At 38.1% G+C, this 45,151-nt stretch carries 56 protein-coding genes and 1 riboswitch (1 of these 57 running past the window's edge); of the genes, 35 read left to right on the top strand and 21 right to left on the bottom strand.

The window, feature by feature from the left end; translation table 11 throughout:
• The first annotated feature begins 327 nt into the window (after nt 1–327).
• The 3 genes from CWS20_RS15950 to CWS20_RS15940 all read left to right on the top strand — a co-directional run bounded on the left by CWS20_RS15950 (nt 328) and on the right by CWS20_RS15940 (nt 2,871).
• Complete coding sequence (locus CWS20_RS15950) at nt 328–729, top strand: MarR family winged helix-turn-helix transcriptional regulator (protein ID WP_066194783.1); 402 nt, start codon at nt 328–330, stop codon at nt 727–729.
• 54 nt (nt 730–783) lie between these two features.
• Nucleotides 784–2,040 carry an MFS transporter gene (locus tag CWS20_RS15945; protein ID WP_066194784.1) on the top strand — a complete coding sequence of 419 codons (1,257 nt, stop codon included), beginning with the start codon at nt 784–786 and terminating at the stop codon, nt 2,038–2,040.
• A 186-nt stretch (nt 2,041–2,226) separates the two neighbouring features.
• Nucleotides 2,227–2,871, top strand: coding sequence for a hypothetical protein (locus tag CWS20_RS15940; RefSeq protein WP_066194785.1), 645 nt, complete (start codon nt 2,227–2,229; stop codon nt 2,869–2,871).
• 43 nt (nt 2,872–2,914) lie between these two features.
• On the opposite strand, the gene CWS20_RS15935 is transcribed toward CWS20_RS15940, so the two are convergent.
• Genes CWS20_RS15935 through CWS20_RS15925 form a run of 3 tightly spaced genes read right to left on the bottom strand, consistent with a single transcriptional unit; the run spans nt 2,915 to nt 5,679 of the window.
• Nucleotides 2,915–4,330: a 4-hydroxyphenylacetate 3-hydroxylase family protein gene (locus CWS20_RS15935; RefSeq protein ID WP_066194786.1), complete on the bottom strand. Its 1,416-nt coding sequence runs from the start codon at nt 4,328–4,330 to the stop codon at nt 2,915–2,917.
• A gap of 12 nt (nt 4,331–4,342) precedes the next feature.
• Nucleotides 4,343–4,807 (bottom strand): cysteine dioxygenase, encoded by a 465-nt coding sequence (locus CWS20_RS15930; RefSeq protein ID WP_066194787.1) that lies wholly within the window; start codon nt 4,805–4,807, stop codon nt 4,343–4,345.
• 2 nt (nt 4,808–4,809) lie between these two features.
• The gene (locus CWS20_RS15925; RefSeq protein ID WP_066194788.1) at nt 4,810–5,679 is read right to left on the bottom strand and encodes a sulfite exporter TauE/SafE family protein; all 870 of its coding nucleotides are present in this window, start codon (nt 5,677–5,679) and stop codon (nt 4,810–4,812) included.
• A 170-nt stretch (nt 5,680–5,849) separates the two neighbouring features.
• Here CWS20_RS15925 and CWS20_RS15920 point away from each other — a divergent pair, with 170 nt between their 5' ends.
• Nucleotides 5,850–6,299 carry an RrF2 family transcriptional regulator gene (locus tag CWS20_RS15920; RefSeq protein ID WP_066194789.1) on the top strand — a complete coding sequence of 150 codons (450 nt, stop codon included), beginning with the start codon at nt 5,850–5,852 and terminating at the stop codon, nt 6,297–6,299.
• A gap of 151 nt (nt 6,300–6,450) precedes the next feature.
• On the opposite strand, the gene sat is transcribed toward CWS20_RS15920, so the two are convergent.
• Nucleotides 6,451–7,590 carry a sulfate adenylyltransferase gene (gene sat / locus CWS20_RS15915; protein WP_180321524.1) on the bottom strand — a complete coding sequence of 380 codons (1,140 nt, stop codon included), beginning with the start codon at nt 7,588–7,590 and terminating at the stop codon, nt 6,451–6,453.
• Nucleotides 7,586–8,209, bottom strand: coding sequence for an adenylyl-sulfate kinase (cysC, locus tag CWS20_RS15910; protein ID WP_066194791.1), 624 nt, complete (start codon nt 8,207–8,209; stop codon nt 7,586–7,588). The genes sat and cysC overlap by 5 nt, the downstream gene beginning before the upstream one ends.
• 446 nt (nt 8,210–8,655) lie before the next feature.
• On the opposite strand from cysC, the gene CWS20_RS29020 reads away from it, so the two are divergent.
• Nucleotides 8,656–8,781: a hypothetical protein gene (locus CWS20_RS29020; RefSeq protein WP_276328314.1), complete on the top strand. Its 126-nt coding sequence runs from the start codon at nt 8,656–8,658 to the stop codon at nt 8,779–8,781.
• A 265-nt stretch (nt 8,782–9,046) separates the two neighbouring features.
• Here CWS20_RS29020 and CWS20_RS15905 read toward each other — a convergent pair whose 3' ends face one another.
• Nucleotides 9,047–9,463: a MarR family winged helix-turn-helix transcriptional regulator gene (locus CWS20_RS15905; RefSeq protein WP_066194792.1), complete on the bottom strand. Its 417-nt coding sequence runs from the start codon at nt 9,461–9,463 to the stop codon at nt 9,047–9,049.
• 165 nt (nt 9,464–9,628) lie between these two features.
• Here CWS20_RS15905 and CWS20_RS28070 point away from each other — a divergent pair, with 165 nt between their 5' ends.
• Both CWS20_RS28070 and CWS20_RS29325 read left to right on the top strand, forming a co-directional pair.
• Nucleotides 9,629–9,802 carry a hypothetical protein gene (locus tag CWS20_RS28070; RefSeq protein ID WP_158237011.1) on the top strand — a complete coding sequence of 58 codons (174 nt, stop codon included), beginning with the start codon at nt 9,629–9,631 and terminating at the stop codon, nt 9,800–9,802.
• A 16-nt stretch (nt 9,803–9,818) separates the two neighbouring features.
• Nucleotides 9,819–10,088: a GNAT family N-acetyltransferase gene (locus tag CWS20_RS29325; RefSeq protein ID WP_142385389.1), complete on the top strand. Its 270-nt coding sequence runs from the start codon at nt 9,819–9,821 to the stop codon at nt 10,086–10,088.
• A gap of 463 nt (nt 10,089–10,551) precedes the next feature.
• On the opposite strand, the gene CWS20_RS15890 is transcribed toward CWS20_RS29325, so the two are convergent.
• The 3 genes from CWS20_RS15890 to CWS20_RS15880 all read right to left on the bottom strand — a co-directional run bounded on the left by CWS20_RS15890 (nt 10,552) and on the right by CWS20_RS15880 (nt 12,071).
• A complete protein-coding gene (locus CWS20_RS15890; RefSeq protein ID WP_066194794.1) occupies nt 10,552–11,160 on the bottom strand; it encodes a DUF3298 and DUF4163 domain-containing protein in 609 nt (202 codons plus the stop codon).
• 79 nt (nt 11,161–11,239) lie between these two features.
• Nucleotides 11,240–11,725 carry an SRPBCC family protein gene (locus CWS20_RS15885; protein WP_066194795.1) on the bottom strand — a complete coding sequence of 162 codons (486 nt, stop codon included), beginning with the start codon at nt 11,723–11,725 and terminating at the stop codon, nt 11,240–11,242.
• 76 nt (nt 11,726–11,801) lie between these two features.
• A complete protein-coding gene (locus CWS20_RS15880) occupies nt 11,802–12,071 on the bottom strand; it encodes an ArsR/SmtB family transcription factor (protein WP_066194796.1) in 270 nt (89 codons plus the stop codon).
• Between the two features lie 94 nt (nt 12,072–12,165).
• Between CWS20_RS15880 and CWS20_RS15875 the strand changes: the two genes are divergently transcribed.
• The 3 genes from CWS20_RS15875 (at nt 12,166) to CWS20_RS15865 (ending at nt 15,305) form a co-directional block, all read left to right on the top strand.
• Nucleotides 12,166–12,903 (top strand): class I SAM-dependent methyltransferase, encoded by a 738-nt coding sequence (locus tag CWS20_RS15875; RefSeq protein ID WP_066194797.1) that lies wholly within the window; start codon nt 12,166–12,168, stop codon nt 12,901–12,903.
• A 30-nt stretch (nt 12,904–12,933) separates the two neighbouring features.
• Complete coding sequence (locus tag CWS20_RS15870; protein WP_066194798.1) at nt 12,934–14,673, top strand: helix-turn-helix domain-containing protein; 1,740 nt, start codon at nt 12,934–12,936, stop codon at nt 14,671–14,673.
• 185 nt (nt 14,674–14,858) lie between these two features.
• Nucleotides 14,859–15,305: a GNAT family N-acetyltransferase gene (locus tag CWS20_RS15865; protein ID WP_066201370.1), complete on the top strand. Its 447-nt coding sequence runs from the start codon at nt 14,859–14,861 to the stop codon at nt 15,303–15,305.
• Nucleotides 15,306–15,332: 27 nt separating this feature from the next.
• Here the strand turns inward: CWS20_RS15865 and CWS20_RS15860 are convergent, their stop codons facing one another.
• Nucleotides 15,333–15,776, bottom strand: a complete 444-nt coding sequence (locus tag CWS20_RS15860; RefSeq protein WP_066194799.1) for an Lrp/AsnC family transcriptional regulator — start codon at nt 15,774–15,776, stop codon at nt 15,333–15,335.
• 121 nt (nt 15,777–15,897) lie between these two features.
• Between CWS20_RS15860 and CWS20_RS15855 the strand changes: the two genes are divergently transcribed.
• Entirely contained in the window at nt 15,898–16,302 is a 405-nt protein-coding gene (locus CWS20_RS15855) for a carboxymuconolactone decarboxylase family protein (RefSeq protein WP_066194800.1), read from the top strand.
• A 218-nt stretch (nt 16,303–16,520) separates the two neighbouring features.
• Nucleotides 16,521–17,081 carry a GNAT family N-acetyltransferase gene (locus CWS20_RS15850; protein WP_066194801.1) on the top strand — a complete coding sequence of 187 codons (561 nt, stop codon included), beginning with the start codon at nt 16,521–16,523 and terminating at the stop codon, nt 17,079–17,081.
• A gap of 62 nt (nt 17,082–17,143) precedes the next feature.
• Here CWS20_RS15850 and queE read toward each other — a convergent pair whose 3' ends face one another.
• Genes queE through queC form a run of 3 tightly spaced genes read right to left on the bottom strand, consistent with a single transcriptional unit; the run spans nt 17,144 to nt 18,991 of the window.
• The gene (gene queE / locus CWS20_RS15845) at nt 17,144–17,860 is read right to left on the bottom strand and encodes a 7-carboxy-7-deazaguanine synthase QueE (protein ID WP_066194802.1); all 717 of its coding nucleotides are present in this window, start codon (nt 17,858–17,860) and stop codon (nt 17,144–17,146) included.
• Nucleotides 17,853–18,335, bottom strand: coding sequence for a 6-carboxytetrahydropterin synthase QueD (queD, locus tag CWS20_RS15840; RefSeq protein ID WP_066194803.1), 483 nt, complete (start codon nt 18,333–18,335; stop codon nt 17,853–17,855). Before queD ends, queE begins: the two co-directional genes overlap by 8 nt.
• A complete protein-coding gene (gene queC / locus CWS20_RS15835; RefSeq protein WP_066194804.1) occupies nt 18,332–18,991 on the bottom strand; it encodes a 7-cyano-7-deazaguanine synthase QueC in 660 nt (219 codons plus the stop codon). Before queC ends, queD begins: the two co-directional genes overlap by 4 nt.
• Nucleotides 18,992–19,042: 51 nt before the next feature.
• Nucleotides 19,043–19,087: riboswitch (PreQ1 riboswitch) on the bottom strand.
• A 921-nt stretch (nt 19,088–20,008) separates the two neighbouring features.
• On the opposite strand from queC, the gene CWS20_RS15830 reads away from it, so the two are divergent.
• Both CWS20_RS15830 and CWS20_RS15825 read left to right on the top strand, forming a co-directional pair.
• A complete protein-coding gene (locus tag CWS20_RS15830; RefSeq protein WP_066194805.1) occupies nt 20,009–20,530 on the top strand; it encodes a cysteine hydrolase family protein in 522 nt (173 codons plus the stop codon).
• Nucleotides 20,531–20,675: 145 nt separating this feature from the next.
• Entirely contained in the window at nt 20,676–21,353 is a 678-nt protein-coding gene (locus tag CWS20_RS15825) for a cupin domain-containing protein (protein WP_083957303.1), read from the top strand.
• A gap of 46 nt (nt 21,354–21,399) precedes the next feature.
• Here the strand turns inward: CWS20_RS15825 and CWS20_RS28735 are convergent, their stop codons facing one another.
• The 3 genes from CWS20_RS28735 to CWS20_RS15810 form a co-directional block, all read right to left on the bottom strand.
• Nucleotides 21,400–21,645 carry an MEDS domain-containing protein gene (locus CWS20_RS28735; protein ID WP_241198911.1) on the bottom strand — a complete coding sequence of 82 codons (246 nt, stop codon included), beginning with the start codon at nt 21,643–21,645 and terminating at the stop codon, nt 21,400–21,402.
• 446 nt (nt 21,646–22,091) lie between these two features.
• Nucleotides 22,092–23,297 carry a M20 family metallopeptidase gene (locus CWS20_RS15815; RefSeq protein WP_066194806.1) on the bottom strand — a complete coding sequence of 402 codons (1,206 nt, stop codon included), beginning with the start codon at nt 23,295–23,297 and terminating at the stop codon, nt 22,092–22,094.
• A 60-nt stretch (nt 23,298–23,357) separates the two neighbouring features.
• A complete protein-coding gene (locus CWS20_RS15810) occupies nt 23,358–24,896 on the bottom strand; it encodes an AbgT family transporter (RefSeq protein ID WP_066194807.1) in 1,539 nt (512 codons plus the stop codon).
• A 253-nt stretch (nt 24,897–25,149) separates the two neighbouring features.
• On the opposite strand from CWS20_RS15810, the gene CWS20_RS15805 reads away from it, so the two are divergent.
• The 4 genes from CWS20_RS15805 to CWS20_RS15795 all read left to right on the top strand — a co-directional run bounded on the left by CWS20_RS15805 (nt 25,150) and on the right by CWS20_RS15795 (nt 28,426).
• Nucleotides 25,150–26,040 (top strand): phosphotransferase family protein, encoded by an 891-nt coding sequence (locus tag CWS20_RS15805; RefSeq protein WP_066194808.1) that lies wholly within the window; start codon nt 25,150–25,152, stop codon nt 26,038–26,040.
• A gap of 47 nt (nt 26,041–26,087) precedes the next feature.
• A complete protein-coding gene (locus tag CWS20_RS15800; RefSeq protein ID WP_083957304.1) occupies nt 26,088–27,305 on the top strand; it encodes a serpin family protein in 1,218 nt (405 codons plus the stop codon).
• 202 nt (nt 27,306–27,507) lie between these two features.
• Nucleotides 27,508–27,669 (top strand): hypothetical protein, encoded by a 162-nt coding sequence (locus CWS20_RS28060; protein ID WP_157090518.1) that lies wholly within the window; start codon nt 27,508–27,510, stop codon nt 27,667–27,669.
• Between the two features lie 127 nt (nt 27,670–27,796).
• A complete protein-coding gene (locus CWS20_RS15795) occupies nt 27,797–28,426 on the top strand; it encodes a DedA family protein (RefSeq protein ID WP_066194809.1) in 630 nt (209 codons plus the stop codon).
• 244 nt (nt 28,427–28,670) lie between these two features.
• Here the strand turns inward: CWS20_RS15795 and CWS20_RS15790 are convergent, their stop codons facing one another.
• The gene (locus tag CWS20_RS15790) at nt 28,671–29,108 is read right to left on the bottom strand and encodes a GNAT family N-acetyltransferase (protein WP_326135105.1); all 438 of its coding nucleotides are present in this window, start codon (nt 29,106–29,108) and stop codon (nt 28,671–28,673) included.
• 166 nt (nt 29,109–29,274) lie between these two features.
• Here CWS20_RS15790 and CWS20_RS15785 point away from each other — a divergent pair, with 166 nt between their 5' ends.
• The 4 genes from CWS20_RS15785 (at nt 29,275) to CWS20_RS15770 (ending at nt 31,849) form a co-directional block, all read left to right on the top strand.
• Nucleotides 29,275–30,144 carry a R2-like ligand-binding oxidase gene (locus CWS20_RS15785; protein ID WP_066194810.1) on the top strand — a complete coding sequence of 290 codons (870 nt, stop codon included), beginning with the start codon at nt 29,275–29,277 and terminating at the stop codon, nt 30,142–30,144.
• A 93-nt stretch (nt 30,145–30,237) separates the two neighbouring features.
• Entirely contained in the window at nt 30,238–30,801 is a 564-nt protein-coding gene (locus tag CWS20_RS15780; protein ID WP_241504205.1) for a DJ-1/PfpI family protein, read from the top strand.
• A gap of 86 nt (nt 30,802–30,887) precedes the next feature.
• Nucleotides 30,888–31,220 carry a DnaJ family domain-containing protein gene (locus tag CWS20_RS15775; RefSeq protein ID WP_066194811.1) on the top strand — a complete coding sequence of 111 codons (333 nt, stop codon included), beginning with the start codon at nt 30,888–30,890 and terminating at the stop codon, nt 31,218–31,220.
• Between the two features lie 236 nt (nt 31,221–31,456).
• Entirely contained in the window at nt 31,457–31,849 is a 393-nt protein-coding gene (locus CWS20_RS15770) for a thiol-disulfide oxidoreductase DCC family protein (protein ID WP_066194812.1), read from the top strand.
• On the opposite strand, the gene CWS20_RS15765 is transcribed toward CWS20_RS15770, so the two are convergent.
• Complete coding sequence (locus CWS20_RS15765; protein WP_066194813.1) at nt 31,846–32,322, bottom strand: hypothetical protein; 477 nt, start codon at nt 32,320–32,322, stop codon at nt 31,846–31,848. The genes CWS20_RS15770 and CWS20_RS15765 overlap by 4 nt on opposite strands.
• A gap of 120 nt (nt 32,323–32,442) precedes the next feature.
• Here CWS20_RS15765 and CWS20_RS15760 point away from each other — a divergent pair, with 120 nt between their 5' ends.
• Nucleotides 32,443–32,874 (top strand): DUF1801 domain-containing protein, encoded by a 432-nt coding sequence (locus CWS20_RS15760; protein WP_066194814.1) that lies wholly within the window; start codon nt 32,443–32,445, stop codon nt 32,872–32,874.
• A gap of 13 nt (nt 32,875–32,887) precedes the next feature.
• Here the strand turns inward: CWS20_RS15760 and CWS20_RS15755 are convergent, their stop codons facing one another.
• The 3 genes from CWS20_RS15755 to CWS20_RS15745 form a co-directional block, all read right to left on the bottom strand.
• A complete protein-coding gene (locus tag CWS20_RS15755) occupies nt 32,888–33,118 on the bottom strand; it encodes a DUF2651 family protein (RefSeq protein ID WP_066194815.1) in 231 nt (76 codons plus the stop codon).
• Nucleotides 33,119–33,171: 53 nt separating this feature from the next.
• Nucleotides 33,172–33,720: a lipoprotein gene (locus CWS20_RS15750; protein WP_066194816.1), complete on the bottom strand. Its 549-nt coding sequence runs from the start codon at nt 33,718–33,720 to the stop codon at nt 33,172–33,174.
• Between the two features lie 142 nt (nt 33,721–33,862).
• A complete protein-coding gene (locus tag CWS20_RS15745; protein WP_066194817.1) occupies nt 33,863–34,489 on the bottom strand; it encodes a metal-dependent hydrolase in 627 nt (208 codons plus the stop codon).
• A 292-nt stretch (nt 34,490–34,781) separates the two neighbouring features.
• Between CWS20_RS15745 and CWS20_RS15740 the strand changes: the two genes are divergently transcribed.
• The 12 genes from CWS20_RS15740 to uppS form a co-directional block, all read left to right on the top strand.
• The gene (locus CWS20_RS15740; protein WP_066194818.1) at nt 34,782–35,201 is read left to right on the top strand and encodes a VOC family protein; all 420 of its coding nucleotides are present in this window, start codon (nt 34,782–34,784) and stop codon (nt 35,199–35,201) included.
• Nucleotides 35,198–35,572: a DUF4440 domain-containing protein gene (locus CWS20_RS15735; RefSeq protein WP_066194819.1), complete on the top strand. Its 375-nt coding sequence runs from the start codon at nt 35,198–35,200 to the stop codon at nt 35,570–35,572. Before CWS20_RS15740 ends, CWS20_RS15735 begins: the two co-directional genes overlap by 4 nt.
• Nucleotides 35,573–35,790: 218 nt before the next feature.
• Nucleotides 35,791–36,561 (top strand): DeoR/GlpR family DNA-binding transcription regulator, encoded by a 771-nt coding sequence (locus CWS20_RS15730; RefSeq protein WP_066194820.1) that lies wholly within the window; start codon nt 35,791–35,793, stop codon nt 36,559–36,561.
• 36 nt (nt 36,562–36,597) lie between these two features.
• Nucleotides 36,598–37,083, top strand: a complete 486-nt coding sequence (locus CWS20_RS15725) for an MgtC/SapB family protein (protein WP_066201380.1) — start codon at nt 36,598–36,600, stop codon at nt 37,081–37,083.
• A 52-nt stretch (nt 37,084–37,135) separates the two neighbouring features.
• A complete protein-coding gene (locus CWS20_RS15720; protein WP_066201384.1) occupies nt 37,136–37,888 on the top strand; it encodes an ABC transporter ATP-binding protein in 753 nt (250 codons plus the stop codon).
• Nucleotides 37,881–39,503, top strand: coding sequence for an ABC transporter permease subunit (locus CWS20_RS28730; protein ID WP_066194821.1), 1,623 nt, complete (start codon nt 37,881–37,883; stop codon nt 39,501–39,503). The genes CWS20_RS15720 and CWS20_RS28730 overlap by 8 nt, the downstream gene beginning before the upstream one ends.
• A gap of 30 nt (nt 39,504–39,533) precedes the next feature.
• On the top strand, nt 39,534–40,511 hold the full coding sequence (locus CWS20_RS28725) for an ABC transporter substrate-binding protein (protein ID WP_066201387.1): 978 nt from the start codon (nt 39,534–39,536) through the stop codon (nt 40,509–40,511).
• Between the two features lie 14 nt (nt 40,512–40,525).
• Complete coding sequence (gene phnW / locus CWS20_RS15710; RefSeq protein WP_066194822.1) at nt 40,526–41,617, top strand: 2-aminoethylphosphonate--pyruvate transaminase; 1,092 nt, start codon at nt 40,526–40,528, stop codon at nt 41,615–41,617.
• Nucleotides 41,617–42,435: a phosphonoacetaldehyde hydrolase gene (gene phnX / locus CWS20_RS15705; RefSeq protein WP_066194823.1), complete on the top strand. Its 819-nt coding sequence runs from the start codon at nt 41,617–41,619 to the stop codon at nt 42,433–42,435. Before phnW ends, phnX begins: the two co-directional genes overlap by 1 nt.
• Nucleotides 42,425–43,780: a (R)-1-hydroxy-2-aminoethylphosphonate ammonia-lyase gene (gene pbfA / locus CWS20_RS15700; protein WP_066194824.1), complete on the top strand. Its 1,356-nt coding sequence runs from the start codon at nt 42,425–42,427 to the stop codon at nt 43,778–43,780. The genes phnX and pbfA overlap by 11 nt, the downstream gene beginning before the upstream one ends.
• 668 nt (nt 43,781–44,448) lie before the next feature.
• Nucleotides 44,449–44,631: a hypothetical protein gene (locus CWS20_RS15695; RefSeq protein WP_066194825.1), complete on the top strand. Its 183-nt coding sequence runs from the start codon at nt 44,449–44,451 to the stop codon at nt 44,629–44,631.
• A 76-nt stretch (nt 44,632–44,707) separates the two neighbouring features.
• Nucleotides 44,708–45,151, top strand: partial view of an undecaprenyl pyrophosphate synthase gene (uppS, locus tag CWS20_RS15690; protein WP_066194826.1) — the 5' portion only. The gene runs 267 nt beyond the window's last position; only the first 444 of its 711 coding nucleotides appear in the window; its start codon is at nt 44,708–44,710; its stop codon lies beyond the right edge, outside the window.

The following is a 45,151-nucleotide window of genomic DNA, read 5'->3' as shown; positions in this document are numbered from 1 at the left end:
TGATAAGAAAGCGCCGGATTCTCCTCAGAAACCCGCCGTCTGAGTCAAATTGATAAGAAAGCGCCGGATTCGCCTCAAGAAACCCGCCGTCTCAGTCAAATTGATAAGAAAGCGCCGGATTCGCCTCAAGAAACCCGCCACTTGAGCCAAGTTGATAAGAAAGCGCCGGATTCGCCTCAAGAAACCCGCCGTCTGAGTCAAATTGATAAGAAAGCGCAGGATTGCATTATGTTTAAAATGAATTGCCGTAATCCATTATATAGGAGGTAAAGAAATGGATGGTGCGTTGCGGGTATATACTCGTATATAAATAAGGGAGGAGATTCTATGAGTAAAGAATGCTACTGTATCCCGCTGCGAACGGCTTCCAGGAAAGTAAGTGCCTATTATAATCGGGCGCTTGAGCCGGTGGGGGTTAATATTGCACAATTCAGTATGCTGAGAAAAATTAGAAGTGCCTATATGATTACCATCACAGAACTAAGTAAAGTATGTGAACTGGACCGTTCGACTGTCGGGAGAAATGTAAAGGTTTTAGAAAAAATGGAAGCTGTCCAGCTGATTCCTGGGGATGATCAAAGAGAAACGACCGTTAAACTTACTGACCATGGCCATCAAATATTAAAGGATGGCGATGATTTATGGGAACAAGCACAGGTTGATATTGAAGAAAAATTAGGCGGAAAAGATAATGTGGATAATTTATTAGAATTATTAAAGAGATTTTAATGTATTTTTTATAAATAAGGGTATATACCCGCAAATAGAGAGTAGCTGGAACTTGTGAGGAGATTTCATTATAGCTGGATTATTTTATTTGTTGTATTTTTTTCTATTATTGTCGCTGGCATTACCCGCTCATCTTCCGGGGTATTTATTATTCCGTTTGAACAGGAGTTTGGCTGGGATCGTTCCCTGATCTCACTTGCCATTGGCATAAGTTTATTTATTTACGGCCTTTCCGGTCCATTTATGGGTGCAATCGTGCAGATTATTGGTATAAAAAGAATGATGCTCATTTCAATGGGGACGTTAATGGCAGGTTTGCTGCTTACCTTCTTTATGAAAGAGACATGGCATTTAATTTTAATTTGGGGATTGATTATTGGGCTGGGCTCGAGCTTATTTTTAACCGTTTTAAGCCCAATCATTGCAAACACTTGGTTTAAGAAACGGAGAGGTTTAGCTGTAGGCATTTTGACGGCCAGTTCTGCAACGGGGCAGCTTGTTTTATTGCCTGTGCTGGCTTATATTATAGAGCTTTATGATTGGCAATTCGCTGTGGCGCTTATATTAACGCTTAGTGCCATTATGTTTGTTATTTTAATTTTCCTCATGAAGGAATCGCCAGAGGCTATCGGGGAAACCGCGTATGGGGCTGATGAAAATAAGTCTGAGGATATAAGGAAGAATGAGAGTAAAAATCCTTTTCTTTTAGCTTTTATCCCATTAAAGGAGGCCATTAGAATAAAGGAGTTTTGGCTGCTTGCTGGAAGCTTCTTTATATGCGGATTATCAACGAGCGGGTTAATTGGCACTCATTTTGTTTCTCTTTGCGTAGGATATGGTATAGCTGTCGTCACAGCAGCTTCTTTATTATCGTTTATGGGAATATTTGATCTCGTTGGAACAACATTGTCAGGCTGGCTATCTGACCGCATTGATAATCACTGGCTGTTATTTTGGTATTACTCTTTAAGAGGTTTATCATTATTATTGCTTCCTTTTGCATTGTCTGAAGGCTCATATATTTTATTAATTATTTTTAGCGTCTTCTATGGGCTAGATTGGATTGCCACAGTACCGCCAACAGTAAATATATCAAGAAATATATTTGGACTGGAAAAAAGCGTCATCGTTTATGGCTGGATTTTCGCGGCTCACCAAGCTGGTGCTGCGGTTGCTTCTTTTGGCGGCGGTGTGATTTTTGAAAGGTTCAACTCATATGCGTATGCTTTTTTAGGCGCCGGTGCACTTTGTTTTTTGGCGAGCTTATTTGTGATTGTCATCAAAAAAGAAAAGGGAATTACTGTAGTTTAGGTGCTTCATGAAACTGGCTCAGTATGGAATCCCTAAGTTTGCTGCAATGAAGAACTGAATTGAATTTTCTGGAATTTTAGTTTATATTTTTATAATGGGATTGTTTATCCCAAAGTATCGGGAACAAAGCCCTCACTGATTAAAGTTTCACTTTTTTTATGGATAGATTACTAATGGAGGAAAATCATGAATAAGTCAGTAAAAATTTTATTTACCATTTTAGGGATTATCATTTTCGGCTCAATCCTGCTTGTCTTTCTCTTTGTTCAATCGATGAAGCCGGATAAGGAAAAAGAACAGGAGGTTAGGAGTCAGGCTGAGGCCTATTTAAATGAAAATTTTAGCAATGATTTTGAAGTATATGATACTTTATATGACAATATGGGCAACTTTGATTTTGATTACGCTGCAAAAGCAAAGGATAACAAAAATGGCATTCAATTTTTAGTCCACTATGATGAAGAAGCTGATGAGATGGTGGATACGTACGTAGCAAATAAATGGGCAGTTGAGCTGAAGAATATCATACAGCCTCAGTTAAAGGAAAGGTTTACTGATTCAACAGATATAGTCGTCTATATAGATGAGTATATTGGGAGGGATTTAAATATTGATCCGATGCAATCAGGAAGTTATAAGGACGCAAATATAGAGCCAACGATACGAATGAATTTGCCAAGACATAAAAAAGATGGAGATGAACAGGCTTTCGCTGATTTCATCTCAATTCTCCAAAATGAGGACATTGTTAAACAAGGAACCTTTATCGTATCTTATATTGGTGAGAACGGTGCATGGCTGGAAGATGAAGAGTGGAGTAAGAAATTTTAGAAACAGGGTAAGGCGACAAATCTTTTGCCGCTGCCCTGTTTTTTTAATTGTTTTCTAAATAGGGGGAAATTATTTTTTTAAACTTGGTTTTATCATATTGATGAAATTGATTGGCTGTATGAAGCATTGGGTCGCCAGCATAAAATCTTTCATATAATTCGTGTCTTGACCCTAGTGGTGAACCAATGAGATCCCATGCAAGCTTAAATAATTTTGTCCTCTTTTCTGCATTCGTATTTTTCCCTTTGTAATATTTGTTCATTAAATCTTTTAGCGGTGAAGAGAAATCTTTTATGCTAGACGGCAGTTGTATGAATCCGCCTGCACCGATAAGCTGCAAAATTTCGAGTGCGCGAGGATAGTATTTAGATCCTAGTGTTCTCGCGGTTTGTATATAGTTGAAGTTTGGCACATATACTTTGCCGTTAAACCTTCCTTCTCTTTCAGCTGCGATAATTAACGCGCGGATCGTTTCAATCTGCATAATCAGTTCACCCAACTTTTCTTGTACATGGAGGTAATCAGATGCACCAATAACTTCAGCAATCTCGTTCGCTATTGCTGTGGAAAATTCCAATTTTGCAAGCAGCCTAATGATTGCCTGATGATAGGCTAGACCGCTGGATATCGGGTCAGCCTTAATCTGTGCCAGCCCATTAGGGTTGTCATGGAGAAGCACTCTTTCCCAAGGAATAAATACGTCGTCAAAAATTAAAACCGCATCCATTTCATCGAATTTGGCGCTTAAGGGATGATCGGCTGATTCTTTCTCTGAAATAGCGAACGACTCGCGGCAAACCATATGGAGACCGGGAGAATCAGTAGGAACGATTAACATATGCGCCAATTGTTTTGTCTTATCTTCGAGTTTAGACAGAGGGTAGATAATTAAGTCATGTGAGTAAGGCGCTGCTGTTCCGATCATTTTTGCACCATTGACATAGACGCCATCTTTTGTTTTTTGAGTAATGGTTAGTAATCCGAGCTCATCTGTGTTTTTCTTTTCACGATCGGAACGGTTGATTTGGGGATCACGCTGTACAATGCTGATAAATCGGTGCTCATCTCTTGCTTGTTCGTAGTATGCAGCCAGTTTTTCTGGAAAGCTGGAATCATATTGACAATAAGAATCTCTATTTGCATACCATCCTGTTAACCTGGAGCGTGCATAGTCAGGGAGTCTGCTCATTATACCGTCAGTAGCCCTTGCCCAAGTCTCAAAAGCTATTTTACGTTTAATGAGCTCATCATAGGAGTGCGGAATTAAAAAGGCAGAATGCACCCACTGTTTATCATCATTTAAATAGCCAATTTTGCTCTGTTGGTTAGGGTCATCAAACATTTTGTACAAGTGGCTAATCGTTTCTAACGTTCCTTTAAAGTGTTCGTTAGTAGTGATATCTATGTTTTCTCCATTCAGCCAGATGGTCCTGTTATCCTTTAAACTATTAATAAACATCGTTTTCTCTCCTTAATTTGATGGATAAGAAGTGCTATTTTGCAATGGCGGTGTATAGACATGAAAGCTAATAACAGGAGAAAGTGTAGGGTTGTACATCATGTGAATGGTATCCCCTTGAACGAGAAAACCATCATTTTCCTCATAGCTTTCGGTTTTGCTGAATTGGATGCCTTCATCAGTTTTATCATAAAGAATGTTGAGTAGTTTTCCTTGGATGATAAATAAGCTGCCTGCAGATGACCCATGATCATGTATAAATGTTTTGGCAAAGCTGGGTAAATAAACAATAATCACCTCAGCATAATCATTACTGAATATGACATTTCTTCCGTATTCAAGTTCAGAAGGCTGTTTTATAAAAGGTGAAACTTCGTCTAAGGAAATATTCAGCGAACGTATCACCTTGTGTAGCTCTTGAGTGTTTTTTATATTGGCTGAATGAAGAGCTGAGTTTAATTTATCAATTAAATTCATTGTCACTTCCCCTTCTTCAATTTATTTTTCCAAACAACGTAAAAGATGCCGGCAAACCAGATGATAAAAATACTGGCGTAAATATATGGAATCAATCCAGCTGGTGTATTCCATTCTATAAGCATCGTTCGTGCATTTGTGAGTATGATAAATCCTCCCACGAGAACGCCAAGTAAATAGGAAGGCAGCACTTTAACGAGCCACGCAGCTATCGGAGCAGCGATCACCCCGCCAATCATTAAAGCAAATACCCATGTCCAGTTTAGCTCTTCCCAGCCTAACGCGATAAAGAATCCTAAGCTTGCAGATACGGCGATAGCGAATTCGCTTGTATCAACTGTGCCAATGACCTTTCTAGCTTCAACGCCTTTTTTGGATAAAAGAACAGGTGTAGCAATCGGGCCCCACCCGCCGCCGCCAGTCGCATCGGCAAAACCGGCAATTAATCCGAGTGGAATAGACTGTTTCCGTGTGAGACCGAGGGAATTTGTTTGCTTTCCAGGCTGGAAGTTTAAGAGAAAGCGAAGGAAAACATAGATGCCAAGAAGCAGCAAAAAGGTAGCGATAAAGGGCTTTACAACATCACCGGGAAGATTGCTTAAAAAGCATGCGCCAACAAAAGCGCCGATTGATCCGGGGATAATCAGCCTGTACACGGCTTGTTTGTCCACATTGCCAAACTTAATATGTGCGACTCCCGAAGCTGCGGTCGTGACTACTTCAGCCATGTGAACAGATGCTGAAGCGACAGCAGGAGCAATCCCAAATGTTAATAATAAACTAGTTGAAGTCACTCCATAAGCCATTCCTAACGAGCCGTCAATTAATTGTGCTAAAAAACCAATAAAGGCAAAAATAATTAATTTTCTCATAATTCTTTTCCTCCATCACAAATCTAATGAATGTTGATAAAATTTGTCGAGTTTCTAACATAATTTATGATGAGGTTGTACAAGTGTGATAGATATTGAAAAAAATGAGGAAATACCTATGTATATTTTCTAAGTAGAGAAAATAGCTTGTTTAACAGGAGGAGATCATAATGAAGGTATCCAGTAAGGGGGAATATGCTTTAAGGGCTCTTATTACCTTGGGGAAAAACGAAAATTCTGTCACGTCGATTAAGGAAATCTCTAATCAAACATTGGTGCCTATTCAATATTTAGAGCAAATTCTTTTGCTATTAAAAAGCCACGGATATGTTAAAAGCAAAAGGGGGGTATATGGGGGATACTTATTAAAGAATCATCCTAAAGAGATTGTCATTGGCGAAGTCATTAGAGATTTGGAAGGGCCGCTTGCACCGATGAGCTGTGTAAGCATAACCGCATATGAATATTGTCCGCTTGAAGACCAAGGCTGTTTATTAAAGCCATTATGGGCATTGATTAGAGAAGAAGTGGCACTTATTTTAGACAGGACAACATTGCATGATATATTAGAAGGCCAATTGCCTGTTGGAAGGGGAGAGTGTGGGAAAGAAAAGGATTAAGCGGTTCCGGAGAAATCGGAGAGAAGACGGCGGATTTATGGGAGAAGTAGCCAAGCTCATTTCTATATTAGGGTATCTCTCAATTCCCACGCTGTCGAGCGGACACGTCATGCTAAATTATATACACACTGAAAGGACTAAACCGTGTTGTTTAGTCCTTTTCCTTCATCTCATTTATTAATATTTCTATCACTTCTGGACGGCTAAATTGTTTAGGCGGGGTTTGGCCATCCTTTAACATTTTTCGTACCTTTGTACCTGATAGATGAAGGTGGTTCTGGCTGTCATGAGGGCAGGTTTTGCTAGAGGCCATCCCGTCACATTTAATACAATAAAAGCTATGTTCAAAAGGCAATATCGTAATCCCAAGCTCTGCATAGCTGAATTGTTCAAATATTTTTTGAGCGTCGTATGTTCCATAATAATCACCTACACCTGCATGGTCCCTTCCAACAATAAAGTGAGTGCAGCCATAATTTTTTCTAACAATCGCATGAAAAATAGCTTCTTTCGGGCCGGCATATCTCATTGTGGCAGGGTAGGCAGACAGGAGTACACGTTGAATGGGATAATAGTTGCTTAGTAAGGCTTGATAGCTTTTCATTCGGATATTTGCTGGAATATCATCTGATTTCGTTTCACCAACAAGAGGGTGGAGAAGAAGGCCATCTACCGTTTCCAATGCGGTCTTTTGAATATACTCGTGTGCCCGATGAACAGGATTTCTCGTTTGGAAACCCACAACTGTTTTCCATCCTTTATGGCCAATGGCTGTTCTTGTTTGTTCGGGCGTTAAGAAGTACGATTGAAACTCTTCATTTTTGGGGGCAGCTTTAATAAAAGAAATCGGACCAGCGACATAAAATTCTCCGCGTTCGAAAAGTTTTTTTACTCCAGGGTGATGTGGATCATTCGTTTGATAAATTTTGTTTGCTTCGTCTGTTTTATCCGGTTTATAAACTTCTTCGATTGTTATGACGCCGTAAACTTCATCGTCAAATACTAGTTTTGCCTGCCTGTTTAACTGCAATAGGTTAGCTTCTTTTTGGAAAATTGGCAAAGTAATGGGGATGCTCCAGATAACGCCGTTAAGGAGTCTCATCTCATTTTTTACTGATTCATATTCTGCCTGATTCATAAAGCCTATTAAAGGGCTATATGCGCCATTGCCTATCAGTTCCAAATCTGATAGTGATGTTAGATCTAGCTTGATTTCAGCAGTGATCGCTGAATAATCAAAATCATCATTCACCCGATTAATTAGTTTGCCTCCATGGGGGATGGACTTAATCATCTTTTCCCACCTCCATTATTTTGATTTCGTCGATTAAAAAGGAGAGAAGTATATTTGCAGATTCTTCGACGGAGTATTTATCCGTTTCAATGATAATCTCAGGGTTGGCGGGTTTTTCATATGCCTGATCTATTCCAGTAAATTGTTTAATCTTTCCTGCCCGTGCTTTTTTATATAACCCCTTTGGATCACGGTTTTCGCATACATCAAGTGAACAATCAATAAAAACCTCTATAAACTCATCGCTATTATATATACTGCGTGCAAGCTGTCTATCAATATCAAATGGGGAGATTAGTGCTGCTAGTACAACTACCCCTGCATCAACAAATAATTTGCCAATCTCAGCAGTTCTTCTAATATTCTCCTTTCGATCTTCTTCACTGAAGGATAAGTTTTTATTGATTCCATGACGCAGGTTATCCCCATCTAATAGGTAGACACTTATACCTTTTTCATGCAAATAATTTTGTACCATATTGGCAATAGTTGATTTTCCAGATCCGGATAAGCCAGTGAGCCAAATCATGACACTTTTATGCTGATGGAGATTTTGCCTGTCTTGTTTGTTTAAAGTTGAATGATGCCAGACGATATTCCTTTCATCATCGTTCAAAATAAAGCCTCCTAACCTAAATTAATTTTTAGGAATTCATATTATTCATATGATTAGAATGAATACTTGTCTATTGACATCGCCCGTTTTCACTGAAAAAATTCCGTGAATTTCATGTCACGGTTAGAGAGGATAAACAATTGATGGGTATTTGCCGACTTATGATAGTTTTTATGATGAGGAAGCGTAGAAGCTCGTTGAGGAGTTATTTTTATTAGATTTTACAATGGGTGAGTACGAGAAAAAGTGTTAAATTGCTTGAAGGGATAGTATAGCCTTTATAGAAATTTAAAAGAGTAGATTGCTGAGCAAGTTTGGTAATAACCATTCGATACAAATTTTTACGGAAAATATGGAAGTAGTGATTGATTTAGGAATTACTCATACAAGATTGCTCGTTGAAAATGATAAGGAAAGTTTTATATTTTATCGCGGTGATTTGCAGTTTGAAGTCGCTTGGAGGGAAGCCATCAAATAATGAAGATTTCGTTTCGGGTGGCTGTAAGTTTGGCATGTCTGATAGAAACCAGCAGCTGTTGGAAGCGATTAAAGAATCGTATGCACCATGCTAAGTTGTTGATAAAGCAGCGCATATGTTTAAAGCCACTAAAATGTAGAAGAGGCATAGGCCGAATTTAAGTTTTATTACTGAGCCTAAAGTAAAAGACGGCTGGGGTATTATAGTGGCACAATTTAGAGATCCAGCAGGCACGCTTATTGAAATCTATGAAAACATTTAATTTAAAATGAGCCATGTTACGGAAGATAATCAGCAGCCAATGGAAAGTGAAATGCTCAAGTTCGGGTTGATGCCTCACTAAACGCTAAAGACTCATTTTAAGAGAGGTTATCATACATTTTTTCCATTTGTTCTTTCAATACTACTCGTTGTTCAGGGGTGAAACCTTGGAGTAATGCTTCTGTTTGGTTAGACCATATATTTACAACAGGCTCATAAAGAGCGCGGCCTTTGTCTGTAATATAAACCCTGCTCATGCGCCGATCATTTTCATCACGTTTTCTCATTAAAATTCCACGGCTTTCTAGTTTTTTGACCATATTTGTTACAGTTGGAGGCTCGCATTTTAGTTTTTCGCTAAGCTGTAGTTGTGTAACACCATCTTCCTTCCAAAGTTGGCAGAGCAATTGATCCTGCCCAACATATAAATCCAGCTCGCGCAGTAAATCAGCGTAGTTGCGGCGCATTTGCGCGGTCAGTTTATAAAGAAGCTCGCGAATCTCTTCCTCGATCATAGATTCATCCTCCGATTTGAAGCGGGATAGCCTGCTAATAAGATATATTCATTTTTGCATTTCTTAAGAGGCTTGTAAAGAGAAAACGTTGTTTATACGAAAACTGCTAATGGTTAAGAGAGTGGAGTACTAATAAGGATAGTGAAAATTTAATGGAGGTGGAATGTGAGGATTTTAGCAGAAGATTGTTTCCGTTTGAGCTCAATTTCTATACCAAAAGATATAGATATTACTGCCCCGTTGTATCAGGATAAGGAAGGTTTATTTTTTTCAGAAGGGAGCAGTGGGCTTGTATATACCTGCACCATCCTTTCGAGAATGGATGAAGCTCTAAACTAAAGGGGGGGAAGTATATATTATTGAAATAAATGAAAATAGTAGATGGTTATCAATAGGGGACGCTACTCTTTCAAATAACTATTGGAAGGGCTATGGAACAAAAGCGCTGGCAATGTTAGTTAATCGGCCAAAGGAATTAGGATGGGAAAAGTTAAGTGTGAGTAAAGTGTATGAGGATAATAATGAAGCCAAACATTTGTATCAAAGGTTTGGCTTTAAAAAAACGGGCCTATTTCATGATGAATATTTCAGAGAGTTTGCAAGCTATGAAAAAATATTGAAGTGATGAACATGAGGATCGAAGTGTTCATCACAAAATGATTATACTAACTCGCCTTCATATAGCGCAGTGAAAAGTAGTAATCAATGTTGTTTATAAAGTAAACCGTTTTTAATTAGTCTTGAGTTAACTGAGATTGGAAGTCTTAGTTGCTGTTAGAAGCTGTAATTCGAAAATCAAATGTTGATGAAAGTGAGTGGGGAAAATGGAGCAATCAGTGAATTTATTAAAATTAATAATGATTTGTTCAATTGCCGGAATAGTGATTCGTATTTATGAATTAAGCCAAAACACTGCGCATTTATTTTCAATTCACAATTTGGATATTTGTATTTTGGTTGGCCTTATTATGTTTTGCGGGAAAGAATTATATAAAAAAAGTATGAGGGTAAAGAAGTAGTGTATTTCTAGATTTAATAGGCGGAAAGAGAGCAGGTTTTACATCGATTCTCAATCTAAAAGAGTATCACTATAACAGCTTTCCTAATGGTCCATTTTCATTAATCATGTCTTGCAAAGAATAAATTGATATCGGAAAATAGGTGGTTCCGTATACATATGGAAACAGAGCATATACGTCAAAGTATATCACAAGAGTTTTGTCCGCTACATAGAAAGGCTGATCTGAAGTGATACCAGGGTACGGAACGAGCAAATCATCTTTTAAGCTGCGCTCAGCGATTTGTTTTTCAATGAGCGTGTTGATTTTTGTTGTGTAATCGCTCCCATTTTTAAACAAATCTCTCAGTTGATACGTTTTACCGCTAAATATATCAAATGTTAAACCTCGTTCGAGAGTAATGCCATGTGCGCCGCCAGAGTAAGAATAGATGGTCATTGTGAGACTGAGTATCCCTTTCTGGTTATTCTTTAAATCAAATCCTCCAGTTAATGATGTTTCTGGCTGACCATAGCCTTGCTCCTTCATCAGCTTTCTTAATGTTGAATGAATTTTCTCATTCATTCGCAGTACAGACTGAGGCGGCGCCCATGCATATACTTCTGGCTCAAAAATGTCGGTCTTTTGTTCTTTTATATGTTTTGGACGAATCCCAACAGGCAATAAAGATGTATTCATATTCTTCCCTCCCATGCTTTAAACATATGAAACACGGGAGAGGGATATGAATAGGCATGAAGTGCTGGATGAAAAACGATTACTTTATTGATTGAAGATGTTCGTCCAGACAATCCCATGACTCGGTTAGACCAGCGACGACACCCATATCGAGAATTTTCTGCAGTGCTTCCTCTGATACAAATTGCGTACGGCAAATTAAATTTGTTTTCTCTTCTAACGCTTGAAAAGTTAAGGTAACAAGCATTTCAGGCATGGTATCAATTGTATTCCCGTGCTGGTCTGAAAAGGAATCGACATAAACAATGCGTTCAGGTTCGTTTATTTTTTTATAGGTAGCTTTTCCCCAAGATTCATGACCTTCCTTTGAACGCATACAAAAATGCCAAATGCCATTCTCAGAAAAATCCAGTTTATAATTGGTCGTCTCCCATCCTCTTGGCCCCCACCATTTTGCTAAATGTTCCGATTCAGAAAATACTTTAAATACTAGCTCTCTAGGCGCGTCAAAAATACGCTCAATGATTAAATCTCTACCTTCCACTCTTGATAATGTTTTGTTCATTCCTTTCTCCTCCTACAAGTTATTGTTCTTTCTTATCCTTTCTTTTAAATTATTTATCATATACATCCAGACTATCTTAGCTTTCCTCCCAAATATGAATATAGCTGTTTAGCCAAAGGTCCAATTCAGCAAACGCTTCCTTCCTTAGTTCATAAACCCTGCGATTGGCAATGGGCTTCACCTGGACAATACCTGCTTCACTTAATACACGCAAATGCTTTGAGATTTGAGGCTGCCGAAGTCCAGTTTCTTGGACGAGTTCACCCACATTGTGTGGCCCTTTGCGCAAAATTTCAACGATGTTTAAGCGATTTTGTTCTGCAAGTGCACTCAATATTGACTTCATAAATAAAATATAACTTAATTGGAATATTCCTGTAAAGGAATATTTGATAAAAAATTCTGAATAATGATATGATAGTATGACGAGGAGGATGAAAATGAAACAAAACATTTATGATAATCCAACTTTTTTTAAAGAATATACCTCGTTGCGAGAGAGTGGATTAACTTATAATGACTTTCTTGAACAGCCAGCAATGAAAACCGCAATTGGAGATATTAATGGTATGCTGATTCTTGATCTCGGATGTGGAATGGGAGATTTATCGAAATACTGCGCAGATAATGGAGCAGTATCTGTCATCGCAGTAGATATTTCTGAAAAAATGATTGAAAGGGCAAAAGAGGAAAATAGCGATAAAAAGGTAGAATACCTTTGCCAGCCAATAGAAGATATTGAGTTGCCAGCTGAATCATTTGATCTCGTTATTAGCTCTTTAGCAATCCATTATATTGCTGATTATTTTGCGTTAATAGCAAAAATCTCCAAATTGTTAAAGGAAGGTGGCCGATTGATCTTTACAACTGAGCATCCAATTACAACAGCTCAAAAGGAAATGAAGGGCTGGGTAAAGGGCGACAAGGGAGAAATACTGCATTGGCCAGTTGACAATTATCAAGAAGAGGGGCAAAGAAAGGAACATTGGTATGTTGATGGCGTCATAAAATACCACCGAACCGTTTCTACCTTAATCAATGTACTAACAGAGCATGGTCTCACTGTTGAGAAGGTGGAGGAACCGTTACCAACTAAAGAGGGACTTAAAAAACTGCCAAAGTTAATTAATGAATATCGTAAGCCGCCATTTATATTAATTCAATCAAAAAAATCATAGGAAAAAAGCAAGAGTGATTAGGTGAAATCCATGAATAACAACATCAATATTGAACGTAGATTAAATACATTTATACAAGTTTCTAAAAATATTACTTCCAATGAGAGCTTAAAACAGCTTATTCAAGAAATCATAGAAGAAGTGATTGAGTCAATAGACAAAGCGGATGCAGGATTCCTCTTGCTTTGGAATGAAGAGAAACGATACTTAGAGATAGAAGCGGCTGTAAATTTTAAAGAAGAAATGTATTTAAAAAATAAATTGCTTGAGGGGGAAGGGATTAGCGGTTCTGTTTTAGAGGATGGACAGAGCCGTTTAATCAATACAGTAGAAAAAATTCAGGAAGCCATGTCAAATATGCGCAATAAAACGCTTAGATATTATTTAGACTCAACTGTGCATGCCTTTTTACCTGTTAGCTGCATGTCCGTTCCTCTCACACATCAAAATCAAAAAATTGGTGTATTAACAATAGATAATTTTAAAAATGGGGGTTTTTTTACCGCAGAGGATTTGCGCTTTTTAGAGGCAATTGGAAATCAAATCGCCATCTCAATCGTGAATGCACGTGCTTTCCAGGAAAAGGAACAACGAGCAAATCAGCTTGAAGCGATTCTCCATCTTCATAATGAATTGAATGAAACCGTTTTAAAAGGTAAGGGTATGAAAGCACTTGTAGCCAGGCTATCAGCTAGTTTACAGGGCAGAATTTATTATTTTGATTCACTTTACCGGCTGGAAGCTTCACATTTGCACTTTAAAGCAGAAATTCCTAGTTTAAGCTCATGGCTGAATAGCTATACGAAGGAGCTTAAATCACAACAGCTTCACAGTATAGTTTATGATGGACGATTTATTGGACAAGCATTATCTGTCATGTCGTCATTTGGCACAATGGGCTATCTCGTTATTACAGGTATAACAGCACCTTTAGATACTGTAGGGGAGCTTGGATTTAAGCATGCTGCATCAATTATTGCAATTGAACAAATAAAGCTGCAGGAGCAAATAAAAAATAAACAAGCGGAAAAAGAAATGCTTTTAAATGAAATAATTAGGGGCAACTTTACTCCGGAGGTACATTCGTACTTAAAAAAGTATGGAATGATTGCGGCTAAAAACTATATTTTTCTAGCGATAAAATGCGATGGAGATATTAATCAACTTGTTTCGATTGAGGAATCAGTCGTTCGTATTTTTGGCAAAAAGTATGATATTATGACTTTTCCACAAAATGATATGGTCTATCTTTTACTCGGAACTAGAGCTAGGATAGGAGAAAAGATAGACGAAATAACGATGTATACAGAAAGACTGCAAACGATCCATCATGAAGCCACTGTATTTTTTGGCAGGCCTGTGCTTTCACTCCGGAATATCTCTATATCTTATCAAGATGTAAAAATGATGATGGACATGTATGTACAAGATGGAGAAAAACGGGGAAGAATCTACAATTTCCGTTCACTTGGCTATAAACGGTATTTAATAAATATTTCTGATGAAGAAGCGATTCATTTTGTTGAAAATATACTAGGACCGATTATAGATCAGACTAGCAGGAGTGCAAAGAATGATCTTATGCTGACGTTGAAAATTTATTTAGATGCAGACAAAAATGCAGCAAAAACAGCAGAAATGATGCATTTGCATCCAAATACAGTTTATTATCGACTACAACAGTTGCAAGAAAAGCTCGATTGCAACTTTGATCATTTAGAGGACTTGATTAATTTAAAAACGGCAATGTACTTATACGATAAATTATAAATAAAATATATACAATAAAGTGGAAATATGGTATATTGCGAAAGGTATTGAAAATTCAAAACAATTATCCGGTTAAGGGGGCGTTCAATTATGAAAAAAATTACTGCATTCATTTTTTGTAACCAACAAGGGGATACGCCTAGATAGGATAATACCCCGTCAAAATGAGAGGGGAAAATAAAGATATGAATCGTCATGTAGAAATTAAAGAGTTAAATGAATCAAACTGGTATGATTGCTGCTTACTAAAGCTATCAGCAGAACAAGAGCTATATATGGAGCCTAATGCTGTCTCCATCGCTCAATCTAAATTTGAATCAACATTAAAATGCTATGCAATTTATTATGATGAAACCATCGTAGGATTTATGATGTTCAATTCTGTTAAGGAAGAACTTGATGGATATTGGATATATAGAATGATGATTGATCATGCATACCAAGGCAAAGGTATTGGCAAATCAGCCATGAGGCTTTTGCTTGAGGATATGAAAGCTCTGCCTGATGCGGCTAAACTTGTCGTCGGCTATCACCCAGAAAATATAGCCGCACATAAATTATATGAACAGCTTGGCTTTATTGATCAAGGCGACAGATTTGGAAAAGAAATGGCTGTAATTAAAAATTTATAAATTTTAACAAAGCTTGGCCAATGAAACTCATTTTTCATTGGCCATTTTTATGTTTGTTTTAATGTGTGAGAATATAAAATGAGTGACTGTATGGGCGATTGGGCTGACACTGTCGATAAATTGCTCCGCTTTAGAAAAAGATTCAAATTGCATCTTGAGTATGTAGCAAGCATTTCCTGCTACCCGATAACAAAACTCAACATTTGGCAATGCCTCAATCATCTTCTTGAAAGATTGATAGTCGCCGTTTTTCATAGTAGCCTCAATGATACACTCAATTGGAAAACCTAATTTTTCGTAATCAACTTCTAAAGTATACTTATTAATTACTCCATACGACTCCATTCGCCTTACACGCTCTGTGACAGAAGGTGAAGACAGATTGACTCTTTTACCAAGCTGACTCATAGATAAACGGCTATCTTTATACAGTTCATCAATCATTTTTTTATCAATTTCGTCGATTTTCATTTTTAAATAATTCCTCCTTAATTTGTTTGATTTTTAAAGGAAAAACCAATTTTACATTTTGTAATTAATTTTAATTTAATACAAAGGTTTCTATAATAAATATTATAAGGAGGAGGAACGAATGGCAAGAATAAGCGAATCAATTCACGGATTAACACCATTTCAGCGTTTATTAGGTCATAATGTGGAGGTTATGGAGCGCTGGTCCCATTTGGGAGAATTGTTAGAAAAGGATGGCAGGCTGCAAGCGACCTTAAAGGAACAAGTAAGAAGAACGCTTGCCAAAAATAATGGCTGTGAATATTGCAAAGCAAAAGGGAAGCCCGCGCCGCATCTTTATGATGAAAAAATGACCATCGCTGTAGGATTTGCGGAAGTCTTTTGTAAAACAAAAGGAAATATCCCTGATTCAACCTTCGAAATTTTGCAGGACAGTTTTAATAACGAGGAAATAAGCGAGCTTTGTGCTTTTATTTGTTTTGTCACTGCCTCACAGCATTTCGGAGCTATTATGAAACTAAAGTAAATTAAGCAAAATCACCTGATTAAGCAGGTTTATACAAGGATGGAAGAGAAATAATAAATGGTTCGGAAATTAATGAACAAGGAGAGATAAATGGGGAATTGGAACAGCCAGGAACATCAAAAAGCCTTTGGCTGGAAAGTATAAAGAAAATTGGCCCTGCCAATGAATAGTAGTTTAAAATAAAAAGTCCACCTATGACAACGGGAGAGAGTGAGAAGATGGAAAAGAAATTTCCTGAAATTGAAACGAGCAGGCTAATTTTAAGAAAAGTAAAGTCAGATGATAAAGAAAGCATGTATAAGTATTTATCTGATGAGGATGTGGTCAAGCATATGGGGCTATTCCCCTATAAAACAGCGGAAGAGGTAATGGATGAAATCAATTGGTATGACTCTATTTATAAAGAAGGCACCGGCATCCGTTGGGGGATAACAGAAAAGGGCAAAAATGAGGTGATTGGCAGCTGCGGCTTTCTCAATATGAAAAGGCAGCATTTTAGAGCAGAAATTGGTTTTGAATTAAATAAGGAATATTGGTCTCAAGGGATTGCTGGTGAAGCGATTTCTGCTGTTCTACAATACGGCTTTCAATCTCTTGGCTTGGAAAGAATTGAGGCATTGATTGAGCCAACTAATCGGTCATCTCAAAAACTAGTAGAAAAATATGGTTTTATAAAAGAAGGTTTATTGAGGCACTATGAATTTACCTGTGGAAAATTTGATGATTTACTTATGTACTCAATTTTAAAAGAGGATTTAGTAGGAATCTTTGGTGAGTAAAGAGAGCAGCTTAATTTCTTTTAAAAAAAGAACCCAACCAATTGTTGAGTTCTTTTTTTTTGTTACACACCACGTTTATTTCCCCATATATAGGTATGGAGCTGGGGCAATACCTTTACATTTTGAAATTCATCATCAACCATTGTTTTATCAATTAGCCATGAATATTTATTAAGCAATGTCATCATTAATTGATCATCATCTGTCGTACTGCAATCATCATTTCCTACTTGAAGAAAAAAAGGAATCTCAGAATATCTTTGGTGTATTTTTTTCGCATAGTCATAGTCTTCATCATTAAAGACGACAACTTTCAAACTGATATTCTGTCTGCTGATTCGCAGGATGATTTCATCTAATCTATCAAAATCAGTAATCATGCGTGAGCTTGGAGGCTTCGGCGAGATGGTAAGCTCATCAATCTTATAAAACCAGTCCTGCCACTTGCTGCCTTGTGTTTCTAATCCTATTTGTATTCCATTTTTTTTTAGGATGTCTACAAGACCGTCGATATTTTTTATAAGGGCGGGGTTGCCGCCGGAAATAGTGACAAACCGGAAACCGCTGCCACCTAATTGTTTTAATTTTGTCCAAATGTCTTCTGGTTCCATTTGTGTGATTAGATGTTTCCCGGTGCCATCCCATGTAAAGGATGAATCGCACCATGCACATGAGTAATCACAGCCGGCTGTACGAACGAACATTGTCTTCTGGCCAATGACCATGCCTTCGCCTTGTATCGTCGGCCCAAATATCTCCATAACAGGAATCTTACTCATCGATCATCCACTCCCTTCTAGCTTCAGCATAACTTGTAGGAGTTTCATAAAGTTTGACAAATTCGACTCTTGCTGCCAAGCTTTTATCCAAGCTTGACAATGCTTCATCCATTTTTTCGAAAATCCAAATGACCATATTTTCTGCGGTCGTATTCATTGCCGGCAATGTTTCATTTAAATATTTATGATCAAGATATATTTCTATTTCCCTTTTCCAGATTTTCTTAATGTCTCCAAAGTCTATCATTAAGCCCCTGTTGTCAGTGTAGCCGCTGATTCCAAATATGACCTTGTAAGTATGTCCATGAAGGTTTTTACATTTTCCCTCATAATCGTGAAGATGATGAGCGGCATCAAACGTGAATTCTTTACTGACAAGAACGCGCTTATGGTGGTACTTTAGATTTTCTCTTTTAATATCTATATCTATCTTTTGTAATTGATCAACGATGCGAAAGCCGAAGAGGTCTTTCATATTGCAGCTCTCACTTTTAAGTAATCTTCCAGCCCTTGTTTTCGGAGCTTGCATGCCGGACATTCTCCGCATCCATCGGAAACGACTCCATTATAGCATGTTAGTGTTTTTTTACGGACAAAACTGAAGCAGCCTAATTTATCAGCCATCTCCCATGTTTCTGCTTTATTCAGCCACATAAGTGGCGTATGAATGACAAATTGTTCATCCATTGACAGATTCAAGGTTACATTTAGTGATTTAACAAATATATCTCTGCAGTCGGGATAACCGCTGAAATCCGTTTCACAAACGCCGGTGATAATATGTTTTGCTCCTAATTGGCTCGCTAATACACCAGCAAAGGACATGAATAATAGATTTCTACCTGGCACAAATGTTGATGGCAGGCTCCCGCCCGTTCCATCTTTCACTACAATTTCACTTCTTGTCAATGCATTTGGGGCAAGCTGGTTCAATAAGCCCATATCTAAAATATGATGCTCTACTCCAAGTTCTTCAGCGATTGCCTTTGCGCATTCAATCTCAGCTGCATGCCTTTGATTATAATCGAAGGTCACTGCAACCACTTCTTCAAATTTGTCTAGCGCCCAAAAAAGACAAGTTGTGCTGTCCTGGCCGCCGCTGAATACAACTACTGCTTTTTCCTTTTTCATGCTTTAATCTCCTTTAAAAAGAAAAACAGCACCACTAAGAAATGGCACTGCTTTTCCTTAGTTTTTTTGAGAGGGTTTAGCTAGAACCTCTACCGCTATGCGGAATTTCTATGCAATTCGGGTGTTATTATATCATATATTGGTCTTTATCGTCACTAATGTGGTGGATAATACAAAAAAGGTTTTTTAACAATTATTACCGCATAAATGAAAAGGAAAGCATGCAATGATCATCTGCTGCCGTTTAATTATAAAGAGCAACCACCAGTCGTCCATCCGAGCGAGAAGAGGAGAATGAGTGTCAACGCCCATCTGAGGTAGAAAAAGAGAAGAAAGGTAGAAGAGAGTGAGTGTCAACGTCCATCTGAGGTAGAAAAAGAAAAGAAAGGTAGAAGAGAGCGCATCTCAGCGCCCATCTGAGGTAGAAAAAGAGAAGAAAGGTAGAAGAGAGTGAGTGTCAACGCCCATCTGAGGTAGAAAAAGAGAAGAAAGGTAGAAGAGAGTGAGTGTCAACGCCCATCTGGAGGAGAAAAAGAGAAGAAAGGTAGAAGAGAGCGCATCTCAACGCCCATCTGAGGTAGAAAAAGAGAAGAAAGGTAGAAGAGCGTGAGTGTCAACGCCCATCTGGAGGAGGAAAAGAGAAGAAAGGTAGAAGAGCGTGCATCTCAACGCCCATCTGAGGTAGAAAAAGAGAAGAAAGGTAGAAGAGCGTGCGTGTCAACGCCCATCTGAGGTAGAAAAAGAGAAGAAAGGTAGAAGAGAGCGCATCTCAGCGCCCATCTGAGGTAGAAAAAGAGAAGAAAGGTAGAAGAGAGTGAGTGTCAACGCCCATCCGAGCGAGCAGAGGAGCAAAAAGGTAGAAGAGAGCGCATCTCAACGCCCATCTGAGGTAGAAAAAAGAAGAAAGGTAGAAGAGAGGTGGCCCAATCGCCCTTCTGAGAGCGAAAAAGAGAGGAAAAGGTAGCCTAATCGCCAATCTAAGGAGAAATGCTGAATAAATAAAAGAGGTGTTAAAAAATGAAAACCGCATTACTTGTAATTGATGTACAGAATGATATGTTTCAAGAAGGAGCTGCTGTATATAATGGGGAGCTTTTACTTGAAAAAATTACTCATTTATTGGATCAAGCACGTTCAACTCATACACCTGTTTTTTATGTGCAACATAATGAAGGGGAAGGGACACCTTTGGCGTATGGGACAGAGAGTTGGGCAATCCATCCGCAAGTTCTCCCTAGTGTTGAGGATATAATTATACATAAAAAGACACCAGATTCATTTCACGAAACTAGTTTGGATGAAGAATTGAAGAAACAAGGAATCCAACATCTAATTTTAACTGGCATTCAAACGGAAGTATGTGTGGATACAACCTGCAGAAGGGCTTTTAGTTTAGGTTATAAAGTAACCGTTGTTTCCGACGGCCATTCGACGTGGAATTCTGCTGAATTAACAGCAAAAGAAATTATCCATCATCACAATCAAGTTTTACGCTTATTTGCAAATATTTTCCCATTAGCGGAGGTTAGTTTTGAATGAAGAATATCAGCACAAAACAATCCTTTATTATAGGGGGTTGTTTTTATTTATATTTAAACGGAAACTCCCATACATGTAATAAAAAAATCCAAAAATCATATAATGAATGTGGAATTAAATACGTAAGGAAAAGGAGTTGCATCATTTGGCTGTTTCATACATGGATTTTACAGCACCTAATGTCCAGTATTTTAGTGATGTAAATAAGAACAGACTTTTTACAGGCGATAATCAGAACTATATTAATTCCTTAGGTAGAAATAATTTAAATACACTCGGAAATGTATCGCTGTTAGATATTTACCTTAGTAAAGGAAAAGTAGTGGAGCCTCATATTCATCAAAATGCTTCAGAGCTGGTCTATTGTATTTCTGGTTCAGCCGTCGTTTCTTTCATTAATCCTTTTACAAAAAAGCTCATTAACATTTCAATAACTCCAGGGCAAGTAGCAAATATTCCTCAAGGCTGGTGGCATTATGAAATCGCAAGCGAAGATCACACCCATTTGCTGGCGATATTTGATGCGCCATATCCTGAAGTCATTCTTGGTTCAGATATATTGAGGCTAACTCCTGCCAGCATTTGGGCACACACTTACTGCTTAGATGAAAATGAATGGAAGGAAGCGGTTTCCCCCATTACTAATTCAGTATTTATCGGTCCACCGGACGATTGTAACCGCAATGTAGATTCCTCTGTCCATGATTATTATCAGCAATATGCGACTCAGCCTCAGTATGTCCAACCCAATCAGCAATATTATCCTACATATAATCAACCTTATTATCCTCAAGGGCATCATTTTCCAAGAAATCCATACTAAGCAAAAAAATAGAAAGCACGCTTTAGGAAGATTATGAGCGCGCTTTCTATTTTTTATTTGATGCCATATATTGATCAGAGATAATAAAATCATCTTCTGTTCGCACATATGGATGAGTTTTTAGTAAAATATTTTGAAGGGATTCCGGCATTCGCTCTTTTTTATACGCGCAAATTAATGGAAATGACATCTCGTTTACAGCATCATCAATGATTTGTTCAAGTTTTTCTACTATTTTAAGAGGACCTTCTATCGTGCCCCATTCCACATGCGCCCAAAATCGAAATGACAACCATAGGGCTGAACAATTTCATTGAAATATTCAGCAATGGCGGGCGGATGGCAGCTTCCACTAGAATAATAGAAATCAAAATTATTTATAAAATGGATTTTGTTCATTTGTACTTCTGTTAACAAGCAACATAGCTTGTCTTCCACGATTGCAAAAATTCGCTCGCTTTCAATAAGAAAAATATCATCCTGTCCAGTATATAGGTGGAGATTTGCTCAATATAATTTTTCATTTCATTGTAAGAATAAAGGATGTGAACACTTTTCTGATTCTCAATTAATTGAAGCATATGGTGTTTCAAATTAACACTTCTTCGTTCCAGCATTCCTCGATTATACTATGATTTTGCTTGAATTGTTTGATAACATTGCTCTCTTTTATGTAAGAAAGTAAGTAAAATAAAGAGCCTCTATTCTTAAATAGAGGCTTGCCTTTGGCATAATAAATTAGCGAGTAACACTTTCTTCTTTCTTATCGGATTCTTTTTCGAGATAGCTGAGAGCAGCTGAGCCGAGTGTTTTAGCGGCAATAAGCAGGGAGCGCTCATCAATGTTGAATCGCGGATGATGGTGCGGATAGACAACATCCCATTGCGGATCCATTGCTCCTGTAAAGAAGAAAGCGCCTTTTACATGTTGAAGATAGTACGCGAAGTCTTCGCCGCCCATAAGCGGGGCGCATTCAACTACTTCTGTAACTTCATCAATTTTTTCAGCTGTTTCAGCGATAAACGCAGTTTCCTCAGCATGGTTAACGACTGCTGGATATCCGCGTTTATAAACATATTCATAAGTGGCGTCCATTAGTTGGCAAGATGAGCTGATGACGTTTTCTAATTCTGTTTCAATCAGGTCGCGGGCATCTTCGTCAAAGGTACGAACAGTGCCTATTAATTTAGCTGTGTCGGCGATAACATTGAAAGGATTTAAAGCTTCGAAGTTGCCGACTGAAACAACAGCAGGGTGAAGCGGGTTCACTCGTCTTGACACGATTTGCTGTGCACTTGTAACAAATTGTGAACCAATCATTACGGCATCCTTTGTTAAATGAGGCTCAGATCCATGACCGCCCTTTCCTTGAATGGTAATGTTGAATTGATCAGCTGCTGCCATAATTGGGCCAGATTTTAGCTGAATCGTTCCAATAGGAAAAGTCGCCCAAATATGAGTGCCAAAAATAACATCTACTCCGTCAAGGCAGCCATCTTCAATCATGCTAATAGCGCCGCCTGGAGCAATCTCTTCAGCAAATTGATGGATGAACACAATATTTCCTGGGATATCATCCTGTATTTTATTCAATGCTTTTGCTAGAACTAATAGAGTGGAAGTGTGTCCATCATGACCGCATGCATGCATGGCGCCATCAACTTTAGATTTATAAGGAATATCATTTTCCTCTTGAATGGCCAGCGCATCGAAATCAGCTCTAAGCGCAACTGTTTTACCAGGCTTACCGCCGCGAAGTGTTGCAACAACACCTCGTCCGCCTACACCTGTTCTTACTTCATGGCCAAGCTTTGCATGGTACTCAGCAATATATGCCGGTGTTTTTACTTCGTGATAAGAGATTTCAGGATTTTCATGTAGAAAGCGACGAATTGAAATCATTTCAGGTTCGTATTCTTTTAATAATGAAAATAACTTTTCCATATGATTGTGCCTCATTTCATTTTTAATTAGATAGAAATTTCTATGTCGATGTCACAAGGTTTATAAAAAAATTGAGTCTCCTGGCCCCACTGGCAATCCTAGCAAATACCAGATGGAGAAGAGAATAATCCAGCCAATAGCAAAGAAGATTGAATAAGGAAGCAATGCTGATATTAATGTACCGATTCCAATCGATTTATCATGCTTTCTTGCAAAAGATAATAGAATCGCGAAGTAAGCTAGCATCGGCGTGATAGGGTTGGTAATTGAGTCTCCTACTCTATAAGCCATTTGCGTAAATGCTGGGCTATAGCCTAAGTACATGAACATTGGCACGAAAATTGTTGCAAGCAGAGCCCATTTAGCAGAAGCGCTCGCAATTAATAGGTTAATAAATGCACAGATAATGATAAATCCGATAAGCATAGGCAAGCCGGTGAAATTCAGTGCTTGTAACAGCTCAGCGCCTTTTATGGCAAGAATCGGCCCGATATTACTCCAGCTGAAGAACGCAATCATTTGTGCGGCAACGAACGCAAGAACAATGAATGGAGCTAAGTCAGCAATCGATTTAAACATTTTTTCGGCGACATCTTTATCATTTTTAATTGTTTTCGAACCAATTCCAAATGCGATTGCTGGTAGTAAAAATAAAAAAAGCATAATTGGCACAATGCCAGACATGAAAGGTGAATTAATGAAAGAGCCTGTCTCTGCATCGCGCAGCCAACCATTTTCAGGAATAACCATCATTAAAAGAATGGCGATATAAGCGACTAATGTGATACCTGCATAACGAAGGCCTCGTTTCTCATCAGCAGTAATGTCATCCAGCTTTTCAATTTTTCCTACAGGTTTGCTGAATCGGGGCTCAACAAATTTAACCGTGACCCAAGTCGCAACGGCAACTAATAAAAAGGTCGATGCGATAAGGAAATAGTAATTCATTGTTGGGTTGCCAATATAATTTGGATCAACCATTTTTGCTGCTTGTTCTGTAATACCTGCTAGTAAAACGTCTAATGAATTTAAAAGGATATTTGCACTAAATCCACCGCCGATCGCAGCATAGGTTGCGATGAGACCAACGAGCGGACTTCTGCCAACACTCATAAAAATCATTGCGGCAATGGGGGGAAAGACGATAAATGCAGCATCAGCAGCAACACCACCGACAATACCTGTAAAAAGAATAACAGGAAGAATTAGATTTTTTGGAGCGCTTAGTACTGTCTTTTTCATAACGATTTGAATTAGTCCAGTCGCCTCAGCAACACCGACACCTAGCATCGTTACAACAACTAATCCAAGCGGTGCAAAGGAAGTAAAGTTTCCTACCATATTCGTTAAAATTTGGACAATTCCTTCCCGATTAAGCAAGTTTACAACTTCGATTGTGTCCCCTGAAGTAGGGTCTTTTGCAGAAACCCCAATCAGAGATAGAAGAGCAGATAATATTAAAATAATCCCTGACATGATAACGAAAAGTGTAACCGGATCAGGAAGTTTATTTCCTGCTCGTTCAATTGCATCGAGGAAACGATCGGACATTTTTCTCTTCTGTGGGGCTGGTTCCTGTTGGTTGGCAAGAGCGCTCATGTTTATACCTCCTATTATATATGTAAACTTTTAAACTTTTTCAAAATTATACGTATGTTTGTATAGAAATACTATGGAGTACATTCTAAATTTTTAAAGTTTTTTTGTGTTATAGTACAAATTACGACAAATTCCGACTGTTCTAACTTTAAGTAAATCCCTTTATAATAAAGGGATGAGCAAGGATGTTTTCAATCCTTTATTACGCTAATAGATTTAAGAAAGAAATTGATAAAAATGGAGGTATTGCAGTTTGAAATTAACGAGTGGGAAGATACTTAATCTTAAAAACAGATTAAAAGAAGCATTATGTCATAAATTAGGCTTTCAAATTGAAAGTATTGATTTTGCTGCAAATGGAGTGGATAACGCCGTTTTTCTAGTAAGAGAAAAGGATAAAGGAAAGCTTGCTGTCCGGGTTCCATGGATGGAAGACGGTGAGAGAATGGACGAGAATGAAAGCGGCATTCTCTCTTTAAAAAAGGAAGCTGAATTATCAGCACACTGCTACCATCATGGATTTCCTGTCCCAAGAATTCACAATCTATCCATTGATGATGAAATGAGTTTTTTAGTATCAGATTTTATTCAAGGGGATGCTGTTCCAATTTCTTCATTTCATATAGGTGAGATGATTGCTCAATTACATCGTCTGCCTGTTGAAGGAATGCAAATGACCTTTCATAATGAAAGTTTTTCGCAAATATTATCTAGCAGGATCGTCACACGTGCAAATGCTATCCAATTACAAGCTCCACCCGCGCTTGAGTTGCAGAAGGTTTTAAATCAATCGGCATTTCAGCAAAGCCTGCTACATCTTGATGTGCGGCCGCCAAACCTAATCGGGCAAAATGGAAGAATTGCTGCTATGATTGATTGGGACAATGCTTTAATTGGCGATCCGGTAATGGAGCTCATGAGAATAGCAGAATCAAAGGAAATTATAGAGAATGAATTCCTGCAAGGGTATAAAAATGATAGCATGCTAAAGAATTGCGATGAAATGGTTCAGACAGTTTATCGGCTGGACACAGCAGTAATGCTGGCGATTTTATTTTCAGTATACATAAAAAATAATGTGAAAAGAGATTATTACGTTCAAAGAGTACAATCCCTTATAAAAAAGATAGATAATGGTATGTAACTTTTTCGAATAAAAGTCTGTCTAGTATTAAAAAGGGCGGTGAGATATTGAAAAGGTGGATTGGAGTTATTTTCCTGACTGGAACGTTCCTGACTGGCTGTGGCGCGTCCGGAAGCGAAGGAGGTGCAGAGACGCCTGTTCAGTTTGGAGAAGAGGATTATAAAGAGCTATTATCTGCAAATAATCAATTGGGCATGGAGATGTTCTCAGAGGTTGAAAGAGATGAGAATGGCAATGTCTTTATTTCCCCTGCAAGTTTAAGCATGGCCTTGTCGATGCTATACAACGGTGCTGAAGGCGAAACAAAGAAGGAAATTGCCAATGTGCTTCAAGTCAATGGCCTAGACGTTAAGGAATTAAACGAAGCAAATGCATCACTCATAGATAAGCTGCAAAAGGATTCCGCACTAATTCAATTAGACATTGCAAATTCAATGTGGATTGATCCGAAATATAATTTTCAAAAGGAATTTGCCGAAGTTAATCAAGGTTATTTTCATGCCGAGATGAAAGAGATTGAATCCGCTGATAATATAAACAAGTGGGTAGAAGAAGCAACAAATGGGAAAATCAAGGATATGGTTAAAGCGCCGCTTGATCCTAATTTAACAGCAATGTTGATTAATGCCATCTACTTTAAAGGAGATTGGCAATTCGCCTTTAATGAAGAGGAAACAGACGAAGGGGAATTTCTGAAAGGAGATGGCTCTGCTGTATCAGTGCCTTTCATGAGAATGAAAGAGGAGCTTGCTTACTTATCAACAGATGATTTCCAGGCAGTTTCCCTTCCTTATGGCGATGGTGAAATGAGTATGAAGATCTTCCTTCCGAATGAAAATTCAAGTATTGAGGAATTTGAAAAAATGCTCACATTGGAAAACTGGGAAAGCTGGAACAAAGAATTTACTGAGAAGGAAGGAACGGTTGTTTTCCCGAAGTTCGAGCTGGAATATGAGACACAGCTGAATGAAACATTACAAAAACTAGGGATGCCAACCGTGTTTACTTCCCAGGCTGAGCTTACAAAAGTGATTGATGATGAAGGTCCTTTCGCTGTAAGTGAAGTAAAGCAGAAGACTTTTTTGGAAGTGAATGAAAAAGGAACAGAGGCAGCTGCGGCAACATCTGTTGCAATTGTTAAAATGTCGTTGCAGGATCAGCCCTTTCATATAGAAATGAATAGGCCATTTTTCTTCACGATTACGGATAACGATACAGGCATGAATCTTTTTATGGGCACAATTTCCAACCCGGAAAAATTATAGTGAAACTTTTTAATAGGGTAGACGTATAGAGGGTATAATCTATCTTTGTTATTATAGTGAAACTCATATTTTTCTCATGCAACAGCGGAATAAATCACTTTAATTTACCTGTGAAAGTTATAAAATTGGTCATTGTAATTTTCATACAAAAAATTAACGCAATTAACATGAATAGTTTTCTAAAAGGAAGGTGAAGAACAAAATGGCTCTTATACGAAAAAAGCGGAAACGAAATGAACAGAAAGGCGATGTTTGGAATGCTTTTTGGGATGTTGTTTTCTATATTCCAGAAATCATCATTCTTCCTTTTAGGCTCGTATTCTTTATTTTTAGGAAAATCATCCGCATTTTGGAGTGGAATTAATCTTTACTTCACTTACCAATAGATTCTGCTTTCTTTTTTCTGCCTTTTTCTTTAATATGATAATGTCAATGTGAAATTTAGAATGAAATCTACAAATGTAGATGCATAGATAGAAAAAGGCAGGGATATGATGGAACAACTCATATTGGATTTAGTTAATTGGTTTAAGGATTTATCTTATATTGGAATCTTTTTAGCGCTGTGTATAGAATTTATACCTGCTGAGGTAGTGCTTCCGCTCTCCGGCTTCTGGGTATCGGAAGGTGACATGCGCTTCTGGGGGGTAGTCATTGCCGGCTCATTAGGCGGTGTTGTTGGTCCGTTAACACTTTATGCGTTAGGCAGATTTGGCGGGCGTCCGTTCATAGAAAAGTATGGAAAATACTTTTTTATAAAAGAGGATAGCTTAAGGAAGGCAGATGCCTTTTTTGAAAAGCACGGCGCCTTTGTTGCTTTTAGTGCCCGTTTCTTACCTGGAGTTAGAACAATTATATCCATTCCATGCGGCATGGCAAAAATGAATGTTTGGGCTTTCTCATTGTACACGCTCTTGGCAATGGCACCAATCACATTTTTCTATGTATACCTCGGCGTAAAGCTCGGCCAAAATTGGGCAGACGTAAAAGGAATATTGAACGAATACATGCTGCCATTTGGTATGGCACTAGTCATTGGATTTATTGTCTATCTCTTAATTAAACGCAAAAAGAATAAAGAAAAGACTGAATCCATAAATGATTTTATGACTAAAAAATAAGGAAACCCACGAAAACGTGGGTTTTTTTGCATGTGGGAGAAGGGTGAGAAATTACGTTTTTTTACATTTCAGATAATCCGCCTTCCTATGATGCACAGCTTCACATTTTTCTGAACTTACGTGGAATGACCATTCTACCCATTAGACCGTATTGAAAAGTGTATCGTTCCAAAAAAATAAAGAAGGAAGAATTAACTTTCCTTCCTTCTCCGCTCTAATAGTATAACGTCACGCCAAATGTCATTCATTTTCCCCATTTTTCTCTGCGTCCGACTTCACGGAATCCGTGTTTCTTATGTAATTTTAAACTGGCGATATTTTCAGGGAATATTCCAGCCTGCAGCGTCCAAATATTCTTTTCCTCACTTTGCAGTATTAATGATGAAAGGAGCTTGCTGCCAATTCCTTTTCCTAAAGCGGAGGATGTAATATAAATGCTCACTTCTGCTACGCCGGAATAGACTGTCCGTTTGGAATAAGGACTTAATGCAGCCCACCCTAATATTCCATGCTCACCACGTGCGACAAGCCTGAAATCTTGCAAATGGTTTTCATTCCATGTTTTCCAAGTGGGAGGAGATGCTTCAAAGGTGGCGTTGCCCGTTTCTATTCCTTCGATGTAAATTGCTTTTACTTGATTCCAATCATTATCTCTCATCAAATCAATCCTTATATTATCCAAATGATAAACATCTCCTAAAAAAAATTCTTTTGAAGTTTGAAAATTCCATAAATTAGGTATAATAGAGATAAGTAGTTTCATAGTATGTATAGGAATATTATTGCGCAATTTTAATATGATTGAAATAGGCGCGTACATTTTTTGAAAATAATAAGGAGGACTGTATATGAGGCATTATGTTTCTACTAGTGAACAAGGAATTAATCGTGAGTCATTGCCATTTAAGCTTTATGAAAAGGCAAAGAAGTTTGGCGTATGGGATCCGAGAAATATCGACTTTAGCAATGATAAGGCAGACTGGGAGTCACTTTCTGCTGAACAGCAGGAATCTTTGCTGACGTTAATCTCTTTCTTTTACAGTGCGGAGGAAGCAGTTACGAAAGATGTGCTCCCATTAATATATGCGATTTCTAAAAAAGGCAAGTTTGAAGAAGAGATGTATTTAACAACCTTCTTATTTGAAGAAGCGAAGCATACAGATTTCTTCAGCCTTCTATTAAAGGAAATTGGTATTAAGGGAGAATTGAATTATCTCCATACCCCAGTTTATAGAAAAATATTTGATGAGATTTTACCTGAGACAATGGGAAGATTAATGGAAGATCAATCCCCAAAGGCTATTGCTGATGCGGCCGTTGTTTATAATATGTTTACAGAAGGAATTCTTGCAGAAACAGGCTATTGGACCTTTTATCAAAATCTAGTAAACCTCAAAAAAATGCCGGGACTGCTGGAAGGAATAACAAATATTAAAAGAGACGAGTCAAGGCATATCAGCTTTGGAACCTTTTTATTGCAGCGCCTGATTTCCGAGGATTCATCAATGTATGAGTACATACTCGGAAAGCTCCAGGAATTAATGCCGCTAGCCATTCAAATTAATGACGCTCCTGAGGAAATTAATCCATTCGGTGTCGTCATCGCAGATAGTCATGCGTTTATGCAGAAACAGCTAAATGCAAGATTAGAAGTATTGAGGAGAGCGCAAGGCAGGTCATTGGAAGAAATTTATAGGATGGAAGTAGTGGCAGAATAAAAGCTTTCAGGTGAAATCGTTCTATTATTTAGAACGGTTTTTTTTTATTTGGCTATTGTACTAATATTAAATGAAGGAAGGAGGAAATGGATTATGAGAGTTTTATTTTTAGCATACCCGGAATTTGCCGATTTCGAGATTGGGCATGTGCTGTTTCTATTGCGAAAAATAGGAAAGGCGGAAATCGTCACGTCCACTGTGACTGGTGAAGCTGTCACCAGCTTGGGAGGGCTTAAGGTGATGGCCGATTGCAGCGTAGCAGAAGTAGATGTTACGCAATTTAATCTTATCCTCATTTCTGGTGGAGATGGAATAGCTGAAGTACTGGAGAATGAGACGGTAAGTGCATTGCTGCAATCTGCAGTTAACCACTCAATCTTAATCGCATCCATCTGTGCATCAGCACTTTTACTTGGCAAGGCTGGAGTTTTGCACGGGGGATCATTTACGTGTCTGACACATACATATGAAAAGAATATCGAGTTATTTGCAGGAGCCAACTACACAGGTGAGGACATAGCTGTTTGGCACCATGTAATAACAGCAAAAGGAACAGCCTTTGCGGAATTTGCAGTAGAAACATGCAATCAATTAGGGATGTTTCAAACGAAAGAACAATATGAAGCAAGGTTAAAATTCTGTAAAGGAATTAGTTAAATGTCATAAAATTCACACAAATTATTGTCTATATTTGGATGAATATAGGATACTCTATAGTTAGGAAAAACTAAGGGGGTAATCATATGGATGAAAAATTTAATGATCTAATTGGTGATATTATGAAAAATTCTGAAATGACGAAGCTGCCTGGTCAAGGGAAGCCGCTTCCTAAAAATTATTTTCAACGGGATGTTTTTCAAAACTTCCAAAAAATCGCGAAGGATGCAGGTTTCCTCCCGCCATGGCTGGAATTGCAAAAAGAAATCACTATGCTCATCCATGATGCAAAAGAAAAAAATGACATGATCGAAATTAATATGAAAATTAAACAATATAATAAAATTTGCCCGTCTTCAATGCAGCGATATCCAATCAGCTTCGAAGGGCTAGATAAAGCGAAAGAGATATGGAAATGAATGCTGGTTTTTAGTTTCATCAAGAAGAGTCCTAATAAAGTGGCGAACCTTGTCCCAAAACGCTCAAACGTCACTTTAAGCCCTAAATAAAGTGACGAACACCGTCCAAAAGAGCAAACACGTCTCTTAAAATAAAGCATCAAACCCTATTTTTAGAAGGTGAAGCGTTTAAACCTCTTAGTCTTTTGTTTTATCAACAGTATGGGTGGTAATATAAGAGTAGAGGAGGGTACAGCATGAAAAAAGTGATTTTATTTGATGGTGTATGTAATTTTTGTGATCGCAGTGTTCAGTTTATTATTAAGCGTGATCATCAGGCTGTTTTTCAGTTTGCCTCTTTACAAAGTGAATCAGGGCAGAAGCTGCTGAAAAAGCATGGTGTGCCAGAAGATACTGATAGTTTTATTTTCGTTGATGGCGAAAAATATTATGACCGGTCATCTGCTGCCCTTCATGTTTTTAAACATTTGCCTGGGGGGTGGAAGCTGTTGTATGGCTTGATTGTACTGCCAAAGCCCATTCGTGATGCGTTTTATCAGCTAATTGCAAAAAACAGGTACAAATGGTTTGGCAGGAAGGAGAGCTGTATGCTTCCAACACCAGATGAGCGTAAGCGGTTTTTAGACTAAAATTTCTCTCCCCAGATTTCTGTAATTTTATTTTCCCAATCGCGAGTAATCACAAATTCTTCAGCAGTTGTAATGGAAAGTTCGCCTTTCCGTTCAACTGTTTCCGTTTTTGTGCCATTATCGAAAAGAAGCTCTAAGCTGTATTTATAGCTAGTAACGCCGGCTTCAGTTTTTACTTCTTCGAGGGTGATATCTTTTAATTCAATCGATGCATTTAGTTTTTTAGCTAAATCAGGAGCAACACTATAGAAGCGGTTGGCGGCAAGGTTGATATAGGCATCCTCAGATAAATACTTTTCCATACTTTCCGTTAGAATTACTTCATCAGGCGGGTTCATTGGGTCTGTCACTGTGTACTGCTCAACCTTATACTCCCTCACAAAGTCCTCAACTGCTGCATCATCTTGATTCGAGCATGATGCCAATCCAAAGCTGATGATAGATATTAAAATGATAGTCATCCATTTTTTCAATTGGTTTCCCTCCTTTGAAATTATTTACGTATATGGAAAAGAAAAGTTTCGTTTCTCCTTTTAGAAGGATAAAATAAAGAGGAAGACGAATGATTATAAAAAGAAAATGGAGGATGCAATATGGCGTATAAAATAAAAACAACGGAAAATGATCGCAGTGTTATTGAATTTATAGAATCGGTTGAAAGCTTGAAGAAAAAAGAGGATGCCTATCGTTTATTAGATATTTTTTCCGAAACAACAGGCTATCCTGCAAAGATGTGGGGAGCAAGTATTATAGGGTTTGGTTCATATCATTATAAGTACGCAACTGGTCATGAAGGGGACGCACCGCTAGCTGGATTTTCGCCGCGAAAAGCAAAAATCAGTTTATATTTAGCAACAGGGGATGAAGAGAGAGAACAGCTATTAGCGAAATTCGGTAAGCATACTACAGGAAAAGCATGTGTGTATATAAATAAGCTGGCAGATGTTGACGAAGAGGTACTAAAGGAATTAATTGAGTACACTGTTAACGTGCAAGAAAAGCAAAACAAAAATCAGGAGCTGTAAGTGAAGCTCCTGATTAATATCTTTGATGGAAAAATTTGGTGCCAAAGGCGGTAATTGCTGAAAGAGCAATATATACCGCCGTCCATATAAAGAATGAAGGATCATAAAGAGCCAGCGTAAGTATCGTAAATATAATTGCTGTAATGATTGGGAATACAACCCATTTGCGAATGTACACAGTACCAATAATCGAGACAGCAAGAACGATAGTTGGATAAATGAGAAAGGTTAAAACAAGTGTCATTCTTTATCGCCTCCTTTAGTGTTCTATACCCGAAAAATATAAAAAGGAACCATTTAGGCTCCTTGTTTTTTATCAATGATTTGATTGGCTAGCTGGATTAATTCTTCTTTATGTTCTGCCGGAGTGATGGTTTCGTTCATGTATATAAGGCTGTAGGCTACATCTTTTAGTTGAAAAGCAATCGAGTTTTTACTATAGAACCCTTTCATTTCGTTGTACAGTTCAATTTTTTCAGATTCAGGTACGGAGCTTTCGACTACAGGGAAATCAGTTTGAATAAGAAGCATAATCTCTTTGTTGCCTTTATCGTAAGCTTTAAAGTGAGCCATCAGCATTCTTCCATCATGATTCAAATCCATAATCATCGGCGCTTCAAAAGGGGCAGCTTCAAATGGGAGATTCTCAGGTAACACCACATCAAATGGCAAGGCATTAAGGCCATCCTCTAATGTATCGGCTACATAAGTAATGGGACGATTTTTAATTTGATGATCAGTCGCCTCATCTTCAGGCTCCTTCACTTTTAGATTAGATGTATCCAATTTATTGCAACCTGAGAGGATAATTAAGAGCAAGGCAGCCAGTAAGAGTGTTTTTTTCATAAGGCCATCCTCCTTTAAAAATAAATACGAATGGGTATTGAAAAGAGTTTCAATTCAACCTGAAAAAAGTACTTTATCCTCAACTTATTCCTCATTTTATCAATTAGAATCATTAGAAAAAGAGAGCCGGAATCAGGCTCTCTTAAATTTCTTTTGAGGATACGGGAAGGAATAGCTTAATTCCTCGTTTATTGAAGGGAAGAAACTTCATGTCTGCGGCCAAATGGCTTATGTATCCTGTTAGACATGCTAAGTATGCACCGTTTATTCCTATAGAGCTCTCAAACCGTGAGGCAATGACGGCAAAGAAGACTATGCCGATTATTGAATGCGTATAGCCGCGGTGCGAGACGAATGAAGCGATGAAAATATATACACCGAGGAGCACGAGCCAATATTCCTGCAAGGATGCTCCGCAGGCAATAACCCCGACACCTGTAACTGTCAGCATATGCCGCTGTTTCAATAAGGAGGAGATTGTTATCATTGCAACCCCGATACCAATTCCAAGCCATTTGTCCATAGAATCGCCTTCATAAAGACTATAAAAAATCATCAATAATCCAATTAATTGTGCAGCAGCCTGAATGACTTTATGTGAGAAGGTGATTCTCCCTCTCAATTTCCCATCAATATCAAGATCAGGAACAAGGGCAGAAACAGAGCCCAATCCAATTAATATGAGGGTCTCGGCAGGAGTGGATTGAAAAGCGTTTGCTGTTATAAATCCTGCTGCTGCTCCTATGCCTGCATGAGCTGTACCGTTCACTTTGCATTCCACCTTTATTAAAAAAATCATGACCATCTATTATTCTACAACAAAACATTTGTTCTGTTTAGTCTAATATAAAAATAGAAGTCTCTGGTGGAATTAATCATGCTAGCGTTCCACTATTTTATTTTAGGGATGAAAGGTAGAATAGAAAACTGCCAAACCGCCGATTTGAGGATGAAAAAGATAACTCACAAATCCAGTAAAGCATATGTATCAGTGAGACTTAACGAAAGAAGGGGATTTTTACCTAATGATAGAAAGATAAAGTAGAAGAGGAGGGATGTCGATGAGTGAAAAATTATTAAGGGTCGGGACTACTTATTTGCCAGTATCGAGTGTAAATCAGTCTGCTGAATGGTATGTCAAAAAATTAGACGCTAAGCTTAATTATATTGATGATGATAAAGCAATTATCAGTCTTGCCAATCAAAGCTTTTTTTTAGTCGCTTCAACTAAGGGGGAAACGGCAAATTTTGTGAGCAGCAATGGTGAAAAAAGATTTTCAATGACGTTCGAAGTAGATGGACTGAGGGCATTGAAACAGCTACATGCAGAGCTTTTAGAGAATGGAGTGACAACTGGCGAAATTGAAGATCGCGGACACGCTGGCAACAATTTTGTATTTCAGGACTTAGATGGTAATTTATTTGATGTTTGGAGTGAGTTGAGTCCGGGTTTTCATGCGGAAGTGGAGGGGAGGCAATGACAATTCAAGAAGTGCTTGACACATATTTTCTTGCATGGAATGACGGTTTCAGGAGTAATAATGGTGATAAAATTCGGTCGTTGATGTCTGAAAGATTCAAAGGGTACTGGGCGCACAGCGGCTTGGCTGAACCGGATGTGTATGATTACGATTATGATTTGGATGGTGTTCTCAGCCAATATAAACATGCAGAAAAAAGTTTTGAAATGCTGACAGCTACTTTAAGGCAAGACGGAGAAGAATATGTGGTTATGGGAACAGAAACGAACCTTGTTGACGGCGCATCCTTCCCTGCAAAATGTATGTTTATATTTACAAAAGAAGCTGGAGATTGGAAGCTGCTAAGAGAATATATTGAATTAGAACGCTAAAGATGAATCGCGAATTATCGCGATTTTTTTTATGCTCTAAATGTAAATTTCCTTTACAAAACGTAAACTTTCTAAACCTTATGTAAATGTTTGTTAGATTGTCTCACAACTTAATATACATGTGATAACCTTGTCTATATAATAAAAAACAACATAAAACAAAGAAAAACGATATAAAACAACAAATATTTTTATCGAAAACCAAAGGAGTCCCAAGTATGTCTTTATTAGCGGAAGAAAGAAAAAAGCGGATTTTTGAAATAGTTGATCATCTTGGACAAGTTAAGGTAAATGATTTGGCGAAGGATTTCAATGTATCAACTGAAACGATTCGCCGCCATTTAGAAGAATTGGAGAATGAGAATAAAGTAAAGAAAGTTCATGGCGGTGCAGTTAAAGTAGAGTCTCCGCCAAATGAGTTATCGATGTTTGAAAGGGAGATTCTTAATATTAATAAGAAAATCATTATAGGTCAGAAAGCGGCATCGATTGTGAAGGATGAAGAGGTGATTTTCGTTGATGAGGGAAGTACAACATTGCAGATGGCATCCATACTGAAAGATAAGAAAGATATTACAGTCATCACCAATTCTTTTCCGCTGGCAGTTAAGCTGATGGGCTATGAAGAACAGAAGTTATTTAAAGGAGAGATTATCTTTCTTGGCGGACATGTAAGAGGCAATCATTTTCGTACATCCGGATCATTGGCAGAAACTATGGCAAAGGAATTTTTTGTCGACAAGGCCTTTATTGCAATCGACGGCATAGAGGAGAGTGCAGGAATCACCAGCTATGATTTAGACAAATGCATGCTTTCAAGAATATTTATAGCGAATTCCAAGCAATCTTATATTTTGAGTGATTCCACCAAAATTGGCGTCAGAGCCAATTATAAGATTGAACTCTTATCAGAGATTGATTTTATTATTACCGATGTTCCGAAGCCCGATCATATGGGTATCAACGAAGCGAAATGGATCCAAGGCTGACACATGTGAGGAGGTCTATCATTGAACCATCTGCAAATGCTGGCTGATCAGGCAATATTTAAAGAAGCAGAATTATATATTCGTCTATTTATCAGTACGATTTTAGGATTATTTATTGGCTGGGATCGTTCTTCGCATAATAAGCCAGCAGGAATTAAGACTTATACTTATGTGACTGTCAGCTGCACGCTTATCACCATCATTTCTATTGAGAGTGCTACCCTTTTGCGTGCGGCTGACAACGGAACGATGATGGACCCGATGCGCCTCGCCGCCCAAATCGTTTCAGGCCTGGGGTTTCTTGGAGCGGGACTGATCATGAAGAATGGATTTAAAGTAAAGGGTTTAACCTCAGCAGCGATGATATTTTTTGCAGGGGGAGTGGGAATCGGAATTGGAGTGGGCTTCTATGGAATTGTCATCTTTTCAATCATGATCACATTTTTGACTACAAAGCTAGGAAGTTTGTTAGAAAAGAGAGAGCAGCCGAGAAGTAAACGAAAAGCAGAAATCGATGGCTGAACAAACTCACGATAAAAATACAGAATATTCAAATAATATGGAGGTGTTTCGTTTGCTCAAACTAGAGAATATCAGCAAACAATATCACAGCAAAGTCGTCCTGGAAAATATTAATCTGGAAATAGAATCAGGAGAAATCGTCTCATTGTTAGGGCAAAGCGGAAGCGGGAAAACCACATTATTAAATATTATCTTAGGCTTAACAAAGATGGATAATGGAAGAATTCTATTTAATGATCAAGATTTAACAAATGTAAAAATGAAAGATAGAGGCTTTAATATTGTATTTCAGGATTATGCTCTTTTCCCGCATCTAACTGCTTATGAAAATATTATTTATGGGCTAAAAAACAAACGGGGATCGGTCTCTGAAGCTGAACTCCAGGAATATATTGATTTTCTTGAGCTAAAGCCCCATTTACAAAAAAAAATCGGCGAGCTTTCAGGAGGGCAAAAGCAAAGAGTGGCACTGGCGAGAACGCTGGTGATGAAGCCGAAAATACTCCTGCTTGATGAACCTTTAAGCGCATTGGATGGAGTGATTAAAGAATCAATAAAAGAACGAATTAAATCGATTGCAAAGGAATTCCAATTAACAACGATTATTGTCACTCATGATCCAGAAGAAGCGTTAACATTATCAGATAAAATTCTCATCATTGATCAGGGGAATATTTCTCAATTCGGAACACCGCAGGAAATTATTCATCATCCAAAAAATGAATTTGTGAAGGAATTCATATTGAAGCAGCTGCAAATCAAGCGGCAAAATATCTTTCAATTATTTGGTGAACAATATGCTTAATGTCCGGCCGGAAATGAAAGTCATCTATACGTCGATACTGATTGTCTTCCTGCTGTTTCTGTTGTTGCCGATGGGTACTTTGCTGCTTCGTTCATTTGAAACAGCTGAAGGGTACAGCCTTACAAACTATTACAATGTACTTTCTAACAGCGAGCTTTTAACGGCCTTTGTGAATAGTATTAAAATTTCAGGGCTAACGGCAATCATCACTACGATTCTTGCATTTATGATCGCCTATGCATTGAATTGTACGAACATATACAGGCCGTTGAAAAGTGTGATTAAAATGGGCATCCTCATTCCGATGTTATTGCCGACAATCACATACGGATTTGCCATCATGTATTCGTTTGGCAATCAAGGGTTAATTACACAGCTTCTCGGAAAGCCGCTTTTCGACATATACGGATTTAATGGGTTGTTAATGGGCTATGTCATTTATACTTTGCCTGCTGCCTTTCTTTTAATCAACAACTCCTTTATGTATATAGATAAAAAATTCATTATCGTTTCCAAGCTAATGATGGATGGTTCGATGAGAAGTTTCCTAAATACGATTATCCGTCCGATGCTTGGCGCATTAGGAGGAGCCTTTGTCCTTTCCTTTATTTTAAGCTTTACGGATTATGGTATTCCTGCTTCAATTGGCGGCACTTATTCAGTAGTGGCAACACAGCTTTACCAAGTAATGCTCGGGTCAATTCCGAATTTCAATCATGGAGCAGTGATAGCAGTACTCATGCTTGTACCGGCACTATTTGGCGTTGTGCTCTTAAACTATCTTGAGAGGTTCAACTTTCATTATGATAAATTCTCTCAGATTGAAATGGTGGAGAACAAGATAAGAGATATCATTCTTGGATTCATCTCTATCATTGTATTAATGGGGATGCTATCTATCTTTCTCGTCATGTTTATCGCACCATTTCTAACAAGCTTTCCTTATGATTTAACAGTTACGATGCAGCATTTCATCAATGTTTTTACATCAAATGATTTAACTGCTGTCTATAAAAATTCCTTAATCGTCGCTTTTTTTACAACTGTAGTGGGAATCATCCTTGCCTATAGCTCTGCAATTTTAAATACGAGAACAGGGCTAAAGGGAAGAGTGGCATTTGATGTCGTCTCAATGATCACAAATACTCTACCGGGTATGGTATTAGGATTGTCGTACTTATTACTATTCAATGGCAGCAGTTTAAAAGGAACTTTCACGATAATTATCGTGTGCAATATTGTTCACTATTTTACAACACCTTATTTAATGGCGAAAAATTCGTTATCGAAAATGAACCCATCATGGGAAACAACGGGAGGGCTGCTTGGTGATAGCTGGTTTAAAACGGTTTACCGGGTAATTATTCCAAATTCAGCTTCAACAGTCATAGAAATGTTCAGTTATTACTTTATTAACTCAATGGTCACAATTAGCGGGATTATCTTTCTCGTCTCAGCGCAAACATCACTTGTGTCGAGCAAAATTAAAGAACTGCAGCATTTTGCTAAGTTTAATGAAATCTTCGTGCTGTCACTGCTAATATTCTTTACTAATCTCATAGTTAAGCTGATCTGTGACTATTTGCAAAAAAAGCAATCTGTAAAAAATTTTTAATAAAAGTGAGGGGAAAACAGGATGAAAAGAATGAAGTGGCTAACGTTTTTATTGATTGGATTGGCTATCTTGCTTGCCGGCTGTGGAGGAAATGCTGCCAGCGGGGAAGGAGGTCAAGTTGTCATTTATTCCAATGGAGATGAAGAAGCAATTAAAGCGATGGAGCAATCTTTAAATGGTGCTGGTTATGAGGGGAAATATATTATTCAATCTTTAGGCACATCCGAATTAGGCGGTAAGCTGATGGCAGAGGGGAGCAAAATTGAGGCAGATTTAGTCACAATGAGTTCTTATTTTTTAGAAAGTGCACAGCAACAGCATTCAATGTTTAGAGATTTAGGCTTTCAGACTCATTCATTGGAGGAATATCCAGCTTTCTATTCTCCTGTTTTAGCCAATACCGGTGCATTATTTTTTAATACTGCAATGATTGAGCAAAAAGGGCTGGAAGTTCCAAAATCTATTAAAGATTTGGCGGATCCGTCTTATAAAGGGCTTGTCTCTATTCCAAACATTATGGATTCATCAACTGGATGGACACTTATTCAAGCAATTATTAGCGAGTATGGTGAAGATGAAGGAAAAAAAATCATGGCTGGTGTGATTGAAAATGCTGGCCCGCATTTGGAAAGCTCAGGTTCCGGATCAATCAAAAAAGTTCAAGCGGGTGAAGTGGCGGTTGGATTTGGACTTCGCCATCAAGCGGTGGAAGTAAAGAAATCAGGAGCACCAATTGATTTTATTGATCCTGTCGAAGGCAATTTTTCTATTACGGAATCTGTGGCCGTGATTGATAAGAAGAATGAAAAAACAGACTTAGCACTAGAAATGGCTGAAGTACTTATAACAGATGCTAGAAAAGACCTGATCACTTATTATCCTGTGCCCCTCTATGAAGGAGAGACAGTGGATGAAGACAATAAAGCGTCAAATAATAAAACATTTAGTGAGCCATTAACTGTTGAGCTGCTAGAAAAACATCAATCATTCTTTAATTCTGCGAAATAAAAGGAGAGATTAAATTGAAACAATATAAACTATTAACCCCTGGTCCACTTACAACAACGAAGACAGTAAAGGAGGAAATGCTGTTTGATCGCTGCACATGGGATAGTGATTATAAAGAGATTACACAAAAAATCAGAAGACAATTATTAGACTTTGCCCATGCATCAGCTGAAGAATATACAGTCGTTCTTATGCAGGGAAGCGGTACATTTGCGGTTGAATCAGTCATGACAACAGCTATTTCAAATGAAGATAAAGCCCTGATTATCACGAATGGTGCATACGGCGAGCGAATTGTAAAAATAGCTGATTATATTGGGCTTAACTTTGTTCAATATGCCGTTGAATACAATGAATATCCTAATGAAGCATCCATTCGCAAGTTGTTGGCCGAAGATGAAAGCATTACACATATTGTGATGGTGCATTGTGAAACGACAACAGGTATCCTTAACCCGATTGATATGATTTCATCTGTGGCACAGGATTATGGAAAAACGCTAATTATAGATGCGATGAGCAGTTTTGGCGGAGTGGAAATGAATGTACCTGCACTTGGAATAGATTACTTGATTAGCAGCGCGAACAAATGCATTCAAGGCGTGCCAGGTTTTGGCTTTGTCATCGCAAAAAAGGAAAAACTAGCAGCTTGTGAAGGAAATGCAAGAAGTCTATCCCTTGATTTATTTGATCAATGGAAGGAAATGAATAAAGATGGAAAATGGAGATATACATCACCAACGCATGTCGTAGCAGCCTTTTCAAAGGCAATCGATGAATTGATTGCAGAAGGCGGCATCGCATCCCGCCAAAATCGATATACAAATAATAATAAACTGCTGAGAGAGCGCCTGGCGCAAGCTGGATTTGCCACTTATATTACAGAGGAAAAGCAATCGCCAATTATAACGTCTTTCATATATCCAACAGAACAATTTAGTTTTGACAGTTTTTATCATTTTGTTAAAGAGAAAGGTTTTGTCATTTATCCTGGGAAATTAACAGATGCAGATACGTTCAGAATTGGGAACATCGGCGAAATTGATGAAGAGGATATCAGCGATTTATGCAATATTATCGAAGACTATATGGGAGTGAGAGCATAATGAATAAAATAGAAGCGGTTATATTTGATTGGGCTGGTACAACTGTAGATTTTGGCTGTTTTGCACCTGTAAATGTGTTCGTAGATATTTTTAAAAATGCCGGAATCGAAGTAACGATGGCAGAGGCACGCGAGCCAATGGGGATGCTGAAGATTGACCATATTCGTGCCATGCTGTCAATGCCAAGAATATCAACGCTATGGGAAGAAAAAAACGGAAGAAAGTTTACTGAACAAGATGTAGTGGAATTATATGCTGAATTTGAGCATGCGCTGCTGTCCTCATTATCACAATATACAGACCCTATTCCTGAAGTGATTGAGACTGTTGAGCTTTTGCGAAAAGAAGGATTGAAGATAGGATCGACGACAGGATATACGAATTCTATGATGGAGGTCGTCGTGCCGAATGCTTTCAAAAAAGGCTATGGACCTGATTTTTATATAACTGCGGATGAAACCAATTCACTTGGCCGTCCCTTCCCTTATATGATTTTTAGAAATATGGAGAAATTTAAGCTGTCATCCGTCCGCAATGTAATAAAAGTGGGGGATACGATATCAGATATTAAAGAGGGCGTTCATGCTGGCGTATGGTCAGTTGGCGTCATTGTCGGAAGTTCTGAAATGGGATTATCAGAAAAAGAATACGACATGCTCTCCCTTGATGAAAAAACGGCAGTAATAAATAAAACAAAGCAAGCCTTTATTGAAAATGGAGCAGATTTTACAATCGAAACGATGGGGGAACTGCCGAAAATCATAACTGAAATAAACCGTCAATTATCAAAAAAAGAGCCAATGCTGCATGGGAAGTGATGTGAACCTGCAGCGCGAGGGTGATGTGAATACTAGTGATAGCCGCATGAACTGGTTAAAGCAACTGAATGAAGCTAGCCTTAGGAAGATTGATGAAGATGAGCGAATATTTTTGAAACAATCAATGTCAACTCCGTGCTTGAATAGCATCGTTGACGCGGAAGGCTGTTATTTAACAGATGTAAATGGGAAGCAGTATCTCGATTTTCATGGAAACAGTGCCCATCAGGTAGGCTATAAAAATCCATATGTGGTCGAGGCTATTGCAAAGCAGCTAAACGAATTGCCGTTTATTCCGCGAAGATATACATCTGATATTGTTGTAAAGGCTGCTGAAAAGCTAGTGAATAGGACGATCTCGAAAGACTATAAAGTGTTATTCACTCCATCTGGGAGTGCAGCTGTTGGGCTGGCGATGAAAATTGCTAGGAAAGCAACTGGTCGGCATAAGGTGATTTCGATGTGGGAATCTTTCCATGGCGCTGGTCTCGATACAATCTCTGCTGGAGGGGAATATGTTTTTAAGAAAGATATGGGACCGATGCTGCCAGGCATGGTAAAGGTCATGCCCTATAACGGTTACCGTCATTTTTTTGGAAATGCGCATTCTCTAGAAATAGCTGAACGCAGTCTCGACTATTTGGAATATACGATTCAGCATGAAGGGGAGATAGGAGCGATTCTGCTTGAGCCGATTCGTGCAACAGATACCCATATTCCACCAGTAGAATATTTTATAAGATTAAGAGAAATATGCGATACTTACGGAATCCTGCTCATTTTTGATGAGATTCCAACTGCTTTATTAAGAAGTGGCAGTTTTTACGTGCATCAAAGATATGGTATTGAACCCGATATTTTAGTTCTTGGTAAAGGGCTAGGAGGCGGAATGATTCCCCAGGCAGCCGTGTTAGCTAAATCAAAATATGATGTCGCTGGGGAAGTGTCTCTCGGTCATTATACACATGAAAAACCCGCGCTGGGAAGTGCAGCCATATGTGCCACAATAGATTATATAGACGACTTTGCATTGGAGAAAAATTGTTCCGTTCAATCTCAATTTATTTCGGTACAACTTCAGCATTTGTACGAAAAATATGATTGTATCGGTGATATTCGAATTGCCGGGCTGTTAATCTCAATAGAGCTTGTAACTAACCGCAAAACGAAGCATAAACACCATCAATTAGCTGAAAAGCTTTTATATTATTGTTTGGAAAATGGCCTTTCATTTAAAGTATCAGGTGGAAATTGCATTACATGGCATCCGCCATTGACTGTAAATGAAGAACAAATAAAATTTGCTTTGAATTGTTTAGATGAAGGACTTGCCATCTCTACTTAGTGATAGGGGATCTTAGATTCCCTATCTAAAAAAATTTGATTGCTACAATTCGTATGTGGTGGCTGCAATCATCGCAGTAAAGACCATTTTATTTTTTACTCTTTATAAGATTTTGACCTCTCATAGACTCTATATGTTTTTTGCAATAAAAGCATTTTAACTCATAGTACATAATCTATTGTTCCCCCATTTCAATGACACAATCACACTGGAGAAGGAAAAGAGTGTCCGTCCACGAAGATAACATCTCCATAACCTCCAAAAAAAGAATACTATATGAAAATAATATTAGAAATATGATCTTTGTTAAACTCTCTAAAGGATATAAGTCAAGTATCACTGTTTGCAAATTCGTAAACGGCATATTTATTATGTTCATAAACTAATAGTCTAAAGACAGAACGAATGAATAATTTTCTAAACTAGAAACTTTTCCTGATTATAATCGTCTTTAAGTTTAAGAAAGTATTTACATGGGAGCTATTAACCTACTTATTGAAAAATTGGAAGTTCTCAATTAGGAAGTTTTTAATTGGATAGATGCACAAAGGATTGTTAGGGGGCTCTATTTTTCAAACATATGAGCTGGATGAACGGTGGAAGGAAGTTTTGGACAAGTCTAATCCATTATCTATTGAGAGATTGCGAAGGCAAGCAAACTTTGCTTATTGGGATCAATCAGATTCGGGTCAATAAATAATGATTTATTAGCAAAAAATATCAGTGAATTAGAAAGAGAAGAGTGGCTATCTTATTGCTTTGAATTGGCTGAGCTTGCCGTCCATCCTCTTCATCAAAATGATGATTGGGAAAAAATAATACGGCTGCTCGGAAACTTTATTCAGGCTTAACATGGCAAGTGATTACCTGGTTCGGACGAGCCTTATGTACTTTTGGGCAAATTATTAAAATAACGGAGTGAGACAAATGAATGACCTATTGCATATTGCCATTGTTATGGATGGTAACGGAAGATGGGGAAGAAAACGAGGATTAACGAGGAGTCAGGGCCACTATGCCGGATCTCAAGCGATGGAGAGGCTGATTTATGCTGCGGGAGAAATGGGAATTAAGGTGTTGACCCTGTACGCTTTTTCAACAGAAAATTGGAAGCGTCCAAAAGATGAAGTTAATTATTTGATGGATTTGCCTGCTCACTTTTTAACGAAAAAACTGCCTGTTTTTATGGATAAAAATATAAAGGTATGTGTATCAGGGGATATTAATGGCCTGCCTTCGCATACGAGAAATGCTGTTACATCGGCAATTAGCACCACAAAGGATAACGACGGCTTAATTGTCAATTTTGCAATGAATTATGGCGGAAGGGCTGAAATTTTATCTGCGGTAAAGTCACTAATGAGAGAAGTG

The sequence above is a fragment of the Cytobacillus horneckiae genome (assembly GCF_002835735.1).
GTDB lineage: Bacteria > Bacillota > Bacilli > Bacillales > Cytobacillaceae > Cytobacillus > Cytobacillus horneckiae.
This window is presented reverse-complemented; position numbering and strand designations above follow the sequence as displayed.

Bases quoted from the DNA above. Each gene is read 5' to 3' on its own strand.
- CWS20_RS15950 (WP_066194783.1), top strand. From the start codon at position 328: ATGAGTAAAGAATGCTACTGTATCCCGCTGCGAACGGCTTCCAGGAAA.
- CWS20_RS15940 (WP_066194785.1), top strand. From the start codon at position 2,227: ATGAATAAGTCAGTAAAAATTTTATTTACCATTTTAGGGATTATCATT.
- CWS20_RS15935 (WP_066194786.1), bottom strand. From the start codon at position 4,330: ATGTTTATTAATAGTTTAAAGGATAACAGGACCATCTGGCTGAATGGA.
- CWS20_RS15930 (WP_066194787.1), bottom strand. From the start codon at position 4,807: ATGAATTTAATTGATAAATTAAACTCAGCTCTTCATTCAGCCAATATA.
- CWS20_RS15925 (WP_066194788.1), bottom strand. From the start codon at position 5,679: ATGAGAAAATTAATTATTTTTGCCTTTATTGGTTTTTTAGCACAATTA.
- CWS20_RS15920 (WP_066194789.1), top strand. From the start codon at position 5,850: ATGAAGGTATCCAGTAAGGGGGAATATGCTTTAAGGGCTCTTATTACC.
- CWS20_RS15905 (WP_066194792.1), bottom strand. From the start codon at position 9,463: ATGATCGAGGAAGAGATTCGCGAGCTTCTTTATAAACTGACCGCGCAA.
- CWS20_RS15890 (WP_066194794.1), bottom strand. From the start codon at position 11,160: ATGAATACATCTTTATTGCCTGTTGGGATTCGTCCAAAACATATAAAA.
- CWS20_RS15885 (WP_066194795.1), bottom strand. From the start codon at position 11,725: ATGAACAAAACATTATCAAGAGTGGAAGGTAGAGATTTAATCATTGAG.
- CWS20_RS15880 (WP_066194796.1), bottom strand. From the start codon at position 12,071: ATGAAGTCAATATTGAGTGCACTTGCAGAACAAAATCGCTTAAACATC.
- CWS20_RS15875 (WP_066194797.1), top strand. From the start codon at position 12,166: ATGAAACAAAACATTTATGATAATCCAACTTTTTTTAAAGAATATACC.
- CWS20_RS15870 (WP_066194798.1), top strand. From the start codon at position 12,934: ATGAATAACAACATCAATATTGAACGTAGATTAAATACATTTATACAA.
- CWS20_RS15865 (WP_066201370.1), top strand. From the start codon at position 14,859: ATGAATCGTCATGTAGAAATTAAAGAGTTAAATGAATCAAACTGGTAT.
- CWS20_RS15860 (WP_066194799.1), bottom strand. From the start codon at position 15,776: ATGAAAATCGACGAAATTGATAAAAAAATGATTGATGAACTGTATAAA.
- CWS20_RS15855 (WP_066194800.1), top strand. From the start codon at position 15,898: ATGGCAAGAATAAGCGAATCAATTCACGGATTAACACCATTTCAGCGT.
- CWS20_RS15850 (WP_066194801.1), top strand. From the start codon at position 16,521: ATGGAAAAGAAATTTCCTGAAATTGAAACGAGCAGGCTAATTTTAAGA.
- queE (WP_066194802.1), bottom strand. From the start codon at position 17,860: ATGAGTAAGATTCCTGTTATGGAGATATTTGGGCCGACGATACAAGGC.
- queD (WP_066194803.1), bottom strand. From the start codon at position 18,335: ATGAAAGACCTCTTCGGCTTTCGCATCGTTGATCAATTACAAAAGATA.
- queC (WP_066194804.1), bottom strand. From the start codon at position 18,991: ATGAAAAAGGAAAAAGCAGTAGTTGTATTCAGCGGCGGCCAGGACAGC.
- CWS20_RS15830 (WP_066194805.1), top strand. From the start codon at position 20,009: ATGAAAACCGCATTACTTGTAATTGATGTACAGAATGATATGTTTCAA.
- CWS20_RS15815 (WP_066194806.1), bottom strand. From the start codon at position 23,297: ATGGAAAAGTTATTTTCATTATTAAAAGAATACGAACCTGAAATGATT.
- CWS20_RS15810 (WP_066194807.1), bottom strand. From the start codon at position 24,896: ATGAGCGCTCTTGCCAACCAACAGGAACCAGCCCCACAGAAGAGAAAA.
- CWS20_RS28060 (WP_157090518.1), top strand. From the start codon at position 27,508: ATGGCTCTTATACGAAAAAAGCGGAAACGAAATGAACAGAAAGGCGAT.
- CWS20_RS15795 (WP_066194809.1), top strand. From the start codon at position 27,797: ATGATGGAACAACTCATATTGGATTTAGTTAATTGGTTTAAGGATTTA.
- CWS20_RS15785 (WP_066194810.1), top strand. From the start codon at position 29,275: ATGAGGCATTATGTTTCTACTAGTGAACAAGGAATTAATCGTGAGTCA.
- CWS20_RS15780 (WP_241504205.1), top strand. From the start codon at position 30,238: ATGAGAGTTTTATTTTTAGCATACCCGGAATTTGCCGATTTCGAGATT.
- CWS20_RS15775 (WP_066194811.1), top strand. From the start codon at position 30,888: ATGGATGAAAAATTTAATGATCTAATTGGTGATATTATGAAAAATTCT.
- CWS20_RS15770 (WP_066194812.1), top strand. From the start codon at position 31,457: ATGAAAAAAGTGATTTTATTTGATGGTGTATGTAATTTTTGTGATCGC.
- CWS20_RS15760 (WP_066194814.1), top strand. From the start codon at position 32,443: ATGGCGTATAAAATAAAAACAACGGAAAATGATCGCAGTGTTATTGAA.
- CWS20_RS15755 (WP_066194815.1), bottom strand. From the start codon at position 33,118: ATGACACTTGTTTTAACCTTTCTCATTTATCCAACTATCGTTCTTGCT.
- CWS20_RS15750 (WP_066194816.1), bottom strand. From the start codon at position 33,720: ATGAAAAAAACACTCTTACTGGCTGCCTTGCTCTTAATTATCCTCTCA.
- CWS20_RS15740 (WP_066194818.1), top strand. From the start codon at position 34,782: ATGAGTGAAAAATTATTAAGGGTCGGGACTACTTATTTGCCAGTATCG.
- CWS20_RS15735 (WP_066194819.1), top strand. From the start codon at position 35,198: ATGACAATTCAAGAAGTGCTTGACACATATTTTCTTGCATGGAATGAC.
- CWS20_RS15730 (WP_066194820.1), top strand. From the start codon at position 35,791: ATGTCTTTATTAGCGGAAGAAAGAAAAAAGCGGATTTTTGAAATAGTT.
- CWS20_RS15725 (WP_066201380.1), top strand. From the start codon at position 36,598: ATGCTGGCTGATCAGGCAATATTTAAAGAAGCAGAATTATATATTCGT.
- CWS20_RS28730 (WP_066194821.1), top strand. From the start codon at position 37,881: ATGCTTAATGTCCGGCCGGAAATGAAAGTCATCTATACGTCGATACTG.
- CWS20_RS28725 (WP_066201387.1), top strand. From the start codon at position 39,534: ATGAAGTGGCTAACGTTTTTATTGATTGGATTGGCTATCTTGCTTGCC.
- phnX (WP_066194823.1), top strand. From the start codon at position 41,617: ATGAATAAAATAGAAGCGGTTATATTTGATTGGGCTGGTACAACTGTA.
- pbfA (WP_066194824.1), top strand. From the start codon at position 42,425: ATGGGAAGTGATGTGAACCTGCAGCGCGAGGGTGATGTGAATACTAGT.